This is a genomic window from Peptoniphilus indolicus (genome assembly GCF_900454665.1).
In the GTDB taxonomy this organism is placed as follows: Bacteria; Bacillota; Clostridia; order Tissierellales; family Peptoniphilaceae; genus Peptoniphilus; species Peptoniphilus indolicus.
Map to the genome: position 1 here is coordinate 1,150,783 of NZ_UGTH01000001.1, position 57,671 is coordinate 1,208,453.

At 33.4% G+C, this 57,671-nt stretch carries 40 protein-coding genes, 4 rRNA genes and 3 pseudogenes (2 of these 47 only partly in view); 18 read left to right on the top strand and 29 right to left on the bottom strand.

The features are described from left to right. Positions 1-309, top strand: a pseudogene (locus tag DYE58_RS11345) (IS481 family transposase); its annotated part reaches 97 nt to the left of the window's first position; the annotation flags it as partial. 118 nt (positions 310-427) lie between these two features. On the opposite strand, the gene murI reads toward DYE58_RS11345, so the two are convergent. The 8 genes from murI to DYE58_RS05555 form a co-directional block, all read right to left on the bottom strand. Then, positions 428-1,264, bottom strand: coding sequence for a glutamate racemase (gene murI / locus DYE58_RS05520; RefSeq protein ID WP_115312088.1), 837 nt, complete (start codon positions 1,262-1,264; stop codon positions 428-430). Positions 1,265-1,277: 13 nt separating this feature from the next. Next, on the bottom strand, positions 1,278-2,489 hold the full coding sequence (gltS, locus tag DYE58_RS05525; protein ID WP_040552213.1) for a sodium/glutamate symporter: 1,212 nt from the start codon (positions 2,487-2,489) through the stop codon (positions 1,278-1,280). A 318-nt stretch (positions 2,490-2,807) separates the two neighbouring features. After that, a 5S ribosomal RNA gene (gene rrf, locus DYE58_RS05530) occupies positions 2,808-2,923 on the bottom strand. A gap of 86 nt (positions 2,924-3,009) precedes the next feature. After that, positions 3,010-3,125: ribosomal RNA gene (gene rrf / locus DYE58_RS05535) — 5S ribosomal RNA — on the bottom strand. A gap of 22 nt (positions 3,126-3,147) precedes the next feature. Beyond that, positions 3,148-6,009 (bottom strand): 23S ribosomal RNA (locus tag DYE58_RS05540). A gap of 253 nt (positions 6,010-6,262) precedes the next feature. Then, positions 6,263-7,791 (bottom strand): 16S ribosomal RNA (locus DYE58_RS05545). Together the 16S, 23S and 5S rRNA genes form the textbook arrangement of a ribosomal RNA operon. 349 nt (positions 7,792-8,140) lie before the next feature. Beyond that, the gene (locus tag DYE58_RS05550) at positions 8,141-8,863 is read right to left on the bottom strand and encodes a heparan-alpha-glucosaminide N-acetyltransferase domain-containing protein (protein WP_040552211.1); all 723 of its coding nucleotides are present in this window, start codon (positions 8,861-8,863) and stop codon (positions 8,141-8,143) included. Then, a complete protein-coding gene (locus tag DYE58_RS05555) occupies positions 8,860-9,693 on the bottom strand; it encodes a deoxyribonuclease IV (protein ID WP_004820093.1) in 834 nt (277 codons plus the stop codon). The genes DYE58_RS05550 and DYE58_RS05555 overlap by 4 nt, the downstream gene beginning before the upstream one ends. Positions 9,694-9,758: 65 nt before the next feature. Between DYE58_RS05555 and DYE58_RS05560 the strand changes: the two genes are divergently transcribed. From DYE58_RS05560 to DYE58_RS05575, 4 genes are read left to right on the top strand one after another with little or no spacing between them, the layout of a single operon-like run. Next, complete coding sequence (locus tag DYE58_RS05560; RefSeq protein ID WP_004820091.1) at positions 9,759-10,439, top strand: response regulator; 681 nt, start codon at positions 9,759-9,761, stop codon at positions 10,437-10,439. A 1-nt stretch (position 10,440) separates the two neighbouring features. Further along, positions 10,441-12,219 carry a HAMP domain-containing sensor histidine kinase gene (locus DYE58_RS05565; RefSeq protein WP_004820089.1) on the top strand — a complete coding sequence of 593 codons (1,779 nt, stop codon included), beginning with the start codon at positions 10,441-10,443 and terminating at the stop codon, positions 12,217-12,219. Further along, on the top strand, positions 12,212-13,546 hold the full coding sequence (locus DYE58_RS05570) for a hypothetical protein (RefSeq protein WP_004820087.1): 1,335 nt from the start codon (positions 12,212-12,214) through the stop codon (positions 13,544-13,546). Before DYE58_RS05565 ends, DYE58_RS05570 begins: the two co-directional genes overlap by 8 nt. Position 13,547: 1 nt before the next feature. Then, positions 13,548-14,390: a two-component system regulatory protein YycI gene (locus DYE58_RS05575; protein ID WP_004820085.1), complete on the top strand. Its 843-nt coding sequence runs from the start codon at positions 13,548-13,550 to the stop codon at positions 14,388-14,390. A gap of 42 nt (positions 14,391-14,432) precedes the next feature. Here the strand turns inward: DYE58_RS05575 and DYE58_RS05580 are convergent, their stop codons facing one another. Together DYE58_RS05580 and yfcE are read right to left on the bottom strand one after the other, a co-directional pair. Next, positions 14,433-15,197: a tryptophan-rich sensory protein gene (locus DYE58_RS05580; RefSeq protein ID WP_040552208.1), complete on the bottom strand. Its 765-nt coding sequence runs from the start codon at positions 15,195-15,197 to the stop codon at positions 14,433-14,435. A 129-nt stretch (positions 15,198-15,326) separates the two neighbouring features. Continuing rightward, positions 15,327-15,878: a phosphodiesterase gene (gene yfcE, locus DYE58_RS05585; RefSeq protein ID WP_115312089.1), complete on the bottom strand. Its 552-nt coding sequence runs from the start codon at positions 15,876-15,878 to the stop codon at positions 15,327-15,329. An 83-nt stretch (positions 15,879-15,961) separates the two neighbouring features. On the opposite strand from yfcE, the gene pepT reads away from it, so the two are divergent. Further along, a complete protein-coding gene (gene pepT, locus DYE58_RS05590) occupies positions 15,962-17,182 on the top strand; it encodes a peptidase T (RefSeq protein ID WP_004820080.1) in 1,221 nt (406 codons plus the stop codon). Positions 17,183-17,226: 44 nt separating this feature from the next. Here the strand turns inward: pepT and DYE58_RS05595 are convergent, their stop codons facing one another. Then, on the bottom strand, positions 17,227-17,409 hold the full coding sequence (locus DYE58_RS05595; RefSeq protein WP_004820078.1) for a hypothetical protein: 183 nt from the start codon (positions 17,407-17,409) through the stop codon (positions 17,227-17,229). Positions 17,410-17,444: 35 nt separating this feature from the next. Beyond that, positions 17,445-18,224 (bottom strand): ZIP family metal transporter, encoded by a 780-nt coding sequence (locus tag DYE58_RS05600; protein WP_004820076.1) that lies wholly within the window; start codon positions 18,222-18,224, stop codon positions 17,445-17,447. Between the two features lie 530 nt (positions 18,225-18,754). On the opposite strand from DYE58_RS05600, the gene DYE58_RS05605 reads away from it, so the two are divergent. After that, the gene (locus DYE58_RS05605) at positions 18,755-19,510 is read left to right on the top strand and encodes a nucleoside phosphorylase (RefSeq protein ID WP_004820074.1); all 756 of its coding nucleotides are present in this window, start codon (positions 18,755-18,757) and stop codon (positions 19,508-19,510) included. Positions 19,511-20,189: 679 nt separating this feature from the next. Next, complete coding sequence (locus DYE58_RS05610; RefSeq protein WP_004820070.1) at positions 20,190-20,951, top strand: DUF134 domain-containing protein; 762 nt, start codon at positions 20,190-20,192, stop codon at positions 20,949-20,951. A 172-nt stretch (positions 20,952-21,123) separates the two neighbouring features. Here DYE58_RS05610 and hpt read toward each other — a convergent pair whose 3' ends face one another. The 3 genes from hpt to DYE58_RS05625 form a co-directional block, all read right to left on the bottom strand. Beyond that, positions 21,124-21,663, bottom strand: coding sequence for a hypoxanthine phosphoribosyltransferase (hpt, locus tag DYE58_RS05615; RefSeq protein ID WP_004820069.1), 540 nt, complete (start codon positions 21,661-21,663; stop codon positions 21,124-21,126). Positions 21,664-21,850: 187 nt separating this feature from the next. Continuing rightward, on the bottom strand, positions 21,851-22,333 hold the full coding sequence (locus DYE58_RS05620; protein ID WP_004820068.1) for an NADH-quinone oxidoreductase subunit NuoE family protein: 483 nt from the start codon (positions 22,331-22,333) through the stop codon (positions 21,851-21,853). Between the two features lie 264 nt (positions 22,334-22,597). Further along, positions 22,598-23,923 (bottom strand): FAD-containing oxidoreductase, encoded by a 1,326-nt coding sequence (locus DYE58_RS05625; protein WP_004820066.1) that lies wholly within the window; start codon positions 23,921-23,923, stop codon positions 22,598-22,600. Between the two features lie 462 nt (positions 23,924-24,385). On the opposite strand from DYE58_RS05625, the gene DYE58_RS05630 reads away from it, so the two are divergent. After that, the gene (locus DYE58_RS05630) at positions 24,386-25,357 is read left to right on the top strand and encodes an aromatic ring-hydroxylating oxygenase subunit alpha (RefSeq protein WP_115312091.1); all 972 of its coding nucleotides are present in this window, start codon (positions 24,386-24,388) and stop codon (positions 25,355-25,357) included. Positions 25,358-25,819: 462 nt separating this feature from the next. Here DYE58_RS05630 and DYE58_RS05635 read toward each other — a convergent pair whose 3' ends face one another. From DYE58_RS05635 to DYE58_RS05700, 12 genes are all read right to left on the bottom strand, one after another. Beyond that, on the bottom strand, positions 25,820-26,077 hold the full coding sequence (locus tag DYE58_RS05635) for a hypothetical protein (RefSeq protein ID WP_004823166.1): 258 nt from the start codon (positions 26,075-26,077) through the stop codon (positions 25,820-25,822). Positions 26,078-26,090: 13 nt separating this feature from the next. Continuing rightward, positions 26,091-28,592, bottom strand: a complete 2,502-nt coding sequence (locus tag DYE58_RS05640) for an FtsX-like permease family protein (protein ID WP_115312092.1) — start codon at positions 28,590-28,592, stop codon at positions 26,091-26,093. Further along, complete coding sequence (locus DYE58_RS05645; RefSeq protein WP_004820060.1) at positions 28,555-29,232, bottom strand: ABC transporter ATP-binding protein; 678 nt, start codon at positions 29,230-29,232, stop codon at positions 28,555-28,557. Before DYE58_RS05645 ends, DYE58_RS05640 begins: the two co-directional genes overlap by 38 nt. Positions 29,233-29,320: 88 nt before the next feature. Further along, positions 29,321-30,193 carry a sensor histidine kinase gene (locus DYE58_RS05650; RefSeq protein WP_115312093.1) on the bottom strand — a complete coding sequence of 291 codons (873 nt, stop codon included), beginning with the start codon at positions 30,191-30,193 and terminating at the stop codon, positions 29,321-29,323. Continuing rightward, entirely contained in the window at positions 30,181-30,834 is a 654-nt protein-coding gene (locus tag DYE58_RS05655; RefSeq protein WP_115312094.1) for a response regulator transcription factor, read from the bottom strand. The genes DYE58_RS05650 and DYE58_RS05655 overlap by 13 nt, the downstream gene beginning before the upstream one ends. A gap of 353 nt (positions 30,835-31,187) precedes the next feature. After that, complete coding sequence (locus DYE58_RS11350; protein ID WP_245946058.1) at positions 31,188-32,072, bottom strand: hypothetical protein; 885 nt, start codon at positions 32,070-32,072, stop codon at positions 31,188-31,190. Positions 32,073-32,214: 142 nt separating this feature from the next. Next, on the bottom strand, positions 32,215-34,044 hold the full coding sequence (locus tag DYE58_RS05670) for a recombinase family protein (protein WP_050794611.1): 1,830 nt from the start codon (positions 34,042-34,044) through the stop codon (positions 32,215-32,217). Between the two features lie 59 nt (positions 34,045-34,103). After that, positions 34,104-34,250, bottom strand: a complete 147-nt coding sequence (locus tag DYE58_RS05675; RefSeq protein WP_001058407.1) for a hypothetical protein — start codon at positions 34,248-34,250, stop codon at positions 34,104-34,106. A 468-nt stretch (positions 34,251-34,718) separates the two neighbouring features. Continuing rightward, on the bottom strand, positions 34,719-35,129 hold the full coding sequence (locus tag DYE58_RS05685) for a sigma-70 RNA polymerase sigma factor region 4 domain-containing protein (RefSeq protein ID WP_040552198.1): 411 nt from the start codon (positions 35,127-35,129) through the stop codon (positions 34,719-34,721). Between the two features lie 258 nt (positions 35,130-35,387). Next, the gene (locus tag DYE58_RS05690) at positions 35,388-36,749 is read right to left on the bottom strand and encodes an MATE family efflux transporter (protein WP_004820049.1); all 1,362 of its coding nucleotides are present in this window, start codon (positions 36,747-36,749) and stop codon (positions 35,388-35,390) included. A 15-nt stretch (positions 36,750-36,764) separates the two neighbouring features. Further along, positions 36,765-38,483, bottom strand: a complete 1,719-nt coding sequence (locus DYE58_RS05695; protein ID WP_004820036.1) for an ABC transporter ATP-binding protein — start codon at positions 38,481-38,483, stop codon at positions 36,765-36,767. A 9-nt stretch (positions 38,484-38,492) separates the two neighbouring features. Beyond that, positions 38,493-40,226, bottom strand: a complete 1,734-nt coding sequence (locus DYE58_RS05700; RefSeq protein ID WP_004820034.1) for an ABC transporter ATP-binding protein — start codon at positions 40,224-40,226, stop codon at positions 38,493-38,495. Between the two features lie 230 nt (positions 40,227-40,456). Between DYE58_RS05700 and DYE58_RS05705 the strand changes: the two genes are divergently transcribed. From DYE58_RS05705 to ltrA, 9 genes and pseudogenes are all read left to right on the top strand, one after another. Beyond that, positions 40,457-41,431: a helix-turn-helix transcriptional regulator gene (locus tag DYE58_RS05705; protein WP_004820033.1), complete on the top strand. Its 975-nt coding sequence runs from the start codon at positions 40,457-40,459 to the stop codon at positions 41,429-41,431. A 217-nt stretch (positions 41,432-41,648) separates the two neighbouring features. After that, positions 41,649-42,584 carry an ABC transporter permease gene (locus DYE58_RS05710; protein ID WP_115312096.1) on the top strand — a complete coding sequence of 312 codons (936 nt, stop codon included), beginning with the start codon at positions 41,649-41,651 and terminating at the stop codon, positions 42,582-42,584. Further along, positions 42,585-43,403, top strand: coding sequence for an ABC transporter permease (locus DYE58_RS05715; RefSeq protein ID WP_004820026.1), 819 nt, complete (start codon positions 42,585-42,587; stop codon positions 43,401-43,403). 2 nt (positions 43,404-43,405) lie between these two features. Further along, positions 43,406-44,209, top strand: a complete 804-nt coding sequence (locus DYE58_RS05720) for an ABC transporter ATP-binding protein (RefSeq protein WP_004820025.1) — start codon at positions 43,406-43,408, stop codon at positions 44,207-44,209. Then, positions 44,193-44,972, top strand: coding sequence for an ABC transporter ATP-binding protein (locus DYE58_RS05725; RefSeq protein WP_004820023.1), 780 nt, complete (start codon positions 44,193-44,195; stop codon positions 44,970-44,972). The genes DYE58_RS05720 and DYE58_RS05725 overlap by 17 nt, the downstream gene beginning before the upstream one ends. 70 nt (positions 44,973-45,042) lie before the next feature. Continuing rightward, entirely contained in the window at positions 45,043-46,677 is a 1,635-nt protein-coding gene (locus tag DYE58_RS05730) for an ABC transporter substrate-binding protein (protein ID WP_040552466.1), read from the top strand. Between the two features lie 179 nt (positions 46,678-46,856). Next, positions 46,857-47,207, top strand: coding sequence for a plasmid mobilization protein (locus DYE58_RS05735; RefSeq protein ID WP_050149814.1), 351 nt, complete (start codon positions 46,857-46,859; stop codon positions 47,205-47,207). A 5-nt stretch (positions 47,208-47,212) separates the two neighbouring features. Next, positions 47,213-47,569, top strand: a pseudogene (locus tag DYE58_RS05740) (relaxase/mobilization nuclease domain-containing protein); the annotation flags it as partial. 478 nt (positions 47,570-48,047) lie between these two features. Continuing rightward, the gene (gene ltrA, locus DYE58_RS05745; protein WP_115312097.1) at positions 48,048-49,925 is read left to right on the top strand and encodes a group II intron reverse transcriptase/maturase; all 1,878 of its coding nucleotides are present in this window, start codon (positions 48,048-48,050) and stop codon (positions 49,923-49,925) included. Positions 49,926-50,024: 99 nt separating this feature from the next. Here the strand turns inward: ltrA and DYE58_RS05750 are convergent. Beyond that, positions 50,025-56,801: pseudogene (locus DYE58_RS05750) on the bottom strand (Eco57I restriction-modification methylase domain-containing protein); the annotation flags it as partial. Positions 56,802-56,883: 82 nt separating this feature from the next. Beyond that, positions 56,884-57,671, bottom strand: the 3' portion of a protein-coding gene (locus DYE58_RS05755; protein WP_004804477.1) for a KilA-N domain-containing protein. Its footprint extends 16 nt past the window's final position; the window shows 788 of its 804 coding nt (coding positions 17-804); the start codon falls outside the window, past its right edge; the stop codon is at positions 56,884-56,886.

Genomic DNA, 57,671 nt, shown 5'->3' on the forward strand with positions numbered 1-57,671 from the left:
AATTTGAGTTTACTCATTTTAAAGAGGCAAAAAGGATACACTTCTTGATGTACTATGTAGTGAATTAGGTATAGAACATCAAATAACAAGATCTAGGACACCAAGACATAATGGAAAAATCGAAATAAGTCATAAGAATGATAATGAAAGATTTTATAAATATTTATCTTTCTATAGTTACTACGATCTAAATCTTCAAATGAAAAGATAATTGTATAAATCTAATAGGCTTGAAGTACAGACTTTAAATTGGTTTAGTCTATCGAAAAGCAAAATCTATTATTGGGGTTATCCCCAATAATAGATTAACATATGTGATATTTATTTTTTGTTTTTAGTATCTCGTCATTTACAAATTGACAATTTTTAACGTCTCCCATTCTAATATAAATTAGATAATTTCCACATCTATGATTTTCATATATTTTTAAATTTTACTTGTTTCCTTGTCAATGAACTTATTTAAAACAGCTTTTTTAAAACTTAAGTCTATTTTATCTATATCTATCACTTTACATACTGTGCTTTTAAATTTTTCAACATCTCCTGTTGCATAAAATTCAACACTGCTATTTCGAGCTATATCATCATACTGCATAACTGATTTTAACTTTTCAATAGTTTTTTCAGCAGGATCTACTATATTTACTTTCTTATTTTGTTCACTGAAAATTTTTTTAAACATCTTTATTGCTAAAGGAAAATGGGTGCATCCTAGTATTAGAGTATCATATTCAAAATCACCTAATTCCATTAAGTATTCTTCTATAACTTTTTTAACCATACAATCATCTATATGACCATTTTCAATAGCTAACACAAGATCCGGACATCCGACTCCAAAAAGTTCAACCTCTTGAGAAATCGATTTCATTGTGTTATCATAAATTTTACTATTTACCGTTCCCTGAGTTGCAAATAAAGCCACTTTATTGTTATTTGTAATTTCAACTGCAGATTCACATGCAGGTTCAACAACACCAAAAATTTTAAAATCAAATTTATCCCTTGCACTCTTCAATCCATAAGCAGTTGCTGTATTACAAGCTATTATACAAGAATCAATTCCTATTTCTCCAATATAATCTATACATTCTAATGTAAATTGTTCTACTTCACTAGAAGTTTTTACTCCATAGGGCATTCTATCTGTGTCCCCTATGTATATAAAAGAATATCCTGATAATTTATTTAATGCTTCTTTAAGTACAGAGAGTCCTCCGACACCACTGTCGAAGAACCCTATTTTTTTTTGAATAGTCACTGTATCACCCTTTTTATATAAATGCTAAAAACATAGAAATGATAAATACATTTACAAAATCTATAAACATTCCTCCCACAATAGGAAGTACAAAGAATGCAGTTTTTGAATATACAAATTTTTCACAAATAGATTCCATATTTGCTACACCATTTGGAGTGGCTCCCATACCAAATCCACAATGTCCACCAGCTAATACGGCTGCATCATAATTGCCTCCCATTAATCTAAATGTTACAAAGTATGCATAAATAGCCATTAACAATGTTTGTGCTAATAGAAGTACTATTAAAGGAATAGCTAAATCTATAAGTTCCCATAATTTTAATGTCATAAGAGCCATACCTAAGAATAAATTAAGCCCAACATTTCCAACTACTTCCACTTCTTCAACCGGAACAATGTCCGCTCCTTTGTCAGAAATATATCTAGCTATAATAGCTAACAACATAGGTCCAATATAAGAAGGGAACTTTGCTATAGGACTAATTCTTTGAATTAAAACGTTTAAAAAATTTGATATATAGCTACCTAAGAACATAGCTATAAGTATCACAAAAAAAGCTTTTAAAATTCTATCTCCATCAAGCACTCTTGCTTCTGTTTTTAATAACGATTCATCTAAATCATCATCTTCATCTATTTCTTTTCTGTTTAGCAATAAATTCTTGCCAGTAACTAATTTATTAGCTAGCGGTCCGCCCATAAGAGAGCCCATCACTAATCCAAATGTTGCGGCTGAATATGCTACAGTCTCAGCTCCTTTTACTCCAGATGCTTCAACTAAAGGTGCAATACCACCTGAGGTTCCATGACCCCCTGTCATAGGAGTTGAACCTGTCATAAGTGCAAGCCCTTTATCAATTCCTACAACTCCAGAAAGTCCTAAAGCAACTGTATTTTGAATTACACATAAAAATCCAGCTATTAACAAAAATAAGAAAACTTTAGGTCCTGCCGCTCTCAAAATTTTAATACTCGCTCCAAATCCTATACTTGTAAAGAAAATTACCATGAAGAAAGATTGTAATGTAGTATCAAAATTTATCTCCAAACCACTTTGTCTTAAAAATAAATTAACTATTGCAAATGAGAAACCTCCAATAACCGGAGCCGGTATTGCAAATGTTTGGAAAAATTTTACCTTGCTGCGTATTAATCTACCAAATAAAAGTAATACTACAGCAAAACCTATGGTTCTAACCATATCAAATTCTACTACCATTTTTTTCACTCCTTATATGTATTTTATATCTATTACAATAACTGAAAAGCATTTCCTTGTAAATAGTTTTCTTGTAATTATTTTATTAATTTAAAAATTTTTTTATAACGATTGGCTATTTTAGGCATTTTTAGATATTTTTTTTGGTGTGAAATGTGTAATCTGCGTGAAATTTTTCTTATTTAAAATAGAGCAAAAATAAAATAAATATAATCAGCAAATCTTAAGGATAATAATTTATCCTAAAGAGATTATTATACATAGAGCTATAAAAAAACGTATATCATTCTTTAATAGATTGACATACGTTCTTTATAAATCCGGCAAAACCTACTCTCCCAGGCCGTCTCCAGCCAAGTACCATCGGCGTATTAAAGCTTAACTTCTGTGTTCGGTATGGGTACAGGTGTGTCCTTTATACTATTGATACCGGATGACTAATATTCTTTTTTAATCTGTGCGCATTAATAAAATAAAAGACATACATCGTCTTTTATTAGATCGACATACGTCTTTATAAATCCGGCAAAACCTACTCTCCCAGGCCGTCTCCAGCCAAGTACCATCGGCGTATTAAAGCTTAACTTCTGTGTTCGGTATGGGTACAGGTGTGTCCTTCATACTATTGATACCGGATAAACTAACAATCATATCTTCTTTGATCAAGTCTTCGACCTATTAGTACTCATTAGCTTAAAGTATTACTACTCTTACACCTTGAGCCTATCAACCTCGTTTTCTTCAAGGGGTCTTATCTAATGGGGAAATCTCATCTTGAGGGGGGCTTCGTGCTTAGATGCCTTCAGCTCTTATCCCGTCCAAACTTAGCTACTCAGCTGTGCCTTTGGCAAGACAACTGATGCACCAGAGGTTTGTCCATCCCGGTCCTCTCGTACTAAGGATAGCTCCTCTCAAATTTCCTACGCCCACGACGGATAGGGACCGAACTGTCTCACGACGTTCTGAACCCAGCTCGCGTGCCTCTTTAATGGGCGAACAGCCCAACCCTTGGGACCTACTTCAGCCCCAGGATGAGACGAGCCGACATCGAGGTGCCAAACCTCCCCGTCGATGTGGACTCTTGGGGGAGATAAGCCTGTTATCCCCGGGGTAGCTTTTATCCGTTGAGCGATGGCCCTTCCACTCGGTACCACCGGATCACTAAGTCCTAGTTTCCTATCTGCTCGACTTGTTGGTCTCGCAGTTAAGCTCCCTTTTGCCTTTGCACTCTTCGCACGATTTCCATCCGTGCTGAGGGAACCTTTGAACGCCTCCGTTACTCTTTCGGAGGCGACCGCCCCAGTCAAACTGCCCGACTGACAGTGTCCCTTCCCCTGATTCAAGGGGTTAGGTTAGAATCCTAAGTTTAAAAGGGTGGTATCCAAAGGTCGACTCCACTAATGCTGGCGCACTTGCTTCTTAGTCTCCCACCTATCCTGTACATTTAAACTCAAAATCCAATGTCAACCTACAGTAAAGCTCCACGGGGTCTTTCCGTCCTGTCGTGGGTAAGCGGCATCTTTACCGCTACTACAATTTCACCGGATCCTTTGTTGAGACAGTGCCCAAATCGTTACACCTTTCGTGCGGGTCGGAACTTACCCGACAAGGAATTTCGCTACCTTAGGACCGTTATAGTTACGGCCGCCGTTTACTGGGGCTTCGGTTCTAAGCTTCGCCTTTCGACTAACTCTTCCCCTTAACCTTCCAGCACCGGGCAGGTGTCAGCTCCTATACTTCGTCTTTCGACTTTGCAGAAACTTGTGTTTTTGGTAAACAGTCGCTTGGGCCTTTTCACTGCGGCCCCCTATTCAGGGGCTCCCCTTCTCGCTAACTTACGGGGTCATTTTGCCGAGTTCCTTAACAAAGGTTCTTCCGCTCGTCTTAGGATTCTCTCCTCACCTACCTGTGTCGGTTTACGGTACGGGCGATATCTTACTTGATAGTGGCTTTTCTTGGCAGTGTGGAGTTACATCCTTCTCTACTTGTTTTTCGATCCGCTTCACACTTCAACCTTCTCAAGAGCGGGATTTGCCTCACTCTTAGCCTTTGTGCTTGCACACCTCACCAACTGGGCGCTTCTGCTATCCTCCTGCGTCCCCACTTACTTTTTAACGCTTGATATCGGTACAGGAATTTCCACCTGTTTTCCATCGACTACGCTTTTCAGCCTCGCCTTAGGTCCCGACTTACCCTGAGTGGACGAGCCTTGCTCAGGAAACCTTGGGTTTTCGACGGGTGAGATTCTCACTCACCTCTCGCTACTCATGCCAGCATTCTCTCTTCTCTAAAATCCACATCGGCTTACGCCTTATGCTTCGTCTCTTAGACATTGCTCCTCTACCACTATATTTACATATAGTCCACAGCTTCGGTATATAGTTTAGCCCCGGTTATCTTCGGCGCAGAATCACTTGACCAGTGAGCTATTACGCACTCTTTAAATGTATGGCTGCTTCTAAGCCAACATCCTGGTTGTCTGAGTAATTCCACATCCTTTCCCACTTAACTATTATTTTGGGACCTTAGCTGGTGGTCTGGGCTGTTTCCCTTTCGACTATGAAGCTCATCCCACATAGTCTGACTCCTTAGTGCTTGATTTGGTATTCGGAGTTTGATAGGTCTCGGTAAGCTCAATGCCCCCTTAACTATTCAGTGCTCTACCCCCTCATCATTGTTCACTAAAGGCTAGCCCTAAAGCTATTTCGAGGAGAACCAGCTATCTCCGTGTTCGTTTGGCTTTTCACCCCTATCCACAGGTCATCCGATAGCTTTTAAACGCTACCCGGTTCGAGCCTCCATCAGATTTTACTCCGACTTCACTCTGCCCATGGATAGATCACACGGTTTCGGGTCTATGGCAACAAACTTTCGCCCTATTAAGACTCGGTTTCCCTACGGCTCCGAAGCTTAACTTCTTAACCTTGCTTATTACCATAACTCGCTGGCCCGTTCTACAAAAAGTACACGATCCTGGTCTATAACCAGTTTCGCTGCTTGTAAACATTAGGTTTCAGTTTCTATTTCACTCCCCTCTCGGGGTTCTTTTCACCTTTCCCTCACGGTACTTGTTCACTATCGGTCACCAAGTAGTATTTAGCCTTAGGGGGTGGTCCCCCTATATTCCCACCGGGTTTCTCGTGTCCGGTGGTACTCTCTTGTGCCAACTATTTTCGTTTTCGCTTACGAGACTGTTACTCTCTTTGGTACTCCTTCCCAGAAGTTTCTGCTAACTATTTTCGTCTTTTGCACGGTCGGGCTCTATCCATTTCGCTCGCCGCTACTTTGGATATCGAGTTTTCTTTCTTTTCCTCGGGTTACTTAGATGTTTCAGTTCACCCGGTTCGCTTCTATAAGCTATGTATTCACTTATAGATACCTCTTTTGAGGTGGGTTGCCCCATTCGGATACCTGTGGTTTGGCGGATATTTGCTCCTACCCACAGCTTTTCGCAGCTTGTCGCGTCCTTCTTCGCCTCTTGGTGCCTAGGCATTCACCTAATGCTCTTTTTTACTTGACCTTTGCTAATCAATTCTCATTGACTGCTTTCTTTTCCAGTGAAAAAGTGTCTTCTTTATTACTTCGTATTAAATTTGACTCTTCTTCTTTGATATGATTGTTTAGTTTTCATGGTTCATTAATGACCTTTTAGGAATTGCACCTAAACTAACTCACTTGAGAGGTCCATATATAATTAAAACAGTGTAGAAAAGTCTATAAGACTTTTTATTTAATCCACTTTCCTGTTACAGTCCGTGAATTTATTTCCTTAGAAAGGAGGTGATCCAGCCGCACCTTCCGATACGGCTACCTTGTTACGACTTCACCCCAGTCATTAACCCTACCTTCGGCGTCTGCTTCCTTGCGGTTAGCTCGACGACTTCGGGTATTGCCAACTCCCATGGTGTGACGGGCGGTGTGTACAAGACCCGGGAACGCATTCACCGCAGCATTCTGATCTGCGATTACTAGCAACTCCGACTTCATGTTCTCGAGTTGCAGAGAACAATCCGAACTGAGATCGGCTTTTTGAGATTCGCTTGCTATCGCTAGCTTGCCCGCTCTTTGTTCCGACCATTGTAGCACGTGTGTAGCCCAGGACATAAAGGGCATGATGATTTGACGTCATCCCCACCTTCCTCCGATTTATCATCGGCAGTCCCTTTAGAGTTCCCATCTTTACATGCTGGCAACTAAAGGTAAGGGTTGCGCTCGTTGCGGGACTTAACCCAACATCTCACGACACGAGCTGACGACAACCATGCACCACCTGTAATACTGTCCCCGAAGGGAAGCCTCTATCTCTAGAGGGGTCAATATTATGTCAAGCCCTGGTAAGGTTCTTCGCGTTGCTTCGAATTAAACCACATGCTCCGCTGCTTGTGCGGGTCCCCGTCAATTCCTTTGAGTTTCATGCTTGCGCACGTACTCCCCAGGCGGAGTGCTTATTGTGTTAACTGCGGCACCGAATTACTCCGACACCTAGCACTCATCGTTTACGGCGTGGACTACCAGGGTATCTAATCCTGTTTGCTACCCACGCTTTCGTTCCTCAGCGTCAGTTTGTGACCAGTAAGTCGCCTTCGCCACCGGTATTCCTCCTAATATCTACGCATTTCACCGCTACACTAGGAATTCCACTTACCTCTTCACTACTCAAGTTTAGAAGTTTCAAATGCTTACGAGGGTTGAGCCCTCGCCTTTCACATCTGACTTTCTAAACCGCCTGCGAACCCTTTACGCCCAGTGATTCCGGACAACGCTCGCCCCCTACGTATTACCGCGGCTGCTGGCACGTAGTTAGCCGGGGCTTCCTCCTATGGTACCGTCATTATCTTCCCATAGGACAGAGCTTTACGAATCGAAATCCTTCTTCGCTCACGCGGCGTCGCTGCATCAGGGTTTCCCCCATTGTGCAATATTCCCCACTGCTGCCTCCCGTAGGAGTTTGGACCGTTTCTCAGTTCCAATGTGGCCGTTCACCCTCTCAGGCCGGCTACTGATCGCTATCTTGGTGAGCCGTTACCTCACCAACTAATTAATCAGACGCGAGTCCATCTTTGACCGCTAATTCACTTTGATCGTTATGACATGTGTTATTACGATTTCATCGGGTATTAATCACCGTTTCCGGTGGCTATCCCCGTGTCAAAGGCAGGTTACTCACGTGTTACTCACCCGTCCGCCGCTAATCCGACTTAACTTCTTCCCGAAGGTGTCTGTTATGTCTTCATCGCTCGACTTGCATGTGTTAGGCGCGCCGCCAGCGTTCGTCCTGAGCCAGGATCAAACTCTCGATTTTAATATCTTATTTGACCTTAGCTACTCAGTTTTTTCACTGACTTTCCGCTAAGCTTTTTTTGCTTTGCTTATAGTTTATTCTTTTCTACACTATTTAATTATCATTGTTCTTTGCTCTCTCTTTTTAAGAGACAGCTTATTTAGTATAACTCTTTCAGTTTGCTTTGTCAAGAACTTTTTTTAATTCTTTTTAAAGTTTTTTCAAGAGCGTTGCTCTCACGAGGCAACTTGTACATTATGCCAAAATTCCACACACCTGTCAATACTTTTTTTAGTAAATTTTCAATTGTTTGAAACCCTGTGTTTTACCGCCTTACAGACATTTTATTTATAAGATTCTAAAAATTTTTTTATATTTTTTCAAAAATCCATATAACTAATAAATACAAAAGCGGCTGGTGCAAAACATAGATGGCTAAACTTCTTTTACCTATTTCAGATAGAATATTACCTTTCCCATATTTTCCATAAAAGTTATTCTCTATTAATTTTCTTCCAATAAAAAAACCAAATAGATATATAAATATCCATGGTATAAATCCAAAATAATCTTCAGAAGTAAAATTTAAAGAAGGAAGTCCTAGAGGAAATAAATTTAAATTATATAGTTCTTCAGTAATTTCTATCTTTCCGAATAGTACTGTTCCACTTTGAATATTATAAGTACATATATATAGAATTAACATTAAAGTTGACCATATATTTGTGTTCAAATTTTTTATTTTATCCTGAATCAATCCTGTTATTAACATGCACATTCCAAGTCCATTCATAACTCCGAATATTATCATTATCTCTCTTGCAAAAAAATAAGTTACCAGAGTTATTAGCAGACCAATTATATTTAAAATTATCCCCCTCTTTATATTCTTTCTTCTATCTAATAAGCTCGAAGTAACTCCTGATATTATAAAAAAAGACGCTGCAATTGATATTTGCCAGACACTATTTATTATAAAGTTTTCATACCAAGGTATTTGTTTAAATAAATTTATATCGTAAAACAGATGAAATAATATCATGGAAATTACTGTAAATCCTCTATACGAATCCAATATGTGATTTCTTTTCACTCTCTCATACTCCTAAGCAATTCAATTTCTATCTTGTGCCCTTCATTATCCAAAGGAGTTTCCAAATAAAAAGGTAGTGCGCGAAGTTTCTCATGATTTATTATTCTTCTTATTGCCTCAAGTCCTATGTGCCCCTTGCCTATTTCCTCATGTCTATCCTTGTGTGCTCCAATTGGATTTTTTGAATCATTTAAATGTATTGCTTTTAATCTTTCTAATCCTATTATTTTATCAAACTCTTCTAACACTCCATCTAAATCATTTACAATATCATACCCGCCTTCGTGAATATGACAAGTGTCCATACATATTCCAAGTTTATCTTTTAAGTTTACTCGCTCAATAATCATTGCGAGTTCTTCAAAATTCCTTCCTATTTCCGTTCCCTTGCCAGCCATGGTTTCAAGTAGGACTGTTGTATGCATATCTTCATGTAATATTTCATTTAACAAATCAGATATTATATTTATTCCAACTTCTGTGCCCTGTCCAAGATGAGATCCCGGATGAAAATTGTAAAGATGTTTGCCAAAGTACTCTAATCTTTCTATATCTTCTCTTAACACATCTCTTGCAAATTCTTTTACATAGTCCTTATCCGAACAAGGATTTAGCGTGTACGGAGCGTGCACCAACATAATCGGCACTTCGCCCTGCATATTTTCTATGAGCTTATCCGCATCTTCTCGGTCAAACTCCTTTCTCTTTGACCCACGAGGGTTTCTCATAAAAAATTGAAAAGTGTTTCCGTTTTGTTCTTTCATACTTTTATACAAACCGTTAAATCCTTTTGTAAAAGATTGATGTGAACCTATAATAAATTTATCCATGTTGATATTATACACAATTTTAAAAGTTTTTATTTATCTGATATAATGCAAATTAGGAGGCGCTTATGTTTGGAAAAATTTTAATAGTGGATGATGAACATTCAATCGCAGATATAATAGAGTACAACTTAAAAAAAGACGGATATGAAACTAAAACTGCCTATGATGGTAAAGAGTGTCTTGAAAGAGTTGCAGAAGAAACTTTCGACCTTATAATACTTGACATAATGATGCCTATAATGGACGGATTTTCAGTTTTAACTGAACTCAGAAAAACATCAAATATCCCCGTTATTATACTCACCGCAAAAGAAGAAGAAGTTGATAAAATACTCGGCTTAGAACTTGGAGCAGACGACTATGTTGTAAAACCCTTCTCAATGAGAGAGTTGACCGCTAGAGTGAAAGCTATTTTGAGACGTAGAAATATAGAGGTTCAAACCGAAACAGCACATATCAATTCAGAAAGTCTTGAAATCAACATAGATAAATACGAAATAAAAAAAGACGGAGAAATTATAGACCTCACACTTCGTGAATTTGAACTTTTAAAGTTCTTGGCTAAAAATCCAGGACAAGTTTTTTCACGTGAAGAACTATTAGATAAAGTCTGGGACTATGAATATTACGGAGATATAAGGACTGTTGATGTAACTGTCAGACGTCTTAGAGAAAAAATAGAAGATGGCAAAGACTACAAATATATCCTTACTAAACGTGGAGTAGGATACTACTTCGGAGGATAAAATGCTTAGCAGTATAAAATATAGATTTATGACAATTTACTTCCTACTAGTATTAGTATGTATGTCAATTGTCGGGGCATTTATCATAAATAGACTTGAAAGTGCTCAACTTCAAAACGTCACTGAAAATATGGACTCAACACTGAACTCAATTGTAACAACTTCAAATTATCTGACTACTGAAGATTGGCTCTTAAATCAAGACCAAATAATCAACACATTTATAAGTTGGAGATTTCCTTCAAATCAATCCATGTATGCAATAACATCTGAAGAAAATCCACTCATAATTGCTGCATCAAAGAATGTGAATTTAATGTCACTTGCCATAGCCAACGAGACTATAGAGCCTGACTTAGTCATAAACTCAATTTCAGGTTCAGAGGGCCAACGAGTTATATTCGATGAAAATTCAAACTTGCACGAAAAGCACATAGCAAGACCTATCTTTTCATCAGAAGGTAAAGTTATGGGCATTTTATACATGACAGAAAATCTAAACGGTGTATACGATGTAATAGATAACGCCCGTAGCATTCTTACTTATGCAACCGGAATCGGTCTCATAATAACCATAACTCTAGGATACTTCTTAGCAAATTCAATCACAGGCCCTATAAGTGACCTGACTAAAAAGGCAAAGTTGATGGCAAAAGGGGACTTCAACCAAAAAGTAGATATAAAATCAAATGATGAAATCGGTAATTTAGGTTCTATGTTTAACTATTTGACGCAGGAGCTAAAAATTACAATCGAGCAAATGGAAATTGAAAAAGGTAAACTGAATACAATCTTTAACTATATGCAAGAGGGCGTAATTGCAATAGACAAAAATGGATTTCTAATCCATGCAAACCCAACCGCAAGAAGAATATTGAATTTAAACAATAGCAATGGCGAAAAAATCGACTTAGCTAATTTGAACATTTCAAATATAGACTACAATAACTTTTCAACATTAGTCGGCGACGGTGAAATTGAAATTCTCGACAGATTTTATAAACTTAAATACGCTCCTTTTAGAAGGGAGAAAAGTAACCAAGGTCTTATAGTAGTATTCCAAGATATGACAAAAGAACACAACCTTGAAATCATGCGTAAAGAGTTTGTTGCAAATGTCAGTCACGAACTTAAAACGCCTATAACAACTGTAAAAAGTTATTCAGAGACAATCTTGGACTCAGAAATGGACTATGAAGACATAAAACATTTTGTCGGAACAATAAACCGTGAAAGTAACAGAATGGGAAGATTGGTATCAGACTTGTTGCAACTTTCAAATATAGACTACGGCGCAAACAATTTTATATTTGAACCAATAGATACCTACGATTTAATAAGCCAAGTCCTAGAGAGTCTGGACGTTATGATAAAAGAAAAGTCTCACAACATAACCTTAGATATTCCAATGAATATAAACGATATTTACTCAGATGTTCACTCAACTGAACAAATTGTGATGAATATAATATCCAATGCAATAAAATACACTAAACCTAATGAAAAAATTAAAATAAGTTGTCAAAACTTAGATGGTTTCTTAAAAATCACTGTTAAAGACAATGGAATAGGAATTCCAAAAGAAGATTTGAATAGAATATTCGAAAGATTTTACAGAGTTGAAAAAGGTAGAAGTCGGGCTATGGGTGGAACCGGACTTGGACTTTCTATAGCTAAGGAACTAATTGAAACTATGGGTGGGAGTATAGAGATAAGTTCAAAATATAACTTCGGAACAGAAGTTGTCTTAAAGTTTAAGAGTGTGGTGCACAATGAATAGAGAACATGAATATATACTAAATATAATACTGATCGCATTGGCCGGTTTGACACTGTTCCTATCAAACATACTGTGGGTTGACTTAAAAAAATCCCACATACCCACCACAAAAATAGAAGACACTGATTATGCGACCAATGATTTATTTAAAGAACTTTTAAAGCCACAAAAAATGGTCGCTAACTACAACGGCCAACACCATGCCGTATATGACTTTGACGATATATACAACACTTATCGCCAATCAATATACGAAATTTTTTCCAATTCAAACACTAAAAATGGACAAGTCATTTCATTGCAAGAATATTTAAAACTACAAGACCTCCCATCTTTAGTTTTCTTCTACTCTTCACCGGTAGACTTATCCATAATTGTTAACTTAATTGGAAAATCCGATTCAAACGACTCTCCTATTCTCATAAAAGAAATCTATCTGTCCAGAGAATTTATAATAGTTAGTGATGGAACTAATCACTATAGATTTGACAAAAATACTACAATAGACTTTACACTTTCAGCACTTGCCGGGGAGTCTTTGCCTGAATATAAAAATTTAAACGAATTATACAATGTTGAAAAAAATATTTATCTTCCGAATCAAAATAGCTACCTATTAAAGACTGTTAAATATTCAAATGATCTTAAAAGTTTGATATCAGATGAATCATATGTCAATAATTTAGCGACAAGATTTCTAAATCAAAATGATGAACACATTAGAGATATAGTCCAAGACAACAGCAGAAGTCTTATCTATGGAAATGAATACCTAACTCTTTACACCAACGGAATAATAGAATATAAAAACTTAAATGTACCGGAGTCTAAGACACGAAATCTGCATACTTCTCTTAAAAATTCTATTTCCTTTATTTCAAACAAAGTTGGCAATGCAGGAATATATATTTCTCAAATAACACCTATAGAAAATAATGGCGATCTTGGATTTAGATTTTCTTTCAATCTCTATGAAGATTCCATCCCGGTTATAATTAATGACACCAAAAACCCCTACTATATAGAAATTGAATCTTACGGCGATACCATTACTTATTTCAAACAAAACTACCGAAAATCTATAAGTGAATCGCCATTGCCGGAAAAGGTCAAGTTCGCCGGTTTAGAGCGTATAATAAAAACTTCCTTAACAGTTTTTAACGAGCCTTTTGAAGAAGTTTTAAAAAATATATCTGATATAGGAGTTGCTTATATAGACAACACTTCCCATGATCAGACAGAACTTAAACATTCAATCTTTATCAAATATAACAACAGAAGGTTGTTCTTTTCTATGGAATCTGGACGACTTTTAATGGAGAAATAGTATGGATTGGTATAAAGCAAAAAAAATATTGATGATAGCGTTGATAATAACTGATATCCTTCTCTTTGGAATGATAATTCGCCGTTCATTCATAATTCAAGATAGAACTACATCGTATACCTTTATCAAACAAGTAAAGTCAAGGCTACTTAAAAATGGAATAAGTATACATGCGAAAATTCCACGGACAAGAATCAGCTTGCCGTCCTTGAGAGTGGAATTTGATTCCTACTCTAAACTTGATTTAAACGAAAGATTTTTTGCCAGTAGAGGAAAGTTTCAAGACCCGAACAGCAGCTTTACCCAAATAACTTATGCCGATGAGGTTTTAAGTGTATTAAACACACGTAGACTAATTTACGAAAATGTAAATCCCAAAATATCTACTAAGTCCAAATTTAAAGCTGAAGACGTTGCAAAAAAATTTTTATTGGATAGAAACTTTGACGTTTCAAATATGTTGTTAGTGTATTCAAACTCTTCTAAAGGCCAAACAGAACTTAAATTTGCAAAAGAATTTGAAGGTGTAATACTAGAGAGATCATTTGCCAACTTTATAATAAAAGGAGATACTGTCGTATCAATGGATAGACTTTGGCTAAATGTAATAGACAAATCAACCAGTATAGTCCATATGCACTCAGCTCCAAGAGCCTTGCTCACTCTCCTGTCCGAACCAGAAATATCTTCAAAAACTATCACTCGAATAGAAGAATGTTACTACTTCGATCCTGAAGAACAGGGTTATGTTGAAGATATAACCAAAGCCACAAAAGGAAAAGCAATAGCTGCTTGGAGAATTCAATTCTCAGATGGAGAAAGTATAGAAATAGAATCAAAATAAGTGTTGTCAAAAATAAATGACAACACTTATTATATTCAATATTTAATTTGTTAATACTTTTCTTTTACTTACAAACATATAACCACTCGCCGCTATAAATATTAGCGCTATTATAACTAATATATAAGTTGGAAAATCAGAACCTAAACTTACCAGCTTAAATCTTATTGCAACAAGCGCCCACGCTACCGGTAACATATATACTGAATTTTTTAATTTAAATCCTACAGTTAAAATTATCAAACTAAAAATCGAAACCAACACTAAACCACCAACTATATCATCTACACCCATTCTATCCGCAACTCTTATCATTACAGCAGCTAAATTTGGTGCATTTGCTATACTAAGCCATCCCCCATAAATTCCAAAAGTTATTGGATATAATAATTTAACTCCTTTTAAATTAATTTTTTTAAGTTCAAATAAAATCTTAATCAATGTAACTGCAAGTCCAAAAATCATAATCATTGAAACTTCTATCCAAACCATGGAAAATGAAAATATCCATAGTATATTAAAAATACAACTCACCCAAAACGTAGAACTTATCTTATCAGCTACTTCTCTATATTCTGATTTTTCAGCATTTATAAACAAAACTACCATGCTCACAAATAAAAGAGTGTATATAAGACCCCAAATACTAAAGGCATATCCCGCCGGAGTTACAATTGTTGTGTACATTTCAGATACATCTTTTTGAGCTAATCCATTAATCATTCCCTTAGCTCCCATGTAATTTATAATAACCATCACTACATAAAATAGTAAATTTATCAACGACTTCTTCTTTAAATTATTCATAACACACCTCTTAAATTCGGAAATAAATCCCAAATATATCATTCATTAAAATTTCATTCGTTGATAAATGTATACCCAATAAAATTTTTATTTCCCTTTTCTATATTTCTTCAAAATTCTAAATTAAATTTAATCTCCAATTTTATATGAACTAATAATTTCTGACGTATCTACATTATAAAAATTAAAAATTCCATCTTCATATATAACCACAGACTTACTGTCATCTTTGGGAAGGGTTGGACTTCCAGGACACATATATATTATTCCTTTCATCTTTTCAAATACTTTTATATGCGTGTGCCCAACTACTACAATATCAGCTCCTAACTTTTTGGCATTTTCTACTCTCTCTTCAATACTTTCTCTGTATCCATGCAGTGCAAATATCTTTAAATCTCCCCACTCTAAAAACACCTCAACATTATCTAAAAATTTTCTATCCATTACCTGTTCATCTACATCAGCATCACAATTGCCCTTTACCATAAAAATATCATCTCTTCCAGCAAATACCTCAGCCAATTCTTTGGCGTCATACCCTGGATGAATTCCATTTCTCGGTCCTGGTGCAAGTACATCTCCCAAGTGTAAAATCCTATCACAGCCATCCAAAATGCCAAGAGCTTTCTTGGTATCTTCTAAATATCCGTGTGTGTCTGAAATAAAACCTATCTTCATAAAATCTCCTCTAAATAAAATACTCGTTTGACTTTAGTATACCCTAAGAGTATTCTTAAAATAAACAACTAAAGGAGGCAATTATGAATATCAGTGAACGACTTATAGAATATTTAAAAATAGATACTAAATCAGACCCAGAATCTAAAACATTTCCAAGTACTAAAAAACAATTTGACCTTGCAAACCTATTGGTAAAACAATGTAACGAAATGGGTCTATCAGATGTCGACTTGGATAAATATGGATATGTCACAGCAACTCTTGAATCAAACACAGATAAAGAAATTCCAACCTTAGGGTTACTTGCCCATATGGACACAGCCCCAGCAATGACAGGCACAAATGTAAATCCTAGGATAATAACTGATTATGATGGAAAAGATATAATTTTAAATGAAAAAGAAAATATAATTTTAAGCCCTGAAAAATTTCCGGCTTTAAATAATGTAACAGGATTAGATTTAATTGTAACTGATGGTACAACTCTTCTTGGAGCAGACGACAAAGCCGGAATAGCTATAATTATGGATAGCATATTGCACCTTAAAAACCACCCTGAAATCCCCCACGGAAAAATTAGAATAGCTTTCACACCTGATGAAGAAATCGGACAAGGTGTAGATAAATTTGATATAGAGAAATTCGGAGCCGACTTTGCACTTACAATCGATGGCGGTAGATTAGGTGAAATTCAATACGAATGTTTTAATGCGATAAGTGCTAAAATATCTATTAGCGGCGAAAGTGTACATCCAGGAACTGCAAAAAATAAGATGATAAATGCACTTAGCCTCGCAATGGAACTAGACGATATGCTCCCAGCAAACCAAAGACCACAATTCACAGAAGGATACGAAGCTTTTTACCACTTAGACGAATTGACAGGCACAGTAGAAAAAGCTGAAATAGATTATATTTTAAGAAGCTTTGACTATGAAGAAATTCAAAATATGAAAAATATACTATCCTATGCAGTTGAATTCTTAAATAAAAAATACGGAGAAAGAATAGCTGTTACATTCAAAGAATCTTATAGAAATATGAGAGAGAAGATAGAACCTCACATGGACATCGTCGACCTTGCAATAAACACTTTAGAATCAATTGATGTAACTCCTATTGTAGAACCAATTCGTGGTGGTACAGACGGAAGTAGATTATCTTGGATGGGACTTCCAACACCTAATATCTTCACAGGGGGAATGAACTTCCACGGTAAGTACGAATACATTCCAATACAACACATGGAAAAGTCAAAAGAATTTTTGATTACATTTATAAAAAATGTTGCAAATAAATAACACTAAAAAAGGTAGTACTTCAAATCGAAATACTACCTTTAAACTTATTTATCAGCCGGTTCCCACTTGCAACGAACAGGAGATACAATTGCCTCTTCCTTTTTAAGAGCCTTAAATGCCTTATCAACATCAGCTTTTTCAAGACCGGTTGCCTTTGAAACCTCTGTTGCATTCATAGGCTTTCCAGCTTGTCTCATAGCTTGTAAAATTTGTTCTTTAATTTCCATCTTTACCACTCACTTTCTCAAAATACGGTATATTTTTACCCAAGAGCAACATCTAAAATCATCATCAATATAAAACCGGCAGCAAAAGAAATAGTTCCCTTGTTGGAATGTTCACCCTCAGACATCTCGGGTATCAATTCCTCAACCACAACATACATCATAGCTCCCGCTGCAAAAGCCAAAAAATATGGTAAAACAGGAACTACCATGCTAGCCGCAAGTATCGTGAAAATAGAAGCTATTGGCTCAACTACTCCTGAGAGCACTCCGTATATAAAAGTCTTCCACTTTGACATTCCCTCAGCTCTTAACGGCATTGAAACCACTGCACCCTCAGGGAAATTTTGAATAGCTATCCCAAGCGCCAAAGTAAGAGCCGCCGCCCTACTCACCCCAGTACTACCAGCCATCCAACCGGCATATACTACTCCAACCGCCATACCTTCCGGAATGTTGTGTAATGTTACAGCTAAAATCAACTTAGTAGTTCTCTTTAATTTACTCTCTACTCCCTCTTCATCGTTATTAAAGTGCATATGAGGAGTTATTTCATCCAACAAAAGTAAAAATCCGACACCTACCGCAAAACCAACTGCCGCCGGTAAAAATGCAAGCTTTCCTAATTGCCCCGAAGAATCTATTGCCGGTAACAATAAACTCCAAAAAGATGCCGCCACCATAACTCCGGCAGCAAACCCCGTCAAAATCTTTTGCACTCCAAAAGATATTTTATTTCTCATAAAAAATACCATTGCCGCACCCAAACTCGTGCCTAAAAATGGTATTAAAATTCCCTGCAAAACTTCTAAATTCATATATACTCCACAAATTAGTAAACTAAAATTTTATAAATTATACCCATTTATTTTAATTCTTAATAGATTAAATAAATTAGATAAAATTATGTTACTAACAGTTATAATTATAAGCATCTCTTTTGTTTACACCTTTTTCATAATAAATCCATAAAAAATAAAGATTTATACTAAAAACGCCTTGTATATTATATCCCCCTCTTCTGATTAAGACAAAAACTAATCTATAGAAACTTCTATTCCAAAATTTACTAAAGATACAACTGAACAAAATATATAAAATACTAATACAACTTAATCACCTAAAAATGTTCATAAATATGAAAGATTCATTTAAATATATTTAAGCTGCTAATAACAGAATATCCAAGTAAATTAATTAGAAAAGTGCTTATACATTATCCGAACTATTTTTGAAGTACATAAAATAAGTTTTATTATACATCTAAATAAAAGCGTGTATAATATAATTAAAATTATATTTATAATAATTTTTTAAATAAACGATTAAAAATATTAAGGAGAAAAATATGTTAAAAAGCAAGGATGTATTAAATAAAGACGGAAAGCAATTTCATTTAAACTGTACCTCAAAAGATATTGGTGAATATGTTTTATTACCCGGTGATCCGGAAAGAACAAATTTAATTGCTCAAAAACTTGATAATTCTAAGCTTATAGGTCAAAATAGAGAACTTCGTGTTTGGACAGGAATGCTAAATGATAAAAAAGTATCCGTTGTAAGTACAGGTATGGGAGGCCCATCGACTGCCATCGCCGTTGAAGAATTAATTCATTGCGGAGCGCATACTTTTATTAGAGTCGGAACGAGCGGAAGAGTCGGAGAAAAAAGCCAAGATAAGAAATACATAGGTGCAATTTTTACAAGTGCTATACGTGACGAAGGAACTTCTAAATCATATGTCCCAGCTGAATATCCAGCAGTTGCCAACATAGACGTTATCAACGCTTTGATAAAAGCATCCCAAAAACTGAAATGTAATTTTCTACCGGGAATTGGACATTCAAAAGAATCATTTTACGGCGAAGTTGATCCGGAAAGTATGCCTATCGACGAAGAATTAAAGTCAAAATGGCGCGTTTGGCAAAGAGCAAATGCCGTTGCAACAGAAATGGAATCATCCACCCTATTTGTAGTTTCTTCTATTCGCGGTGTAAGAGCAGGTTCTATTTGTGCATATGATTTTATGAATGAAGAAACAATTAACGTTGCAATAGAAGCAATAAAAAATCTTATTATCCTTGACAACGCAAATACAATTTAAATAATCGCTAAAAAGTTTTGGTTTTAAGAAATCTAGAAATCATAAATTAAAATATGATGTTCAATAATCTAAAAATTTTCTCGGCTGAGTATGCATTTAGTTTATTATCTTTAATATAGTATCTTGACAATAGTCTAGTATAGATTTTCCTTTTATGAGGAATCTCCTTATTAGACTATTGTGTTCTTCATTAATTCCTTTTTCTTTTTTAATCCTGTTAAACCGACAAATTTCAATCCATTATCACTTGTTATACTCTTGAGTATTTTTGCATAATACCTAGTTTTGGTATTAGTTTTTCTAAGTTTTCATTAACTGGCTTAAAATTTTTAGAGTTATCTTTAAAATAACCTATAACCCAATTTCTCGCTCTGTATTTTACGTGCTGTATACCCCTTATTATATCGCGGCTAAACTTCACATCTTTCAAAGTTGTTTAGATATTTATTTTCCCTTGAGTTTCATTATAGTATTGTTATATTCATTAACTTTCTAATTTGATTTTATTTTATGGCGAATCAATTGTACCGGATGTAATTTATATAAAATTTTTTAGTTCATTTTCATTTTACAATTAACGACCCATACTTTTTATGAAATATACTGAAAAATTTTATTGACAAATAAATCCAATTGTTATAAATTATAATTGACATATGTCAGAAATGAGGTGTTTGAAATGCCAAGGCCTAAAAGATGTAGGCAAATCTGTCAATATCCAGATTACTGGAGTTTTGCTCCTTTAAGTGATGCAAAAGAAGAGGTAGTTGAGTTAGCTTTAGACGAACTTGAAACCATACGCTTGATAGATTACTTCTCGCTAAGTCAAGTTGACTGCGCTGAACAAATGGGTGTTTCCAGAACTACCGTTACTTCTATGTACAATAGAGCAAGAAAAAAAATTGCCGAATCAATTATTGGAGGCAAAAAATTAGAAATCAACGGTGGAAATTGTAAAGTAAAAAAATCCTCCGTTTATACATTATGTAACAAGAAAGGAAAAAATATTATGAGAGTAGCAATCCCTTACGAAAATGGTGAAGTTTTCCAACACTTTGGTCATACTGAAAAATTTAAAGTTTATGACGTAGAAAATGGAGTGATAAATAACTCAACTATAATTGAAACTCAAGGCGAAGGACATGGTGCCATTGCAGGTTTTCTACAAACAAACGAAGTTAATGTTTTAATCTGTGGCGGAATTGGTGATGGAGCTGTAAAAGCATTACTAGCAGCTAATATTGATATATATGCAGGAGCACTTGGCTTAGCTGATGATTTTGCAAATGCATTTGCTGAAGGTAAATTAGTATCTGCATCTGAACCAACTTGTAATTGTAGCGGACATCATGATCACAACCAAGAAGGAAACTGTGAACACGACCATGTAAACTCACATGGATGCAGTTGTCACGGAGATGATGGAGGGTGTTGTCACTAATAAAAACCTCCTTTCACATATATGCTGACCCCAAAAGATAAAATAATGGAGGTCAGTTTTTAGTACCATAAATAGTGTAAGAGAGAGTAAATTCTTACTTGCACTATTTATGGTACTAAAGGGGAGACTCGAAATTAACGAGTCTCCCCAATATTTGACATAGAGCCAATTTTTATCTATCTTCATCTAACACACAGAATACATAAGGTATATTTCTGTATCTGTCTTTAAAATCAAGTCCATATCCAACTAAAAATTTGTCTTCTATTTCCATTCCTATATAGTCGGCTGTGATTTCTGCTTTTCTTCTTTCTTGTTTGTTGAACATTACACAAGTTTTTATCGTTTTTGGATTTTTCTTTTTTAAGTGGTCTATTAAGAATTCCATTGTTATTCCAGTATCTAGTATATCGTCCACAACTAAAACATCGTATTCGTCTAGGTCGTAGTCTATGTCTTTTATTATCTTAACACTACCTGTGTTGATTTCGCCGTCGCCGTAGCTTGATGTCATCATGAAATCTATTTTAGTAACTGGTTTAATATTTTTTGTAAGTTCTGCTGTAAAGAATAGCGCTCCTTTTAAAATAGAGATTACTAAAAGATTTTTGTCTTTATAGTCTTCTGATAGTTTTGCTCCTACTTCTTTTGCTATTTGCTCTAATTTTTCTTCGCTACACAATACTTCCCATTTTTTCTTTTCTATATCCATTTTATCTCCTCAAGCATCATTGTTTATATTTACGATATGTATTTTTATAATTTACATTATACCTTTTTATTGTTGTTTTCTCCATAGTCTATATTTTGGGTTCACAAGCGTTTATTTTGCATTTTTCTCATCGTTTTCTTGTTCTTCTCAACTCTTGTATATCTTATCTGCCCTATAAAATCTTCTATTATTTTATTATATCTTCTAAAACTTTCTGTACTTTTTCCTTATCCATTTGATGGTAGAATTTACCGTTTATCATAATGTTTGGACCAAATTTACATTTTTTAAAACAATTTTGGCTCCTAAGGCTTATCTTTCCATCTTCAGTTGTTTCGTTAAAATCAATCCCTATGATGTTTTTAACTGCTTTTAAAACTTCCATAGAGCCATTTTTCGCACATCTTGCCCCTGTGCAACAGATTACTTCATATTCTACTTTTGATTCTTTAACTGACGGCATAAATTTTATTATAGTCTTTATGATTTTTTCGTCTAACTCAAATGCCTCTGCAATTTGCTTTTGGTGGCTTATTGATACACAGCCCAAGTCTTCTTGGCATTTTTTAATTGCAAATTTAACGCCTTCTTGGCTTCCCTCTCCAAAGTTTTCCACCACTTCTTCTAACATATCTTTAAAAATCAGTTCTTCGTTTCTTTCTTCACACATATTATCACCTTATAACTTAATCCTTATTCAAATTTATTTTACACGTTCTATCTTGGTTTGTGTTTTTAAAACTGTACTTTACAATTAATTTCAGTTTCTAAATTAAAATCTTAAAATTCAATAATTTTCTTCTATATAATTATTATATCAATTTTACCATTGATTTTCGAATTCAAAAGCTCTTCATTATTATCTCTTCTTCTACTTTTTTAATTTGACAATTCAAGACATAAAAAAAGCATCCACTTTCGCAGATGCTATATCTTAATTAAAATTAAATAAGTCGTTTAAATTTTCTCCCATAGTTGGATGTGTGAAAACTTGGTCGCGAATATACATATATGGAATATTATTATCCATTGCCATTTTAATCAAATTGATTAATTCTTCGGAGTTTTTACCAAGTAAAGTTGCTCCTAAGATAAGATTTGTATTTTTATCAACTACTGCTTTGAATATCCCACGAGTGTCTCCATTTACAACACCACGTGGCATATTTGCAACCGGCAATTCTTTTGTAAGAACTTCATATCCCGCTTCAAGCGCTTCTTTTTCAGTTAGTCCTACGCGGGAAAGAGTTGGCGATATGAAAATTGTATAAGGAACATTCTTTCTATCTTTTTGAGAATAAGATTTATCGCCCAATAAATAGCTAACCAATATTCTGTAATCGTCCAGAGAAGTGTACGTGAACTGCAATCCTCCGTTTACATCTCCAGCTGCAAAGACATTTTTTACAGATGTTTCTAAATGCTCATCAACATTTATAGCTCCACGTTCGCTTAATTCCACATTAGTATTTTCTAGTCCCAAATTTTGCACATTAGGCTTACGCCCTGTCGCGTGTAGTAGGACATCAAACTCAAATGTTCCATGCTCTTTTGTATGAACGACTACTTTTTCTCCGTTGTTAGAAATTTCTGAAGTTTCAGTTCCAAGGATAAATTTCACCCCTTGCTCTTCTAAATATTCTTTTGCAAGATTTGCCACAACCACCTCTTCACGTCCGAGAATATTTTGCGTCGAGTCCAAGACTGTCACATTTGATCCAAATTTAGCATATAACGATGCAAATTCCAACCCTATATTTCCGGCTCCCAAGATCCCCAAATTTTTAGGTAGTGTTTCTAATTTTTGTAATTCTGTACTATCCACAACATTTTTTGACGTCTCTAAGCCCGGTATATTTAATACATTCGCAACCGCTCCAGTATTAATTACCACAATTTCAGCTGTGAGTTTTTCAGTTTCTCCACTAGCAGATATTTCTACCACTTTATCTTCTATAAATTTAGCTTTAGCTGTATATACATCGACTTGAGGATTATTATTTAACCCTGCAAAATTTTTTGCTCTAAGTTTTTCTACAACATTATCACGATTTTGTTTTGCAACTTCGTACTTATCGCCTTTTTCACTAGAAACGATAAGCGTTTTTGTAGGTATACATCCTATATTGATACAAGTTCCACCATACATAGTGTTGCTTTCTTCAACAAGTGCTACTTTTTTACCTAAGCTAGCAAATTTTGCAGCCAATGTCTTTCCAGCTTTACCAAAGCCAATCACTAATAAATCATAATTTTTCAATGTATTACCCCCTTGTCTTGGTAACTTTATTTTTATGATTTTGTAATTATACCCAAAATTTCAATTAAATTTTTATAATATCTTTTATACTATTTAAATTTTCACATTTTCATTTTTCTATACTCTAACAAAATTTATTTCTCTATATTCTAAATTTATTTAATATTTGTTTAAGACTAATGTGTTCTCATACTCTTCTATAAAAGCCCCATCTTTGTATTGGAAAAATTATGAATATTTGACATGTGTGGCTCCTTTAATAATCATTTCTGTTTAAACAAGTTTCTCTTACAAATTTTTTAAACTTAACAGTTCATTTTCTGATTCTAATAAAAGAATTCCCTCAAATAATAGTATTCTTGAGAACTTATAACTAGAGCTTCCTGTCAAGTAATGGAATTTAAATGCTTTTTATAGTATAATATAAATAAATGTTTGCTCGGTAAGGTGAGGAGTATTTATATGATAAAAAATCAATGGTATGCCGTGCTTTCTTCAAGTGAAGTCAATAAGAATCAATTGGTTGGCGTTAGAAGACTTGGAATGGATCTTGTTTTCTATAGGGATAATAAGGGAGAAGTTTCTTGTTTAATGGATATGTGTAGTCATAGAGGCGCTGCTCTTTCTAAGGGTGAGGTTGTAAATAATTGCAACATTCAATGCCCTTTTCATGGCTTAGAGTTTAATGGTGAAGGTGAATGTCAATTTATCCCTGCCAATGGGATTAACAATCAAGGTGATTTAACTAGATATAATGTAAGTTTTTTTAAGCTCATAGAAAAGCATGACATTATTTACATCTGGTACGGTGATAAAGATAAATCTAGCGATGATATTCCTTTCCACGATGAAATAGACAAGTCTTTTGTTTTTTCAGAGTTCAAAGACCATTGGAATACACATTATTCAAGAGCGATTGAAAATCAACTTGATGTCGTCCATCTACCTTTTGTTCACCATAACACGATAGGTGCTGGAGGTAAAACACTTATCAACGGACCTAAGGTTATCGTATCGGAAGACAAAAAAACCATTCTTACAAGTGCAAATAATGAAGTAGATGAGGGACAAGCACCTAAAAAATCCAAAGACTGTAAAATTAAATCCACTTTTTTAAAATTTAAGTTTCCAAATGTATGGCTAAATAATATTGCAGATAAAATCAAGGTTTTAATATTTTTTGCTCCAATTGATGATGAAAATACAATTTTATATCTTCGTTTCTACAATAAGATCACAGGCATTAGATTAATTAATAGATTTATTGGATTTTTTGGAAAATTTGCCAATTTAATTATTGAAAGGCAGGACAAAAGGGTTGTTGAAACTCAAAGACCTAAGGCTTCTTCTTTAAAATCAAATGAAAATTTAATATACGGTGATAAACCCATTATTGAATATAGAAAATTAAGAGATTCTCTTCAACATTCCTAATTTACTAACTATTAAAGAATTTAATTTCAAAAAGCTAAGTCCATTATTTTATATTTTGATATATGAGGTTATTTTGTTGTCTAATTCTTTACTTGACTATTAATTATATTTTATATCCGTCCCGTTCACTCTCCTATAAATATCTATCTTGCATACACACGCCTACGAATTTCTTCATTACTAGGTTCCCACAAGGTATTTTAACCATAAAAATATGGCTTTTAAGATTACTTTAAAAATCCTAAAAGCCACATATTATCTTATTTTCTTGACATCAATACTACCATCTCCACATGGCTTGAGTGGTCAGTATGGATAAAGTTTAATGTTTTTCAAAAGCCTCGTATGTGGGAATATGTTAATCAATACGCATCTTATAATACATTATATCATTCTGGAGCAAAGAAAAAACAGCCCATAAAAGTGCTGTTTTAATTTATTTTCTTGTTTTAATCGCATTACTTATATTAGATGACCTACAAACATTGCTATAGGCAGTAATAAGATTAAAAGGACATTTAACGCCATAAACAACTTATCCTTTTCCTTTACCCCAAATATTAAACCTATTAGTCCAATAATTGGGCAGACAAACATTGATGTGAGTCCAGTGGGTCTTAAACTTGTATAGCTTTCAAAGATGTCTATTGGCAGTAGGTAGGAAATCACAAATATTACGAGTCCAAGTAGAAATATCTTCTTGCTTAAATTTTCTTTCATAAAACCTCCTCTATTATTCTAAACTTCTTATTCTATCTACAAGACTGTTTTGACTGTGCTTTTCATAGAATCTACCTGTAAATATTATCCCAATAATTATATTTACAAAGTTTACAAGTATAAGTGGCATGATTACAAATTTATAGGAAGTCCACTTAGTTTGTTCCATAAAACCTATCAAGATATATTTATCTACAAGAAGCATGATGATGAAAGAAAATACTAAGCCACATAAAGAATAGATCAAATTCTTTTTCACCAAATATTTTTTTATATTTTTCTTTGTCAGTCCAATAGATTCAAGGATTGATAAGTTAACCATGTTTCTCAATATTTCAGTAGCAATAATATTTATAAAATTTAATACAGAAATTAAAAACAATACTATAGATAAACTATAACCAACAAACTCTATAAGATTTTTGAAATCTTTAAAAGACTTTATTTGAAGATCTCTTGAATCGTAGGAAAATTCCGGTTCATTCTCAAAAGATTTTAATAACTTATCAAAATTTTCCTTTTCGCTATCTTCTACATCAAATCCATAGGACATTATACTCTTATCTCCTGTGAGCTCTTTATATTCATTCGGATTCATATAAATATATTCCAAACCTAAAGTAGGACTAGATTCGTTGTTTATATCTTCCTTAATTACAGGAAAATATCTAAGACCATTTGAAAAATTATATTCAACCTTGCCCATAACTTGGACTTCTTTGACCCTATTTTTTACATTGATTTTTATTGTATCGCCAGTTTTATAGTCAGAATTATTTTTTATTCTTTCGCCTATAATAACATAATTTCCTGTTTTCCATTTTTCTTTATCAAATTCTCCGTCTATAAATTTTTGTTTGTTTATTAAATAGTCATCCATACCAAATAGAAGTGGTGCAACTTTGTTATCTTCTATTTTAATTTTTGGATAAGTGTGTTCATAACCAGAGGAGTATAAAGCTCCCCCACTTTTATAACCCTTATGTTTTTCTATTTCATCAATATACTTTTTGTCAATTCCATACTCACTATCTAAGTACATATATCTAAAATATTTTGGACTTGCTATATTATAGTCCGTTACAATTACATCAGAAATCCCCTTTTCTAGATCAATATTACCGGTATAAGTTAAAACGCTGTTTAAAATAACAGCAGATAGACTAATAGAAAGAACTATCGATATAAATCTAAATTTATTGGAAAATACTTGTCTTCTAGCAAGCTTGCCTAGAGAAATATTCTCGCTTTTATATTTCTTTTTTATCGTGGTTTCATTGTATCTGCTGGCATCTATTGGAGAAACTTTTGCTGCATATCTTGCAGGTTTCATCACCGATAGAAATACTGTAAGCAAAGTAAAGACTGTCGAAAATAAGATAATTAAGATTATTACAGTGAATGATAATTTTACATCCGTTAACATCTCATTATTGGCAAATATTTTATTTAAAATGATTTTTCCGATAGAAATTCCTACTAAATCTCCAACTACTATTGACGGAAGTGCTACTGCTAAAGACTCAAAATGAATAAGCCTTTTGATTTGTGGCTTTGTCATTCCAATTTTTTTTAAAAGTCCCAGAAGTTTAATATCTTCATTTACGGATATCTTGAAAATATTATTTATTATTAAGTATCCTGCGACCATTACCAAAATTAAAAAAGCTAAGTATGGTAGAAATGTATTAAAATCAAAACTATTATCACCAGATAAAAGATAGGCAAAATTAACACCAATCCTTATTTCATTGTCGGATAAATTTCCAGGGTCCTCTACAACTTTATAACCATTTCTCTCTGCAATTTTTAAAAGCTTATTCCTTATCATAAAGGAATTCTTTAGCATTACTTCCAAATCTTTATTATTTTCTGGAAGTGATAATTTATCTACATAAGCTTTTGATAAATAGATTTGTCCTACACCAACATTGGAGTCAATAGGACTTTGAAAAGTTCCAGATATAATAAATTTATCACTTTTCTTTTCAATAATCTCTCCTGTGTAAGGTTTTTCTGTTTTAAAAGGAACTTCTATCTCTTCTCCGATTTCACCCTTATAACCCAATTTTTTAGCAGTAGCTATATCTATAAATACTTGGTTTTCTTTTTCTGGAAACTTCCCCTTAACTTTTTCTATTAGAGACCATTCAAATCCTTTCTTATCCATATAAGATAGTTCTGCCATAACTTTTTCATCATCAAGAATTCCAACTTTTTCTCTTACTGAAAAATCCCTTATATCCTTATCATGGGTTAATATTTCTACATCTTCATCACAAATATCTTTAAAAGAACCATGGCTGATTGTACCAATAGTTTTCATCGTTTGGGTTTCCATGCTTTTTCCTAAACCTAAGGCTACGGAAAACAGACTTGTAAATAGTATAGAAGTCAAAGCAATTGCTAATAAGAGAATGTTTCTCCTACTTTTATTTGCATTTAAAATACTTTTTGCAAGACGCCTTATATAAGATTTATTTTTGACTTTCATTATTTTCCACCAGCCTTCCATCTTCTATCCTTAGAGTTTTTACTGCAGCTTGAGCGACGGCATCATCGTGAGTAATCATAAGAATAGTATTTCCAAGCTCTTTATTAATCTTTTTTAGTAGGTAAACAACTTGGGAAGAAGATTTTGAATCTAAATTTCCTGTAGGTTCGTCAGCTAGAATTAAAGAGGGTTTGGTAACCAAGGCTCTTGCTATGGCAACTCTTTGTTGCTGTCCGCCAGATAATTCATTTGGCATTTTATTTTTTTGATCACTTATCTCAAGTATATCAATTACAGAATCAACATATTTTTTATCTACCTTGTCTCCATCAAGACCAAAGGGAATAATTATATTCTCATATACATTTAGCATGGGTAAAAGATTATATGCTTGAAAGACAAAACCAATATTTCTTCTTCTAAAAATGGTTCTCTCATCATCTTTCAATGCATAAATGTCAGTATCATCAATTAAAACTTTTCCGCTTGTAGGATAATCAAGTCCTCCTAGGAGATGTAATAGGGTTGATTTACCGGATCCAGATGCTCCTATTATAGAAATAAATTCTCCTTTTTCCACATCGAAAGATACTCCATCAAGAGCTCTTACTTCCACGTCATTTGTTTTATAATATCTTTTTAAATTTTCTACTTTTAACATATTTATCACCTCTTTACATTTAATATAACATTCATATCTTACAAAGTACTTACAAGACTTCTTACAGTTTTGTAAGAAAAAAGACTTCTCACAAAGGGAAGTCTACTGAAAATTTTATTCTATTTTCATCCAAAAACGCTCTTATATTTCCGCCATGTTTTTCTATAATTTCTCTGGATATAAAAAGACCTAAACCCAAACCATCCTTTGAAACGGAATTTTTTCCTCTGTAAAATCTTTCAAATATCTTTGGCAAAGTTTCTTCTGATAAGTCTTTGCACTCATTTTCTATATCTAGATTATAATTTAGGTAAGATTTATAAATTGAAATATTAATAGTAGATCCCTTTGGCGAGTATTTTATAGCATTATCTACTAAATTGTGGATAGCTTCTTTAAGCCATCTTTCATCTAAAGCGAACAATAAGTCTTCGTCTTTCAAATTTATTCTTATGTTTTTTTCATCTATTGTAACTTTAAATTCTCTCAAAACATCTTTTATTATGTCTTTTAAATTTGCTTGGTTTTTTTGTAGACCTATAATATCCGATTCAAGCCTGGAGGATTTTACCAGGTTTTGAATTAAAAAATTTAGTTTATTAAGCTCATACTTTATAATTTCAATATACTCATCTTTTGGATCTTCTTCTAGTAGGCTAATGTATAGAGAAAGATTGGTTATAGGCGTTTTTGTTTGATGGGATATATTTGCTATTAAATCTTTAGTTTTATTCTTTTCAGCATTTAGCTTTTTTTCTTTTACTTGGCTTGCATATAGAAATTTAATGAGTTTTGATTTTATTTTAGACAATTCCTTTTCATCAAATTGAGAAATTTCTAAATTTCCATCAAAAGCTTCATCAATATAATTTGAAAGCTCGCGCATCTCATTTCTTAAAATTATATATTTATATAAAATAAAGCAAATTATAGTTACTAAAAGACCTATTAAAATTTCCATTTATATCCAACTCCAAAGACTGTTTCTATTGGGTCATAGGGTTTTAATTTATTTCTGATTCTAGAAATATTGACACTTAGAGTATTTTGGTCGATAAATTCATCATCTATTCCCCAAACAAAATCAAATAGTAATTCCTTAGTAATAACTTGAGACTTGTTTTTTATCAAACAGTATAAAATTTTTGTCTCTGTTCTTGTGAGATCTATGTTTTTATTGTCTACATAGAAAGTATTTTCATTGAAATTAAAGTCTAGACCATCTTTCTTATAAAGATTTAAATCACTAGACACTATTTTTTCAAAAGCTCTTTTTATCTTTGCTTCTAATATTCCTAAAGAAAATGGTTTTGTCAAATAGTCATCTGCCCCTAAATTTATGGCTGAAATTATATATGCTTCAAGATCTATGGCTGATAAAACTATAATAGGAATTGATGAAGTTTCTCTAGTATATTTTATTATTTCAAGTCCATCACCATCCGGCAAATTCATATCTAGTAAAATTAAATCAGAAATATCAATATAATTTTTTGACTCATTTATACTAAATGTAGAAATCACTTTATAATCCTTTTTTAAAGCTATAGAAAGACCTTTATTTAAATTTTTATCATCTTCAATTAATAATATTTTTTTCAATGAAATGCTCTCCCTCAGTTACAACCCTAATTATAGTAGGATAAAATCATTTTTATTAAAATAACCATTCAATTAACTAAATACATAGATATGAAATTGGTTAATAGTTTAACAACTGCCATAAATTTATTTTCTAAAATGCCAATAAATATTGGCATTTTAGATATACTATCTATTCAATTGCTTTACTAAGTTTAAAACTGTATAATACGTCCCTATCTAACTATGACTTAACGATAAGCGTTTGTATTACGATATTTAGTCAGCGAACTTTTACATGAAGAATTTAGTATTGTCTCTAAGTAATAGTATTACGTATTTTATTATAAATTTTCTAATAATATCAATTACAATCAAATAAAGTCATATATTAAATCACAATTATCCATAAACCATTCATACCAAGATATTGGTTTTTTTAATACTATTCTATTTGAATATTCATATTCTATGAATTTAATTAAAATGAGACGAACATTATATACAATATCTTCATAATTATTCATATGAATCTCATTAAAATCCCACCATAAACTCTTAGCAGGGTGAGCACCAAAATCGCATCTTAAATCATACATATAATCTAGGTATTTAATATTTAAATCGTTAATATATAAAACTTCCTTAAGAAATCTATGCATATCTTTTCTTTTTTTTGTAGGTAGCTTCTCTCTTATTTTTATAAACTGAATTATTATATCAATACAATTATCTAAGCAAATAATCGCCTCTTCTTCAAATAAATTAGTAATTAATCCTAAAGATTTAGAATAGTAAAAAATAGCTCTATTTACGTAAGGGTCAAGTGCATTAATTTTGCTCATTATATAAACAAACATTCTATAATTCGTATTAAGATTATTATGTTTTCTATTGATAGTATCTGTAAATTTCTTATAATCTTTATCTATATTATAGTGACTGTATCTAAACATTGATTGACCAAAAAATGAGCTTGATTTACCATATACTAAAGCTAATGCTCCAATAATATTAATAAAATAGCTTCTATACACGTATTGATTTAAAAAATACATATAATCAGATATAATTTCAGAAATATATTTATTTGATGATATATTCTTCCATCCTTTAGACCAGTCAGGTGATATTATTCCTACTATGAGCTCATTTCCAAAAAAATCATATTTGCAAGATATATCTTCTGATATATAATTGAAACCTATTGTTTCATCACAGATTAAATCCCTAATCATTATGAGTCTATTCCCTTCCATATTTTTTAATATCAAAGGTATTTTATTTAAAGAATTTTTAAGATTCTGTATATTTATATTACTATTTTGATTTATCACGTTATTTATAAATTTATTTTTAAATTCTAAAAAGCTCATTATTATCCTTTAGTTAATACATAATTTACCAGTTATTTAGTTTTGTAAAATTTAAACTAAATCTCATTTTGACATCAATACGACACTCTCCACATGTGTTGTCTATTGGATAGGAACACAATTTATTGACCTCGTTGCCTGATTGAGGATACAATTTATTGCTGTCATTTTCCTCAACAGCTTTTGCATTTTTTCTTCTACTCTTAAATAATCGTCCATCTTGAGAGTCTTTTTTTCCTGTTTTATATATGATAGTAATCATTGCCGGATCAATTTCACCATCATCATTTGTCCCGCCAATTATAATTTTGTCTACTATACTTTCAAATACTGTCCTATCAAACTCTTCAAGATATTTATTAGACTCCAGTAACTTCTTAAACCCCTCCAGCCTTTTCTTCAATGCTTTTTCATCAGTCAAAGTTATCTCTAATGCTCTTTTTTCTTCAAGCAATTTTTCCTTACTTATAGATATTTCATTATATTTCTCTTGATATATGTCCATACTGATTGATTCATTAAGCCTTAATTCAACAAGGTCTTTTTCTTTCTTCAGTATTTTATCAAGTTGATTACTAATTTTCTTCAAGTCCTTTGCTAAGCTATTATCTTTTAGTTCTTCTTCCACAGTTTTTAAGAACTCATTTGTAATTTCTACATTATTGTGGCATACCTGACGATAACTTTCCATAAAAGCTTTTTCAATAGCTTCTTCCTCAATGCCTTTGCTTTGTGGGCAATGCTTCTTCCCGTTTTTAGTGGCATTGACGCATTGCCAAATTACTTTCTTATATTCAGAACTTGAGTGCCAATTTCTTCTTGAAAGCATATGACCGCAAAAGCCGCATTCCAGCATACTGCTGAAAGCATATTTTCTTGAATACTTTTCTCTTTTTCCACCATTATTAGCAACTGTATTTCTATTCTTCGCCCTTCTTAACCTAATTCCCTGAGCCTTTTCAAAATCTTCTTCTGAAATAATAGGCTCATGATGGTTTTCAATGTAGAATTTATCTTGTTCCCCAAAGTTATCCAATCTTCTTTTTGAAATAGGATCAACAGTGAATGTTTTACCCATCAGAAGATCGCCCTTGTATTTTTCATTCTTAATAATTCCCAAAACCGTAGTTTCAGTCCATTTTTTATATCCTCTTGGCGATAAATAACCTTGTTCTTCAAGCTCTCTGGAAATAACCATTCCGCCAACACCCTCAAGGTATCTTCTGAAAATATATCGTACAATCTCAGCTTCTTTTTCATTTATGGAAATACTCTTAGTTTCCGGATCATAGTCATAACCCAAGCAACCTTGAAACCCAACCATTTCTCCTCTTTCCATCTTCATTCTCAAGCCTTTTTTAACATTGGCTGAAATATTTTCTACTTCTTGCTGGGCAACTGAACTTAGAATAGTTAAAAGTAACTCTCCATCCATCGTTAAAGTATTGATGTTTTCTTCTTCAAAAAATACCGCAACATTATATTCCTTTAGCTTTCTAACATATTTCAAAGTATCTAAAGTATTTCTTGCAAATCTTGATATAGATTTTGTAATTACCATGTCTATATCGCCATTCATACAATCATTGATTAGTCTTTTAAAATCAATTCTTCTGTCAACCTGTGTACCGGTTATCGCTTCATCGGCATATATTCCTGCAAGTGTCCACTCATTGTTTTGCTTTATAAAATCTGTATAGTGTTCTACTTGAGAATTATAGCTGTTAATTTGATCTTCGGTATCCGTACTTACTCTGCAATAAGCTGCCACTCTCTTTATTGAGCGCTCTACACAGCCTGATGCAGTTCTTTTCAGTGTGGTATCACCTTTAATAACTTTAACATCCTTTTTCACTGCACCGCCTCCTTTTTGTATCTTTCTATGCAGTTCTATTATACCACACTTGCAAAACATTATAAATATAATTCTGTGGAGATATTATACTTTTTCATCAGCTTTAGTTTTATCTTTTTATATTCAATATCACTGAGCAAGTGCTTAGAAAGTAACATAGACAGCATAGATAATTGGAGGCTATATCTTAATAGTTCATTATTCATTCTAAATCCTCCTCATATAATTTTATCTAAAGTTTTATGACATTAACGGGTGCTTAGGATAAGCAACATTGGAATCTCACCACCGCCTCTGTTAAGATGAGCCGGCTTTCACTAAAGAAGTATCATTATCATTACTTAGATCATCACTTGCAAAGTTATCCTCGCTCTTTGCTTTAAGAAAATTTATTTATCGCTCGTTTCCTTATATCCTTGTCTTTGACAGTATTCATTTAAACCGAATTTCTTCAGCAGAAAAATTATGGCGTAAAATTTCTTTTGCTCACTAAGTAATTAAAAGTCCCGTCATGGTCTATTCAGTTGTCAAAGAGCAATATTTGAAAGGGATTGTTTTCTTTACATTTTCCTATTTGCCATAAGCAGGCACATCTCTTACTCAAGAAAGTAAAGGAGGTCAAACTCCCCTTCACTTTACATAAGGAAAATTTGACCCCTTTGGTTACCAAAGTTTTAAAGTTCTTCGATAAATTTTTTCAACTTTTCAAGAATTTTGTTTCTTCTTTTGATTAAAGCCGGATGTGTAATACTTTTGAGCTTTGCCACTGAACGAACCGTTTCATCATTGAAATACAGTCTTTCAATAATATCTCTTTCTTCTGCATTAAGTCTTGATATAGCATTTCTAACTGCTTCAATCATCATCTGTGTTTCCACAATCTTTTCTACATCAACGCTTTCATCAACAATATTATCTACAAAGTGTCCATCATGATCCAATGATGAAAAAAAGAGCAAGTGGTTTTTCTTGTCCACCTGCTCTAAATACTTTTCGTGTTCTTTTTCTCGCCAGTAGACTTTATATATCTGCTCGCTGACTTTAACCTTTTGCCCGTTGACATAAAGGTAATATTCCTTTGGCATTTTATTTCCTCCATTTCTTTTTTTGTCTGCGTTTTTAGACAAAAAAAGGAGGACTTCTGCACATAGGCATAATAAGTCCTCTAAAATGAAAGAAACTTGCTCTTTCCCTGTATTTTAAATTTAATTTTTTATGATAATTACCAGTATCAAAAAGGGCTATTGTTTTTTTCTATATGAATAACAGACCCTAAATAATACATAGCAATTACCTCCATTATTTAATCCATTTTTCTTCACCCTCGCCTTTAAAAATATGCATTAAATCACTCCTACTTTTTCAGAATTCTTTTTTCTACTTATTGTTTTATGCACACTTATTGCAAATGGTATTGTTATAAGCGTTGTTATAAAATCCGAAACAGCTTGAGAGTATATAACACCGTTTAATCCGATAAACTGGGGCAAAACCAGAATTATAGGAATAAATACGATTCCTTGTCTACAAATATTCAAAAAGCCACCCTCAAGAGCTTTGCCCATTGAAAGATACAATGTAGAGTAAGTAAATTGAAATCCAAATGTAACAAACATTATTACACCTGCCCTTAATGCAGGAACCGCAATTTTTAGAACATCCTCACCAGTTCCAAATATTGATAATATGCTTGGTGCAAAAATATAAATAATAACAGTCCAAGCTACGCAAAAAATATTAGTCCATTTTATACAGCATTTAATTGCCTCATCTAATCTTGTATAATTTTTCGCTCCGTAATTAAAACCTGCTAACGGTTGCAATCCTTTCATATATCCAAACACTACATTTGTTCCTAATGTAACAATTCTGAGAACTATTCCCATAGCCGCAATTGCTTCTTCTCCATATAATGATGCAGACGAAGATATTTTACTGATAGATATACTTGAAAACACCTGTAGTAGAAACATAGAAATTCCTACTTTTAGAATTTCTTTATAGATACCGGATGTAGGCTTAAAATTAATTAGTCTTATTTCAAGAAAACTTTTCCCTCCTTTGAAATAAAACAGATACATTAAACCTGTTACCAATTGGGAAATTAAAGTTGCAATGGCAGCTCCTTTTACACCTAAATCAAACTTATAAATAAAAACTGGATCTAAAATCATATTAAGTACGGAACCTACAATCATTGCTTTCAAAGAAACTTTAGCCGCTCCTTGTGATACTGCTATATTTCCTGAAGTTACATTTATTGTGCTAAATATTGCACTTGCGATAAATATACCGGCATATATCTTTGCCATATCCATAATCGAAGGAATAGCACCCATGAATTTTAGAACTTCAGTTAAAAACAGAAGTAAAATCAATCCTACTGTTAAACCAATAACAGCACTTGAAAATATTGACACTGTTGCAACAGTATCTGCTTCTTTCTTATTTTTTCCTCCTAACAAACGAGAAATATATGAACCTGCTCCCGCACCAAAAGTTAAACCTATTCCGGAAAATATTAATGAAATAGGAAACGCAACGGATACAGCGGCAACTGCTTGTTTTCCTAAACCAGATACAAAATATGTATCCACGACATTATATAATGCCATCACCAACATACTTATAACCATTGGCATCCCAAGTTTAAAAAGTGCCTTTGTTATATTTTCTTCACTCATAATTTTTACTTTATCGTTCACTTTATACTCCCTTCATCAGTCTTTTTTTGATTCTATTTGTTTTGTTATCATCTTGTAATAATGACCCTTTTTCTCAAATAATTCTGCATGATTTCCAATCTCTTCTATCTTTCCTTTATTCAGCAAAATGATTTGATCTGCATTTTTTATCGTATGAAGTCTATGTGCGATAACAAACACTGTTTTCCCTTTTATTAAATGCTCAAAGGCTTTGTTAATCTTCATTTCATTATCCGCATCTAATGATGCAGTAAATTCATCCAATAGTAATATTGGAGCATTTTTCAAAATAGCTCTGGCAATACTAATTCTTTGCTTTTCACCTCCAGAAAGAGAGGTTCCTCCTTCAGCGACTTTCGTATTATATCCCTCCGGTAATGAAGCGATAAAATCATGACAACAGGCTATTTTTGAAGCCTCTACTACATCGTCATAACTTGCATTCGGATTTCCTATCAGAATATTGTTAAATATAGTATCTGATAACAAAATATTTTCTTGGAACACAGCTCCAACTGAAGCTAATAAACTATCAGGATTGATATTTTTAATATTCTTATCGCCAATTAAAATTTCTCCATTTGTTACATCCCAAAATCTTGCAACTAAATTCATTATTGTACTTTTCCCTGCCCCAGATTCACCAATTAGAGCCGTTACACTTCCTTCATTTGCCGTAAAACTTATATTATGCAATACTTCTTTATTATCATCGTATGAGAAAGAAACATCTTTAAATTCCACAGAATAGCTATATATTTCATTTTGCTTATTATCGAAGTCAAATGTTTTATACTTCATAACTTCACTCAAATTATTGGAAGCAATTTTCAGACTTTTTAGCATAATATAGTATCTTTCAAATGAGCTTAAAATCCCTGATAAAGCAATTCCCATAACCATAAAAGCGATAAGTGATTCTCCTTTAAAATCTCCTGCTAAAAATAAATAGCCCCCACCCAACAGAGTCATTGGAATTATGAAATTCACTAATGAAGCATATAGTGCTGTCGGTATTGCCAACTTCATTTCAGTGCCAATACCATTTTTTCTCACTAAATCCATATTGTTTTTTAATCTCTCGAAATTTGATGCCTGCATATTATATGCTCTAAAAACCTTAATACCTCCTATATATTCCAGTACATTGGAAATCATAGTTTCATTTATCCTTCGTTTATCTATTTCCAGTGTTTTGGCTGTTTTTTCTCCAAAGATTAAGATAGGAATGGAAATAAAAATCATAAAGCATTCTGCAAGAGCCAGTTTATAATTGATAAAAAATGTACCAATTATCAAAAATATACACATCGTTGCCATTTTTATTAAGAATGGCAATGTGTGTGAAAGTAGTCCTTCAAAACTTGTCAAATCATTTGTTAAAGTATTGATTAAATATCCTTTGTTATTTTTATTAAAGTATCCTAAACTTAATTTTCTAAAATGATTAGCTAATTTAATTCTCAATTCTCCTGTAATCTCAAAAGAATTTTCAAAAGACATTAAGTAACTTTTTCTATATGCTAAAATTCTCAGTATCACAGCCGCCAGACATACAACAGTATATTTGACTACGCCGTTCATATTTAATGTTCCGTTGAAAATATCAATAATCGTCAAATACAAAATAAAATATGTCACCATACTTCCTAAGCTGTCTAAGCACATAAGAAATATAGGGAAATATAGTTTTCCAAAATTTTTTCCTATCAATTTTTTTATATCCTTAACCATACTATCCCCCTACTCAACATAATTTTGTATATAAATATTCCACATATCTGCATAATGTCCGCCTAAATCAATAAGCTCATTATGTGTCCCTTGTTCAACAATTTTCCCTTTTTCAAAAACCACAATTTTATCAGCCTTCTTTATTGTGTGCAGTCTGTGAGCAATCATAATCACTGTTTTATTCTTTAATAAGTTCCCTAATGCAATTTGAATCTTATGTTCATTTTCAATATCGGAATAAGATGTCGCTTCATCAAAAATAATAATCGGGGCATCCTTTAAGATCGCTCTTGCAATGCTGATTCTCTGCTTTTGACCTCCAGATAATTTAAAACCTTTATCACCAATTTTAGTTTTATATCCATCAGGCAAGCCAGAAATAAAATCGTGAATTTGAGCATTTTGGGCAGCATAATATACTTCTTCTTCATTGACATTTAAGCCCATTCTGATATTTTCAAATAATGTATCCTCCATAATAAATACATCTTGAAAAACAAAAGAAATTGATGCCATAAGCGAGTCCGTACTTAATTCATTAATTGGAATACCGGATATTCTAATTTCGCCACTGTCAATATTCCAATACCTTCCTATCAGTGTCGCAGCAGTCGTTTTACCTGCTCCCGATTCGCCAACAAATGCAGTAAATGATTTAGGCTCTATCTTCATTGAAATATTTTTCAATACAAAGTTGTTTTCATCATATCCAAAATTCACATTTTCAAATTCTATTTCTAACGATTCTGATTTAACCCTTTTTTCGCTGTTTTTTTCAACAGGAGCAGAAAATAATTTCTTTATATTTACAAGCCCGCTATTTAGCTCTATTCTTCCCATAGCGATATTGAACAAATTAAAAAATGTTCTATAAAAACACATCGTCAATAACATAAATACAAGTAATTCTTGTGATGAAATCAATTTATTTAAATATAAATAGCCTCCAATAGGTAAAGTAAATAGCACTCCTGAATCTAAGATTACAATCGTGAATGCGAGTGGATAACAAGAGCATTTAGCCATATCTTTAAGACATTCAGTATATTTTTTTGATGATTTGCTTAAGCCGACAAACTTATCTGCTGTCAGTCCGAACATTTTTATTATGGACATACAGTTCACATATTCATTCGTTACTCCCATCACCTCCGAAAATGTATTGGTATACTTCATTGTTAAATCCGGATATTTTCTCATCATGAATGTAGGCAAAAAAACACCCACAATAACGGGTATTATCATAACCAATGTCATCCAAAGGTTTATATTAAACATTAATACAATCGCTATAACAGGAATTACTATTGCCTGAATTATCTCAACTAAATTATGTGCTATAAAGACCTCAAGTTTTTCTATATCGTCAAATAACGCTGCTTTTAGTTCTCCTGTTGATTTATTGTTGAAAAATCCCAAATTTACTTTTGATAGATATTCCAATGCTTCCATTTTTAAACGGTGCATTATGTTGTAGGCTGCGACATGAGTACATATCATTGTTGCCGACATCAAAATATTTTGTAAGATGGTCGATATAACCATAACCAATGACCACATCAATACTGTATGAATGTTTAGAGTCTTACCTATTAAAGATAAAATCATCTGATACAAGATAACATAGGGTGTAAATGATAAAACTCCACTGAATATCCCTAACAATACACCTATAAAAATTTTGATTTTTTCATATTTCAACAATGAAAATATACTTATGTTTTTTTCATCAAGTCTTTCCATGTTCTCTCACCTCTTTATCGTTTATTATCACTAATAGGGTATGCTAAAGAAAAAAATAAATCAACATATTGAATTTCATAAATAATCTGGTCTAAATATAGATATGGCCCTTTATTTAAGCTATTTTTATCATTTTTACTGTTCAATAAATAAAAATATCGTGATATAAATTTGGTTGATTGTGATATTAAATTATGGTAGAATGATATAATGATAAGGAGGTGTGTTTCATGAAAAAAACAGTCATTGAATATTACGAAGAGCTTCCACAAAATTTGCATTTTTATAAAATAGAAGAAGAGTCAACATTAGGTAATAATTTCTACCGAATGAATGCCGAATATGGTTGTGGTAGTGTGCAAGTAATGAATTTCCACAATCAATTTCTAATTATTATTGCCGACTTTATCCCAAGTAACAATTTTGAAAAGGTATCTGAAATAGAAGAAGAATATTTTGAAATCAGTCAATTTGAAACAGATTCCAGTTATTTCAAAGTAGACGGAAAAAAAGTGAAACAAGTAGATAAGGGAATTTGTTGTTATGCAAATACAAGAAAAAGTGCCTATGCTTTTTGTGAGTCAAACAAATCAACCTGTTTTACAAAAGTAATCATAACAAAGAAATACTTTGATTCATTTTTAGAAGAAAGATTTGGTAATGCCTATGAAACCTCAAAAGATGCTTTAGACTTTCTTGTAGAAAACCCCAACTCTCCGGAATTAAATTTTGTTTTTCAGCAAATAAAAGATTGTCCTGCTGTTGGAAATACCAGAAATTTATATATGGAAGGAAAGGTAATTGAAATACTTTCGCTTATAACAAACACGATAGAAATGAAAAAAAATCGTCCTCATATTTCTGTAAAATTAGATCGTAAAGACAAGCGTTCATTGAATAAAGTTATTACATTCATGAAACATAATCTTTCATCCTATCCTTCTATTGAAGAATTGTCTAAAATAGCTAATATGAGCTGTTCTCGTTTCCAAATGGCTTTTAGACAAGTATACGGGACAACTGTTTACGAGTATCTAAAAGTAATGCGGATGAATTATGCTCTTCTTTTATTACAGGATACGGATGATAAGATTTATCATATCGCTCTAAAAGTCGGATACAAAAATGCAGGGCATTTCGCAAAAATTTTTAAATCAACATTTAAGATGAGTCCTATGGAATATCGTAATATTCACCATATATAGCATATATGGCATCATGATATTTTTTATATATATCACAATATTTTAATTTATTGTTCTTGTACCTCTTCTTAAATCCTTATTTTCAGCGGTTAAACAGGGGCTTTTATCGTTTTTTTAATGAAACTAATCGCCCTTGTTTATAAGTCTAATAATAATGTAAAATGTGAGTTAGTTAAGTTAGGCTAACTCACATTTTTTTAGTTAAGGAGGGATTATTTTGAGAATCATAAATAAATTTTTCAGATTGGTTTTAGTGCTATTTATGATCAGTATAATATCCTTTTTTCTGGCAAATATATCCTCCATTGACTCTGCTGAAACAATAGGACATCATCTGTATGGTAATCCAAGCAAAGAACAAATTGAAAATATTCGTATAGAGAAAGGATTGGATAAACCCGTACCTATTCAATATATAAAATGGTTGCAACACGCATTGATTGGTGATTTAGGAATATCCTATCAAACATCAAATCCTGTATTAAGTGATATTAAAGATAAACTTTTTGCCACTGTTAAACTGGTAATTGTATCTCTTTTTTTTATTGCGGTGATTACTATTCCTCTTAGTTTAGTTTCAGCGTACAAAAAAGATACTTTGATAGATAAATCTATTCAAGTTATAACCATATTAGGTATTTCTGTACCTTCATTTTGGCTTGGATATGTACTTTTATCTATATTTGCAATTAAACTTCCCATTTTTAAAGTTATCGAATACGGAAACTTTAGGAGTTTGATTCTTCCGTCAATAACTCTGGCAGCACCTGTTATTTCTTCATCTGTAAAGATATTAAGAACCACTCTATTAGAAAATTCCGAGCAGGAATATGTTACCTACGCCAGAGCAAGAGGATTATCTTACAAAAGAATATTATACGCACACATTCTAAAAAACTCTCTTCCCCCAATGATTACTTTATTTTTTCAAAATATAGGAATGATGATTGCGGGAAGTGTAATTGTGGAGAATGTATTCTCATGGCCGGGACTCGGATCATATTTTATGTCAGCCATTGTAAATCGAGATACTCCAGCAATTACCGGTTGTATGTTAATACTTGGTATAATCTTCGTCATATCAAACTATGTATCCGAAAGTATCAATCATTTTTTAAATCCTCATATTTTTACTGTAAAGGAGGATAATTAAATGTTTCGCAAAATACTTGCCAACAAACAACTATTATTCGGTTTATCGCTGATAATAATTTTTATTATTATAGCTATATTTGCACCATTGATTGCACCAAACAGCCCTTATGAAGTCGACATTAGTCAGAAGTTTCTGACTCCATCTCACAATTTTCCTTTAGGTACAGATCAATTAGGGCGTTGTGTTTTATCAAGGCTTATTTATGGAGCCCGATATTCACTTAGCATTGCATTTCCAAGTATTTTCATTTTAGCCTTGATTAGTACCATTGTCGGAACTATAAGTGCTTGGTTTGAAGGTTTTTTAGATAAACTAATTTTGCTACTGTGTGATGTTTTTATGGCATTTCCACCTATTGTCATTGTTCTATCTCTTTTAGGAATACTTGGTCAAGGCAGCATAAATTTAATTATTTCCATAGTTTTATCTATGTGGATATGGTTTGTAAAAGTAATTAGAAGTTATGTTCTAATTGAGAAAAGAAAGAACTATATCATTGCAGCTAAAATTTCAGGATGCAACTCCATAGAAATTATAGTTAAACATATATTTCCTAATATTGCTCCTCTCATAGTTGTGTATTTTAGTACAGGAATTGCAGCTATTATTCTGATGATTTCAGGATATTCCTTTTTAGGTGTCGGACTATCTGAAAACATACCAGAATGGGGAATTATGTTGTCAAACTCAAAACAATACCTATACTCAAATCCAACACTTATTATTTATCCCGGATTATGTATTCTTCTAACTTCTGCCGGATTTAATATTTTTGGAGAATCTTTAAGAGATGTACTTTCCCCGAAGGAGGATTAGATATGGATACACTACTTCAAGTTAGAAATTTAAGTGTGATACACAGAAAAACAAAACAGAAATTGGTCAATAATGTAAATTTCAGTCTTAATAAGGGCGATATTTTAGGTATTATCGGTGAAAGTGGAAGTGGCAAAACATTAACTTGTCGTTGTATCCTTGATCTGTTGAGTAAAAAAACATTTGATATAAGCGGTGAAATTATATTTGAGAATAACAACATCATTTCTTTACCTGAAGAAAAATTGAATTTAATTCGTGGAAATAAAATAGCACTAATAATGCAAAATCCTATTGTTGCCTTTGATCCTATGACAAGAATAGGCAAGCAAATGATTGAATCAATACAAATACACAAAAACTTACACAAAAATGAGATTCTATCTATGTTAGAGAAAATGCTAATCGAATTTGGAATGAAAGATGTCCACAGAATTTTTCGCAGTTTTCCTTCTCAGCTAAGCGGAGGAATGTTGCAAAGATTGATGATTATATTAGCTTTGTCATTATCTCCCGACATAATAATTGCAGATGAAGCTACGACTGCCCTTGATATAAAAACTCAATCTACTGTTTTAGAGGAGTTTAAAAAGATAAAGGAAATGGGAATTTCACTTATAATCGTTACTCATGATTTTGGCGTAATCGCAAAACTTGCTGATAATGTAGTTGTTATGAAAGATGGGAATTTTATTGAAAGTGGAACCGTATACGACATATTTGATTCTCCAAAAAACAGCTATACCAAAGAACTTCTACTTTCCAATCTTTTGAAAGGAGGTAAAAAAAATGATTGTTGCAAATAGTTTGAGTAGAAAATATCAGTGTGATTCATCGGGTAATAAGGAGTTTATATCTGTAGATAATGTTTCATTTACTTTACTTCCCAACTCATCTTATTCACTGGTTGGTGAAAGCGGATCTGGAAAAAGTACACTTTCTCTAATGCTATCTGCCATTCTTCCCCCCAGTGAAGGCACAATTTATTTTAATGATAAAGACATATGGAAAATGAATAAAAAAGAACTTCTCGCTATGAGAAAAGATATTCAACTGGTATTGCAAGACAGCTCTGGAGCTTTGAATCCCAGAAAAAAGATTTACGAAAGTCTGTATGAACCTATCAGCAAATTATGCCACTTAGATAAAGCAGAAATCAACTCATTGATTTTATCAACATTACAAAAAGTGGAACTTCCTGAAACGGTTTTATCGAAATATCCCCATGAGTTATCTGGCGGACAACAAAGTCGAGTTTGTATAGCAAGGGCAATATGTGTAAACCCTAAATATATTATTTTCGATGAGTCTGTCAGTGGATTAGATTCAACTGTACGCAAGAAAATTTTAGACCTTCTCATAGATATAAGAATACAAAACAATATTACCTACTTATTTATTACTCATGATATTGATGTTGCTCTATATATGGCAAATCACATATTCGTTATGAAAGGAGGAAAAATAGTAGAAGAAATACCTAATGCTGTTTCGTATGATTCATTTCATGGAGAATATTCAAGGGAGCTCATCAATGCCCTACCTCCTAAATCTCCATATGACAGATGATTTACGAAACTACTTAAAGTTAATGATGGGCAAAAACAAAAAATATAGTTTAAAGAAAGGATGTGTTTTTATGAAAAATACAAAAAAATTTTTAGGAGTATTACTTGTATTCGTTATGATACTATCTATTACAACGGGTTGCAGTTCAAAAAACGGAAATGAAAACTCACAAAAAACAAAAGAGTTAACATTCTGTGAAAGTTGGAATTTTGATGGAGGTTTCTCTGTCTTTCAAGAACCTTTAATGGCAAATGGAACTTTCGGATTGTTATACTACATTCCCAACTTCTATGAAACGCTTGTAAAATATGAAGATGGAAAATTTACCCCGGGACTTGCTGACAAATGGGAAGTCAGCAAAGACAATATGACTTATACTTTCAATCTAAAAAAGAATATTAAATTCTCTGATGGGGAAGAATTAACTGCTGAAGTGGTAAAGAAAAACTTTGAAAATGTTGGTAAAAATTTAGGAACATACAATGGTTTCTTTGGTTTAACAAGCACGCTTATAGAAAAAGTTACTGTTATTGACAAGCATACTGTATCTGTAAAGTTATCAAGCCCATATTATGGAGCTCTTACGGATTTTACACTTCCTTTGCCAATGGGAATTATGTCACCAAAAGCATTTAATGAAGATGGTTCTCTATCCGACTCAATTAAAAATGCTACAATGGGAACCGGTCCGTATATGTATGATGGTAAGAAAGAAAATGATACTTATACATTTGTGAAAAATCCAAATTACGACCGTAAAAAAGTTGATGTAGAAACTTTTAAGATAAAAGTTATTCCGGATAATGATGCAAAATTACTTGCTCTGAGAAACAATGAAATAGATATGATTCTCGGCACTAACAACCTAAGCTATGATTCTTATAACACTTTGCAGAAAGATAAGAATTTTACAGGAAAAACATCAGAAACAGTTATACAGACCAGATATGTTGGAATCAATTCGGACATCGCTCCATTTAATGATATTTCAGTTAGAAAAGCTATAAATCATGCCATAAATACCGAGTCCATAAGAAAAAATATTTTAGGCGATGTAGAAAAAGAAGCAACTTCTATATTAGATAAAAATTTGCCATATTGTAATGTTGACACCGAATCATACTCTTATTCTGAGCAAAAAGCGAAAGACTTACTTGAAAAAGCTGGATGGAAAGATGAAGATGGAGATGGCATTCGTGAAAAAGATGGGGTTAAACTTTCTGTTAATATCTCTTGTGCCAGTGAACAAGCTATGCTAAAAGATATTTCTGAAGCCATTGCAACAGATCTAAAGAAAGTAGGATTTGAAACGAAAACTTCCAGTTCTGAAACAATGAATCATTATAAAAATATTTCTGAAGGAAAATATCAAATGGCGATTGGAATAACATATAATATTCCTATGGATCCTTACAGACTGGTTGCATCATTTTCCAAAAATCCTGTCATGGATAATATGACATCGAAAGCATTAACCAGCATGAATAATTCAGATGAAGCAATTAGAAGTTTAAACGCAATGACTGATGAAAAAGAAATACAAAAAGTATACAATAGTATTATAACTGCACTACATGACGATGCTGTATTGATTCCTATTTCAAGAACAGTAGGAATGACTACTTTTAACTCCAGCAAAATAGCTGATTATACATTCAGTTTTGAACCTGATTATTTAGATGTATCAAATATAAAAACAAAATAAATTCAACTTGCTTAATGCTTGCTACAAATCGTTCTTTTGTAGCAAGCACAGTAAGTGTACGGACACTTACGAAAAAATTGATGAAGCAGCCCTCTGGGAACTGCTTCTTTTTTTATCAATTTTTAGCTTGTTAGGGAGAACCCTAAGACCCCGAAATACATTCAAAGGAGGAACTACCTATGGCAAATAGAATACGAAATGAAAGACTTGAAATTAAACTAACAGAAGAAGAAAAGGCTCTTTTTGAGGAGAAAAGAAAACTTGCAAAGTGTAGAAACATGAGCCATTTTATCCGTAAATGCGTTTTAGAAAAGGAAATTTATCAAGTGGATTTAGAGCCTTTCCGAGATTTACAAGGCTTGCTTTCAAATGCAACAAACAACATAAATCAGATTGCAAAGCGTGTAAATTCTACCGGCATAATTTACAAAGATGATATAAACGATATGAAAAAGCAGATTGAACATTTCTCAAAAGAGTTGTGGCAGATACATTCACTGCTTCTTAACAGAACTTCCGGAGGTGATTAAATCTTATGGCTATTACAAAAATACATCCTATAAAATCAACCCTTAATCTTGCCATTTCATATATTGTTAATGGAGAAAAAACAGATGAGCAAATCTTAGTAAGCACTCATAAATGTCATCAGGAAACTGCTCATACTCAATTTTTAAGAACACGAAATGATGTAGGAACAAAAGGAACCGTTCTTGCAAGACATCTCATTCAATCCTTTTTACCGGGAGAAACAAGTCCTGAAATGGCTCACCATATTGGTATGGAGCTATGTAAAAAGATACTCAAAGACGAGTACGAATTTGTCTTATCTACTCACATAGATAAGGGGCATATTCACAATCACATCATTTGTGCGTCCATAAGGTACGAAGTAAATCCATTTTAGCAAAATGGTAGAATAGTAGTTTTAATATCTAAGGTCAATAACTCACTTAGAGGAGAAATCCAAAGAGGACAATAGCACGTTATTAAAGTCATAAGTTGGATAGATATCATTCCACGACTGAATGGCGAGACCTAAAGCTGATATGAGGATAAAATCTAAACTGATTGAATGCCAGTCCGAGGAACATTTGTGGTGGTCATAACGAAAGATATCTATATACGTTATGTTGAGTGTACCTATGTAGTGAAAATGAATGCATTAGGCAAAACTTTAAACTCAATCCGCTTGTATAAGCATGAAAGGACGAAAAGCATATCCGACAATCAACATTGCTTTTTACTTCGATACTAAATGGAGATTACCTAAGTCAGAAAGCAACAAAATGCTATGGTTTTTAAGAACCTGAATATCTGATATGGTAACGGAGCCTTCGTAGTAATCCGAGAGAGATAACGACTCTTACATGGTAAAGGAAGGCAGTTTATTCATTCAATTCAGAGGAAAGGAAGGTGCGAGAGGCACTATGAGAAATCCCAACAATGTATTGATTAGTTTGAGAAAACATTCAAAAGAAGAAAACTACACTTACAAAAGATTGTATCATAACCTTTACAATACAGACCTGTTCTTGCAAGCATACCAAAATATTTATGCTAACACAGGAAATATGACTAAAGGTGTAGATAATCAAACAATAAGTGCAATGAACTTAGAAAGAATTAACAAAATCATTGATTCACTAAAAGATGAAAGTTACTCACCCACACCAACAAAAAGAGTATATATTCCAAAGAAAAACGGAAAATTAAGACCATTAGGCATACCAAGCATTGACGATAAATTAGTACAGGAAGTATGTAGAATGTTATTAAATTCTATCTATGATGAAAGCTTTGAGGACACATCTCATGGCTTTAGAGATAATAGAAGTTGTCATACCGCTTTAAGACAAATTCAAAATAGATTTGTAAGATGTAAATGGTTCGTTGAAGGAGACATTAAAGGTTTCTTTGACAATATAGACCATAACATTATGATAGACATTCTATCCAAGCGTATTGAAGATGAAAGATTCCTAAGATTAATAAGAAAGTTTCTTAAAGCCGGATACATGGAACAAAACCAATATCACAACACTTACAGTGGAATGCCACAAGGGTCAATAATAAGTCCCATACTTTCAAATATTTACTTGGATAAATTTGACAAGTATATGAAAAGTTACAAGGAAAGCTTTGATAAAGGCAATAAAAGAAAGCAAAACAGGGAATATAAAGCTCTCTATGATAGAAGAAAAAGACTTGAAAATAAGTTAAGCAAGACAACTAATAAAATTGAAATAAATGATATTAAATCAGAAACTGAAGAGATAAACAAAAGATATTTCAATATACCTTGCTTAAATCCTATGGATGAAAACTTCAAGAGAATACAATATGTTAGATATGCTGATGATTTCATTATTGGCATTATCGGTTCTAAGGCAGATGCTGAAAAGGTAAAACAAGAAATTGGTCAATTTATCAAATCAGAATTAAACCTCGAACTATCTGATGAAAAAACGCTAGTAACAAAATCAACAGATAGAGCCAAGTTCCTAGGTTTTGATATCAGAGTAACTCCTGGAAGTAATCATACAAAAAGGACAAAAACAGGTATAAAAGCAAGAAATTTTGGTGGTCATGTAAGACTTGAATTATCAACTTCAACAATACAAAATAAACTAACAGAGCTTGGAGCATTAAGAATTAAAAATCTAAATGGAAAAGAAGTATGGTTTCCTAAAGAAAGAACAGAGCTAACATCAAGAACAGACTTAAGTATTTTGGAACAATATAACGGAGAAATTAGAGGATTCTGTAACTACTACAGACTCGCAAATAATTCTTCAAAGCTCCATAAATTTAGATATATTATGGAATACAGTCTGTATAAAACATTGGCTTGCAAATATAGGACAAAGGTAACGGATATTATAACTAGATACCGCAATGATAAAGATTTTGGTATAAGTTATACAGATAAAAATGGTAACAACAAAACTCGTTTACTTTGGAAAGACAGCTTGGCTAGAAAAGAATTTCCCCAAGATGATAATGCTGATGTGATTCATAAGCAAAAGTTCTATCTTAAGAAACCAACGCTAGGTTTAAGATTAAAAAATAATAAGTGTGAATGGTGTGGGAAAGAAACTAATAATCTAAAAGTGTATCAAGTAAAAAAGCTTAAAGACTTAACTGATGAATATGCTTGGCATGTTTTTATGAAAAGCATTAATAGAAAAACGCTAGTAGTTTGTAATGAATGTTTTGAAAAAATTAACAACTCAAATGAAGAATAAATGGAAAGCCGTATACATCGAGAGGTGTACGTACGGTTTGGGGGCGAGTATCTAAAAACCTACATTAGAAATAATGCAAGGCGTTGGATACTTAGCCTACCTAACCTTATCCGCTCTTTCAGATAATCCTTTTAGGATATCTTTTTGTTCCTCGCTCGGCAAGGTTTTAATCACTTCATAGTGTGCTTCAGGTGTTGGAAGATTTAGCATATCCGCTGTTTGAATATCTGCTACTTCCTTAAACATTGACATTAGTTCAGGCAGATTGTAGAACTTTGAAAATCTTGTCTTCACCCTGTACCCTGTTCCTTCAGGAGCAAGTTCAAAGGCGGACTGAGTTTCTCCGAAAGTGGAAGCCCAAGCGTCAAAATGCTCCAAGTGATTTTTCTTTAAGTTTTCATACTGAAGATAACGCTGCATGGTGTAAAGCTCCGTCATAGAGTTACTTACAGGTGTTCCTGTGGCAAAGACTATTCCTTTCCCGTTTGTCATCTCGTCCATATAGCGACACTTCATAAACATATCAGAGGACTTAAAGGCTTCCGATTGCCCGATTCCTGCAACATTACGCATTTTTGTATGAAGATACAAATTCTTAAATCCATGTGCTTCATCGACAAAGAGCTTATCTACACCAAGTTCCTCGAAGGTTATGACATCGTCTTTCTTAAAATCATCGTTTAGTTTCTCAAGCCTTGCTTCCAGTTTTTTCTTGGTCTTTTCAAGTTGCTTAACCGTAAAATTTTGGTTTCTGTCGTGCTTGTATTCCTCAATATAGTTCAAAATTTCATCAATCTGATCCTGAATATGTTTCTCTTGGTATTCTTTTGACATCGGGATTTTTTCAAATTGCGTATGCCCGATCACAACCGCATCATATTCGCCGGTAGCAATCTTTCCAATAAACCTCTTTCTGTTTCTTGGCTCAAAGTCTTTCTTATCCGCCACCATAATATTAGCCGACGGATATAGCTGCATAAACTCTCTGCCTATCTGACCTGTTAAGTGATTTGGTACGACAAAGAGCGATTTACTGCACATCCCAAGCCTTTTACTTTCCATTGCGGAAGTGACCATCTCAAAGGTCTTTCCGCTTCCTACCACATGAGCAAGTAAGGTATTTCCTCCATACAAACTTCTTGCAATGGCGTTTCTTTGATGAGGTCTAAGCTCTATTTCCGTATTCATTCCCTCAAAAGAGAGGTTACTTCCGTCATATTCACGATTCCTGATAGAGTTAAAACGCTCATTATACAGTTTTACGAGTCTGTTTCTTCTTTCCTGATCGCTAAATATCCAGTTCTTAAATTCTTCTTTTAGAAGCTCCTGCTTTTGTCCTGCGAGCAGGGTTTCTTTCTTATTTAAGACAGAACTTTTTGAGCCGTCCGGATTTTCAATCTGGTCAAAGACTTTTGTTTCTTTAAGGTTTAAGGCATCTTCAATCAGCTTATAGGCACTTACTCTGCTTGTACCATAAGTCATTTCAGCAAGGTCATTTCCTCTGTCTTTGCTCTTTCCTTCAATATTCCATTCACTTGTCAGGTTTGAGAATTTGACCTTAATATCCCATTTGGCATAACCCGGAGTTTTAAGTGTTTCAAAGATGAATTTCTCTATATCCTTAATCGGTAGCCAAGTTGCACCAAGACGAACACTAATCTCACTTGCTTCAAGCTCTTTTGGTAATACTTTGGTAAGTTCTGCTTTTTGATATTCCAAGCGGTTCATCTCATAGCTTATTAGCTCTTTTTCTTTGCCATCTTCCGTATACCCCAGATGAGGAAGTTCTCTTTCGGTCTGTCTTAGCTTTGAAAGATAGCTGTCAACAATGGCGATTTTATCCCTGATATTTCCTGATAAATATTCATCTTTTGTTACATAGCCATATTTATATGAATTGCTGCCATTTGCACAGGCGAAAGGTAAATCTCCATCTTCCAAGTTAAAGGATAGAGGTTTGTAAAAGTTTTGTTCTTCTCTGATACTTAGATAAATCTCTCCTCTAAGCTCCTCAATCAAAGTAGGTCGCTCTTTTCCTGTCAGGCTTTCCATATAGTCAAAGTCCACATAACCCTTTTCGGACATAGATAACACAAGAGCTTCTAAAGAAGTATCTACATGGTCGATAGTCTTTGCCTTTGTAATTGTTCTTTTTGAAAAAATATCACTTTTTTCCTTAAAGTTTTCTTCTTCATCAAGGATTTCAATGGAGGAAACAAGAGGGAAGTTACTATCTTCTTTTAAAGCTCTGGTATTGGAAAGGTTATTTACAAAGCCATGTTTCTTTGAAAAACCGTCATAGACTTCATTGAGCTTTTCTTGAGCTTTCTTTACCTCATCATCGGAATAGTCCTCTTTCTGCTTGTAGATAACATCTTTAAGGGCAGTATTCAGTTCAAGATAGTCCTTAATCTTCTCCTTATTCTTATCCGTTATCTCTTTCTTTACAAAAAGGGAGTTTTCCCTGTAATACACCTCGTCATCAATGATAGTATATGAAAAATTTTTGACATCATCTGTGGCAGGGATAGATGTCATTTCATCATCAAGCAGCTCTATTTCTTCATAATTAGCATCTTTAGAAATTTCTTCGCTTGCTTTTGTAAGAAGTTCCTTTATGTCTGTATTTTCTTTTGGCAAACAAGCAAGAGTATTTCCAAATCTGCCTGATACTTCTTCCATAGATCCAAGTATCATGTGAGGATTCTCTACAAAGTATTTATTGTAAGTAAGTCCATTTTCGTCTTCCGCAAGGTGTATCCAGTCCTCCTCACGCTCTCTGATACTGTCCCTTTTCTTGAGGAAGATAATATCCGAGGTTACTTCTGTTCCGGCAACGCCCTTAAAGGTATCGTTCGGAAGTCTGATTGCTCCTAAAAACTCCGCTCTTGCCGCAAGGTAGCGTCTGACGCTTTCATCCTTTTTATCCATTGTGCCACTTGATGTGATAAAAGCGATAACACCGCCATTTCTGACTTTATCAATGGATTTCGCAAAAAAGTAATCGTGGATAAGGAAATTATTTTTGTTATACTCCCTGTCATTTACTTTGTATTCTCCAAAGGGAACATTACCGATAACTGCATCAAAAAAGTTATTGGAAAAGGAAGTTTCTTCAAGTCCTTTAATCTGTATATCACTTTCAGGATATAACAGCTTTCCGATTCGACCGCTTATACTGTCAAGCTCTACACCATAAAACTTTGACCTACGCATTTCATCAGGAAGATTACCGATAAAGTTTCCGATGCCCATTGATGGCTCAAGGATATTTCCGCTCTTAAATCCCATATCGGAAAGTGTCTTATATACGCCGTCAATAATAGTTTTCGGTGTGTAAAAGCTCGTTAGGGTAGATTCTCTTGCTGCTTCATACTCAGATTGTGATAAGTTTTCCTTTAGAAATCTCCTCGCTTCTTTCCATTGTCCTTCCTTGCTTTCATCAAAGACATCAGAAAGTCCACCCCAGCCTACATATTTCGCTAAAATTTCCTGAGCTGTAATATCAAGCTCTCTTTGTCCACTTTCAATGCGACTCAGCATAGAGATGGCTTCAAGGTTATTATTTAACCTTTCACTTGGAGATAACTTGTCCGGGAGCGTTTCTTCCGTAATCTTGAAGTTATGAGCTTCTGCTTTCTTTAGTTCACTTTCTTTAACAATAGTTTCAGGCTTTTTATATGTCAGATTTTCAAATACCCTCTCAAGGTCGATTTCAAGATGATAAGGAATTACATCAGAGCCTGTTATCATGCCGCCAAGATATTCCGTATTGTCCTTAACCGTTACTGTCTTTAGTTTATTTCCCATATCATCAAAGCGTGTGATGATATAGGCTTTGTCCTTGTATATAACTTCATCTCCAACGATAAAGTTTGGTCTTTCAATGCTTATCTGCTTTAATAAACCCTCATTATCATCAAATGCTACAATCGGTATTTGATGGTTTCCACTTCTTACCGGATCAAGCCATAAATCATTTCTTCCTGTGATTTGGTTTTTAGCAATCTCCCTTACAGTATATTCTTCATGATTAAAATAGACGGTATCGCCCTCTTTAACTGTAAATTCATCTGAAAGCCTTTCCTTTTCTTCCTTAAGCTCTACTTCTTCCTTTTCCTTCAGATAATCAAATAGTGTTTCCTGAACAGGTGTTGCAGGTACTCTTTCTTCCACTTCTTCAGATATTTCAAGTTCTTCTTTATCTTCAAAGCTGAGTTCTCCGTTAAAGACTGATTGAAGCTCCTGTTCATCCATCTGCTTTGCAAGTTCTGTATCTTTAAGCTCTCTAAAGGTCTTTGGAAAATCTTCTAAAATAAGCCTTTGAGCATTTAATTCTTTCAATTCTTCAAGATTGAAATATCCCCATTCAGGCTCAAATCCTAACACAAGTCCAAAGGCATCACCGCTTTCCCTATCATATTCCGTCATATACCAAGTCCAGTTAGAACGGAAAGGAATAATATATGCTGCATGAACCTCTTTATCCGCTAAAGCTACATCTTCCTGTGCGTAAAGTTCAGGTACTCTTTCAAGCATTTCATCAGTCATTAAGTTTTCAGGATTATCTTTAGAATAATATTGCGGTGCTTTTGCTTCTTCTATCTCTGACTTACTTTCTATTTTCTTTTCTTCAAGATAAAGATTTTTAGAAAGCAGCTCGTCAATATGCTTTGCCACACTTGACCAAGTAAGAAAAACATCATTACAATTATTCTTCTGTAATTTAAGTCCCTTTGCATCATGCCATTCATCACTTCCCATTGCCCCCGATACTGCATGACTTCTACCACCTATGCCATATTCGTCTTTTAAGAAATTAGCTTTTTCCTGCAAGGTATGATTTTCTTTGAAAAACTTTGTAATTCGCTCTTTTCCTCTATCGACGCCACTTCCTCTTGAAAGACTTTCAAGGACTTCATCTTCTGTAATAAAGAGCTTTACCTTCGGATGTTCTGTCAGATTGGTACTGTACTCCTTTCGTGGCAGTTCAAATTCCTTGAGTCTCTGATAAAGGCTGTCAACCTTGTGATAATGAAACCTTAGTACATCTCTGTTTTCTTTGTATCCTTCTAAAAATCTTTCGTATTCCCTGATTGTTTCTCTCAGATATTGAGGATTTTTTAATGCTTCAGATAATCTTTTCGTTTCTTCCGGAAAGCCACCACCTCTTTCAAAAGAGTTGAAATATCCTTGCTCTATTCCTTCTTCGCTTAAATCGTGCGTTAGATACCATAAGGATTCTGAAATTCTATCCCTTTCATAGTCCTGTGCCTTTAAAAGTTCTACATTTGTAGCAAACTCACCTCTGTCAAGAAGTTCATTTATCCTACTTGCTGCATCACGCCAGCTTAAAATTTGTGTATTATCCTCTCTTGCCGATGTTCCATAAGCTAAATGAATACCTTTATCCGAATACCAGGAAGATACTTCTCTTTCATCAATGTAAAATCCGTTTCCTCCTCTAAAGGTATCTTTGAGGTATTCTCCCAATTCTTCATTACTTTTTCCTTTAGAAAACTCTGCGATAACAGGAAGCCTACTGCCATCGTGATTTCCTCCGTTAATAAGGACAATATCTATATCTTTTGGGCTTAAGGGAATGGTAAGCCTCATCTGTCCATATGAATTTTCAGGCAAAGAAAAAGAAGCCTTTTCAGCTTCTATTATCTCTTTATCCGTATTGTCTTTTAAATCTCCACTACTTCCTTGATGGTCATTTCTTTGAGAGCTGAAATCATCGCCCCATACTGCGGATTGTTCTCGTCCTCTATCTTCCAAGCTGCCATCAACTTCGGCTTCTCTGCTCTCATAAACTCTACTGCCTGTTTCTGAATATCCATCAGGTGTCCTGTCAGCTTCTTCTCCTTGTATAGATCCAAAAGCATCTCGAAGTGGCTCTGCTCCTCGCTCTGTGAAAGGTAATTCAGCCTCATCACTGCGTAGGTCGGATTCGGATACTTCCTTATAAAGTCCGTCTGTTCCTCCAAGCTGTTTAGCGTATTCTCCCTGATTTTTTCTATTATCTCGTCCGTACTCTCCATTTCGGAGAACTCGCTCGTTTTCATTTCTTTCCTGATCATCTCGTCGAAGTACATTTTCTTCTACCTCCTTTAATTCTTCTTTAATTTTATTATATCCCGCTTCTTTTCCTATTAAAACTTCTTTTTGAAGCTCAAGCTCTTTGCTTTTTTGAATGGTTTCATCAATAATCTTTCCGCTAATATCCGATACACTTTCACCAAGGCTCATTAAGGATATGCTGTCAAATCTTTGAAAATTTTCTCTTAAAAGCTCATAATCCATCGGATAATCTAACTTAAATCTTGAAGCTACCGCATAGCTTACCGAGTCCCTTACAAACTTGGTAAATGATATTCTATCCTCATCCGCTACTCTAAGTTCATTCATTAAGGTATCTATTTTTTCATCACCGTAGAGTCTGCTTAAAGAAAAGATGTTTTCAAGTGTGCTTTCGCTTTCCTCATATCCCTCGCTTTTTATCATTTCCTTTAAGACATCTTGATGGGCTTCTTTATCGAATCTCCAAAGATTGACCTCGTTGACATCCCTGTTTTTTGAAACTGTCTGGCTTATATCAAAGATATAGTCCACCTTTTTATATGTGCCGTAATCCTCTAAAATTGGTATCCCTTTCTGCCCTCGCATAACCGTTCGGTTAAAGCGTTCCCTCCAGTAGTCGAACTTGGCACAGGCTGTCGCTTCAGGATTTCTATCATAGATACTTAATTGACTTCTAAAGTCGTATCTTTGATTGTTTCCGACAACTTTTAGGAGCTTCAGATATTCTGCTTCACTTTGCAAAATATCCTGTTTTACAAGCTCCAAAATGTTATGAAAATCATTTATTCGCATTTTTACCTCCTTCTTTTTTCAAACAAAAAAGGCGGTTAGATTTTACTCTAATCACCTTCGCTATATACCAAATATTATTACTCTATTTCAATTTTTTAATTGATTCACTTTCAGATAGTATCTTCATTTGTTCAATAGCTATTGCATTTAATTTTTCCAATCTTTCAGATTGGCTCATGCCTTCATTTATAAATACCGCATTAAGATTCTCAAGATTAGAAAGGCAGACAAGCTGTGATATATCCGCATAATCTCTAATATTGCCTTTTAAATCCGGATTTTCATCACGCCACTCCTTAGCTGTTATTCCAAATAGAGAAACATTAAGAATATCCGCTTCACTTGCATAAATAAAATTGATTTTTTCTTTTGAAAGTTTATCCGGTACAAGTTTGTTTTTAATGGCATCTGTGTGAATTCTATAATTGATTTTTGCCAAATTTCTCTTAATATCCCATCCTAACTTCTTTTGTTCTTCTTCCTTTAGGCGTTCAAATTCCTTGATTAAATATAATTTAAAATATGGCGATACCCAAGAAGCAAACTCAAACGCTATATCTTTATGAGCATAAGTTCCACCATATCTTCCTGCTCTCGCAACGATACCGATAGAATTAGTTTTTTCCACCCATTGCTTGACCGATAATATAAAACGGTTAAATCCTGCTTCATTTTTAATTCCCTCGAATTCGGGGGAATTAAAATTCGTGTTATACATTTCTTCCCAAATACCTAAAAACTCTATTGTATTCTTGTTTCTGAGCCACTTTTCAATCAAAGCAGAACCGTTCTCAATATTTCTAACCATATCCGTTAAAGAAATATAATCTCTATTGTCTATGGCAATAATGCTGATTTCTGAACCTTCAA

Excerpts from the sequence above, each read along its gene's own strand:
- DYE58_RS05555 (WP_004820093.1), bottom strand. The coding sequence starts at position 9,693 with ATGGATAAATTTATTATAGGTTCACATCAATCTTTTACAAAAGGATTT.
- DYE58_RS05720 (WP_004820025.1), top strand. The coding sequence starts at position 43,406 with ATGGATACACTACTTCAAGTTAGAAATTTAAGTGTGATACACAGAAAA.
- DYE58_RS05580 (WP_040552208.1), bottom strand. The coding sequence starts at position 15,197 with ATGAATAATTTAAAGAAGAAGTCGTTGATAAATTTACTATTTTATGTA.
- DYE58_RS05595 (WP_004820078.1), bottom strand. The coding sequence starts at position 17,409 with ATGGAAATTAAAGAACAAATTTTACAAGCTATGAGACAAGCTGGAAAG.
- gltS (WP_040552213.1), bottom strand. The coding sequence starts at position 2,489 with ATGGTAGTAGAATTTGATATGGTTAGAACCATAGGTTTTGCTGTAGTA.
- hpt (WP_004820069.1), bottom strand. The coding sequence starts at position 21,663 with ATGGATATAGAAAAGAAAAAATGGGAAGTATTGTGTAGCGAAGAAAAA.
- DYE58_RS05725 (WP_004820023.1), top strand. The coding sequence starts at position 44,193 with ATGATTGTTGCAAATAGTTTGAGTAGAAAATATCAGTGTGATTCATCG.
- DYE58_RS05560 (WP_004820091.1), top strand. The coding sequence starts at position 9,759 with ATGTTTGGAAAAATTTTAATAGTGGATGATGAACATTCAATCGCAGAT.
- DYE58_RS05570 (WP_004820087.1), top strand. The coding sequence starts at position 12,212 with ATGAATAGAGAACATGAATATATACTAAATATAATACTGATCGCATTG.
- DYE58_RS05645 (WP_004820060.1), bottom strand. The coding sequence starts at position 29,232 with ATGTTAAAAGTAGAAAATTTAAAAAGATATTATAAAACAAATGACGTG.
- DYE58_RS05610 (WP_004820070.1), top strand. The coding sequence starts at position 20,190 with ATGCCAAGGCCTAAAAGATGTAGGCAAATCTGTCAATATCCAGATTAC.
- DYE58_RS05605 (WP_004820074.1), top strand. The coding sequence starts at position 18,755 with ATGTTAAAAAGCAAGGATGTATTAAATAAAGACGGAAAGCAATTTCAT.
- DYE58_RS05715 (WP_004820026.1), top strand. The coding sequence starts at position 42,585 with ATGTTTCGCAAAATACTTGCCAACAAACAACTATTATTCGGTTTATCG.
- DYE58_RS05600 (WP_004820076.1), bottom strand. The coding sequence starts at position 18,224 with ATGAATTTAGAAGTTTTGCAGGGAATTTTAATACCATTTTTAGGCACG.
- DYE58_RS05730 (WP_040552466.1), top strand. The coding sequence starts at position 45,043 with ATGAAAAATACAAAAAAATTTTTAGGAGTATTACTTGTATTCGTTATG.
- DYE58_RS05675 (WP_001058407.1), bottom strand. The coding sequence starts at position 34,250 with ATGAATAATGAACTATTAAGATATAGCCTCCAATTATCTATGCTGTCT.
- DYE58_RS05565 (WP_004820089.1), top strand. The coding sequence starts at position 10,441 with ATGCTTAGCAGTATAAAATATAGATTTATGACAATTTACTTCCTACTA.
- DYE58_RS05620 (WP_004820068.1), bottom strand. The coding sequence starts at position 22,333 with ATGTGTGAAGAAAGAAACGAAGAACTGATTTTTAAAGATATGTTAGAA.
- DYE58_RS05635 (WP_004823166.1), bottom strand. The coding sequence starts at position 26,077 with ATGAAAGAAAATTTAAGCAAGAAGATATTTCTACTTGGACTCGTAATA.
- DYE58_RS05695 (WP_004820036.1), bottom strand. The coding sequence starts at position 38,483 with ATGGTTAAGGATATAAAAAAATTGATAGGAAAAAATTTTGGAAAACTA.
- DYE58_RS05735 (WP_050149814.1), top strand. The coding sequence starts at position 46,857 with ATGGCAAATAGAATACGAAATGAAAGACTTGAAATTAAACTAACAGAA.
- DYE58_RS05685 (WP_040552198.1), bottom strand. The coding sequence starts at position 35,129 with ATGCCAAAGGAATATTACCTTTATGTCAACGGGCAAAAGGTTAAAGTC.
- DYE58_RS05700 (WP_004820034.1), bottom strand. The coding sequence starts at position 40,226 with ATGGAAAGACTTGATGAAAAAAACATAAGTATATTTTCATTGTTGAAA.
- pepT (WP_004820080.1), top strand. The coding sequence starts at position 15,962 with ATGAATATCAGTGAACGACTTATAGAATATTTAAAAATAGATACTAAA.
- DYE58_RS05630 (WP_115312091.1), top strand. The coding sequence starts at position 24,386 with ATGATAAAAAATCAATGGTATGCCGTGCTTTCTTCAAGTGAAGTCAAT.
- DYE58_RS05650 (WP_115312093.1), bottom strand. The coding sequence starts at position 30,193 with ATGGAAATTTTAATAGGTCTTTTAGTAACTATAATTTGCTTTATTTTA.
- ltrA (WP_115312097.1), top strand. The coding sequence starts at position 48,048 with ATGGTAAAGGAAGGCAGTTTATTCATTCAATTCAGAGGAAAGGAAGGT.
- DYE58_RS11350 (WP_245946058.1), bottom strand. The coding sequence starts at position 32,072 with ATGGAAGGGAATAGACTCATAATGATTAGGGATTTAATCTGTGATGAA.
- DYE58_RS05575 (WP_004820085.1), top strand. The coding sequence starts at position 13,548 with ATGGATTGGTATAAAGCAAAAAAAATATTGATGATAGCGTTGATAATA.
- DYE58_RS05640 (WP_115312092.1), bottom strand. The coding sequence starts at position 28,592 with ATGGAAGGCTGGTGGAAAATAATGAAAGTCAAAAATAAATCTTATATA.
- DYE58_RS05705 (WP_004820033.1), top strand. The coding sequence starts at position 40,457 with ATGAAAAAAACAGTCATTGAATATTACGAAGAGCTTCCACAAAATTTG.
- yfcE (WP_115312089.1), bottom strand. The coding sequence starts at position 15,878 with ATGAAGATAGGTTTTATTTCAGACACACACGGATATTTAGAAGATACC.